Annotated in this window: 55 protein-coding genes (2 of these 55 only partly in view); 24 read left to right on the top strand and 31 right to left on the bottom strand. The window is 59.0% G+C overall.

Features of this window, described 5'->3' with window-relative positions:
- Together ACA069_RS22675 and argF are read right to left on the bottom strand one after the other, a co-directional pair.
- Nucleotides 1-941: the 5' portion of an ABC transporter ATP-binding protein gene (locus tag ACA069_RS22675; RefSeq protein ID WP_497615258.1), read on the bottom strand. The gene continues 169 nt to the left of window position 1, outside the view; only the first 941 of its 1110 coding nucleotides appear in the window; its start codon is at nucleotides 939-941; the stop codon falls past the left edge of the window.
- On the bottom strand, nucleotides 938-1858 hold the full coding sequence (argF, locus tag ACA069_RS22670; protein WP_100845205.1) for an ornithine carbamoyltransferase: 921 nt from the start codon (nucleotides 1856-1858) through the stop codon (nucleotides 938-940). The genes ACA069_RS22675 and argF overlap by 4 nt, the downstream gene beginning before the upstream one ends.
- A gap of 404 nt (nucleotides 1859-2262) precedes the next feature.
- On the opposite strand from argF, the gene plzR reads away from it, so the two are divergent.
- The 3 genes from plzR to grxD all read left to right on the top strand — a co-directional run bounded on the left by plzR (nucleotide 2263) and on the right by grxD (nucleotide 5233).
- Nucleotides 2263-2553 (top strand): PlzR type 4 pili assembly inhibitor, encoded by a 291-nt coding sequence (gene plzR / locus ACA069_RS22665; protein ID WP_103305479.1) that lies wholly within the window; start codon nucleotides 2263-2265, stop codon nucleotides 2551-2553.
- 135 nt (nucleotides 2554-2688) lie between these two features.
- Entirely contained in the window at nucleotides 2689-4794 is a 2106-nt protein-coding gene (locus tag ACA069_RS22660; RefSeq protein ID WP_497615257.1) for a molybdopterin oxidoreductase family protein, read from the top strand.
- 97 nt (nucleotides 4795-4891) lie between these two features.
- Complete coding sequence (gene grxD, locus ACA069_RS22655) at nucleotides 4892-5233, top strand: Grx4 family monothiol glutaredoxin (protein ID WP_187678175.1); 342 nt, start codon at nucleotides 4892-4894, stop codon at nucleotides 5231-5233.
- A gap of 106 nt (nucleotides 5234-5339) precedes the next feature.
- On the opposite strand, the gene bfr is transcribed toward grxD, so the two are convergent.
- Both bfr and ACA069_RS22645 read right to left on the bottom strand, forming a co-directional pair.
- Nucleotides 5340-5813 (bottom strand): bacterioferritin, encoded by a 474-nt coding sequence (gene bfr / locus ACA069_RS22650; RefSeq protein WP_187678174.1) that lies wholly within the window; start codon nucleotides 5811-5813, stop codon nucleotides 5340-5342.
- A 200-nt stretch (nucleotides 5814-6013) separates the two neighbouring features.
- Nucleotides 6014-6232 (bottom strand): bacterioferritin-associated ferredoxin, encoded by a 219-nt coding sequence (locus ACA069_RS22645; protein ID WP_093430580.1) that lies wholly within the window; start codon nucleotides 6230-6232, stop codon nucleotides 6014-6016.
- A gap of 314 nt (nucleotides 6233-6546) precedes the next feature.
- Between ACA069_RS22645 and ACA069_RS22640 the strand changes: the two genes are divergently transcribed.
- Complete coding sequence (locus tag ACA069_RS22640; RefSeq protein WP_187678173.1) at nucleotides 6547-7149, top strand: peroxiredoxin; 603 nt, start codon at nucleotides 6547-6549, stop codon at nucleotides 7147-7149.
- A gap of 72 nt (nucleotides 7150-7221) precedes the next feature.
- Here ACA069_RS22640 and rnt read toward each other — a convergent pair whose 3' ends face one another.
- Together rnt and pyrC are read right to left on the bottom strand one after the other, a co-directional pair.
- Entirely contained in the window at nucleotides 7222-7899 is a 678-nt protein-coding gene (gene rnt, locus ACA069_RS22635) for a ribonuclease T (protein ID WP_095190452.1), read from the bottom strand.
- Nucleotides 7896-8942, bottom strand: a complete 1047-nt coding sequence (pyrC, locus tag ACA069_RS22630) for a dihydroorotase (RefSeq protein ID WP_497615256.1) — start codon at nucleotides 8940-8942, stop codon at nucleotides 7896-7898. Before pyrC ends, rnt begins: the two co-directional genes overlap by 4 nt.
- A 160-nt stretch (nucleotides 8943-9102) precedes the next feature.
- Between pyrC and ACA069_RS22625 the strand changes: the two genes are divergently transcribed.
- Both ACA069_RS22625 and ACA069_RS22620 read left to right on the top strand, forming a co-directional pair.
- Entirely contained in the window at nucleotides 9103-10011 is a 909-nt protein-coding gene (locus ACA069_RS22625) for a flagellar protein MotY (RefSeq protein WP_497615255.1), read from the top strand.
- Nucleotides 10012-10140: 129 nt separating this feature from the next.
- Nucleotides 10141-11358: an argininosuccinate synthase gene (locus tag ACA069_RS22620; protein WP_095190449.1), complete on the top strand. Its 1218-nt coding sequence runs from the start codon at nucleotides 10141-10143 to the stop codon at nucleotides 11356-11358.
- 132 nt (nucleotides 11359-11490) lie between these two features.
- On the opposite strand, the gene ACA069_RS22615 is transcribed toward ACA069_RS22620, so the two are convergent.
- Complete coding sequence (locus ACA069_RS22615) at nucleotides 11491-12207, bottom strand: hypothetical protein (protein ID WP_401272117.1); 717 nt, start codon at nucleotides 12205-12207, stop codon at nucleotides 11491-11493.
- Between the two features lie 517 nt (nucleotides 12208-12724).
- Between ACA069_RS22615 and ACA069_RS22610 the strand changes: the two genes are divergently transcribed.
- Nucleotides 12725-13351, top strand: coding sequence for a response regulator (locus ACA069_RS22610; RefSeq protein ID WP_497615254.1), 627 nt, complete (start codon nucleotides 12725-12727; stop codon nucleotides 13349-13351).
- A gap of 89 nt (nucleotides 13352-13440) precedes the next feature.
- On the opposite strand, the gene ACA069_RS22605 is transcribed toward ACA069_RS22610, so the two are convergent.
- From ACA069_RS22605 to metG, 8 genes are all read right to left on the bottom strand, one after another.
- Nucleotides 13441-13620 carry a PA3496 family putative envelope integrity protein gene (locus tag ACA069_RS22605; RefSeq protein WP_401272110.1) on the bottom strand — a complete coding sequence of 60 codons (180 nt, stop codon included), beginning with the start codon at nucleotides 13618-13620 and terminating at the stop codon, nucleotides 13441-13443.
- A gap of 106 nt (nucleotides 13621-13726) precedes the next feature.
- Entirely contained in the window at nucleotides 13727-14365 is a 639-nt protein-coding gene (nth, locus tag ACA069_RS22600) for an endonuclease III (RefSeq protein ID WP_187678169.1), read from the bottom strand.
- Nucleotides 14362-14931 (bottom strand): Rnf-Nqr domain containing protein, encoded by a 570-nt coding sequence (locus ACA069_RS22595; RefSeq protein WP_497615253.1) that lies wholly within the window; start codon nucleotides 14929-14931, stop codon nucleotides 14362-14364. Before ACA069_RS22595 ends, nth begins: the two co-directional genes overlap by 4 nt.
- The gene (locus ACA069_RS22590; RefSeq protein WP_497615252.1) at nucleotides 14928-15533 is read right to left on the bottom strand and encodes an RnfABCDGE type electron transport complex subunit G; all 606 of its coding nucleotides are present in this window, start codon (nucleotides 15531-15533) and stop codon (nucleotides 14928-14930) included. The genes ACA069_RS22595 and ACA069_RS22590 overlap by 4 nt, the downstream gene beginning before the upstream one ends.
- Nucleotides 15530-16513 (bottom strand): RnfABCDGE type electron transport complex subunit D, encoded by a 984-nt coding sequence (locus tag ACA069_RS22585; protein WP_187678166.1) that lies wholly within the window; start codon nucleotides 16511-16513, stop codon nucleotides 15530-15532. Before ACA069_RS22585 ends, ACA069_RS22590 begins: the two co-directional genes overlap by 4 nt.
- A complete protein-coding gene (gene rsxB, locus ACA069_RS22580) occupies nucleotides 16500-17708 on the bottom strand; it encodes an electron transport complex subunit RsxB (protein ID WP_497615251.1) in 1209 nt (402 codons plus the stop codon). The genes ACA069_RS22585 and rsxB overlap by 14 nt, the downstream gene beginning before the upstream one ends.
- Nucleotides 17705-18274 carry an electron transport complex protein RnfA gene (locus ACA069_RS22575; RefSeq protein WP_497615250.1) on the bottom strand — a complete coding sequence of 190 codons (570 nt, stop codon included), beginning with the start codon at nucleotides 18272-18274 and terminating at the stop codon, nucleotides 17705-17707. The genes rsxB and ACA069_RS22575 overlap by 4 nt, the downstream gene beginning before the upstream one ends.
- 131 nt (nucleotides 18275-18405) lie before the next feature.
- Nucleotides 18406-20457: a methionine--tRNA ligase gene (gene metG, locus ACA069_RS22570; RefSeq protein ID WP_497615249.1), complete on the bottom strand. Its 2052-nt coding sequence runs from the start codon at nucleotides 20455-20457 to the stop codon at nucleotides 18406-18408.
- A 155-nt stretch (nucleotides 20458-20612) separates the two neighbouring features.
- Between metG and apbC the strand changes: the two genes are divergently transcribed.
- Nucleotides 20613-21707, top strand: coding sequence for an iron-sulfur cluster carrier protein ApbC (apbC, locus tag ACA069_RS22565; RefSeq protein ID WP_187678162.1), 1095 nt, complete (start codon nucleotides 20613-20615; stop codon nucleotides 21705-21707).
- A gap of 129 nt (nucleotides 21708-21836) precedes the next feature.
- On the opposite strand, the gene ACA069_RS22560 is transcribed toward apbC, so the two are convergent.
- Complete coding sequence (locus ACA069_RS22560) at nucleotides 21837-22595, bottom strand: SDR family oxidoreductase (protein ID WP_401218582.1); 759 nt, start codon at nucleotides 22593-22595, stop codon at nucleotides 21837-21839.
- A 163-nt stretch (nucleotides 22596-22758) separates the two neighbouring features.
- Between ACA069_RS22560 and ACA069_RS22555 the strand changes: the two genes are divergently transcribed.
- The 4 genes from ACA069_RS22555 to groL all read left to right on the top strand — a co-directional run bounded on the left by ACA069_RS22555 (nucleotide 22759) and on the right by groL (nucleotide 26282).
- The gene (locus tag ACA069_RS22555) at nucleotides 22759-23490 is read left to right on the top strand and encodes a HugZ family pyridoxamine 5'-phosphate oxidase (protein ID WP_497615248.1); all 732 of its coding nucleotides are present in this window, start codon (nucleotides 22759-22761) and stop codon (nucleotides 23488-23490) included.
- Nucleotides 23491-23555: 65 nt separating this feature from the next.
- Nucleotides 23556-24032, top strand: coding sequence for an FxsA family protein (locus ACA069_RS22550; RefSeq protein WP_187678159.1), 477 nt, complete (start codon nucleotides 23556-23558; stop codon nucleotides 24030-24032).
- A 260-nt stretch (nucleotides 24033-24292) separates the two neighbouring features.
- Nucleotides 24293-24586, top strand: a complete 294-nt coding sequence (locus tag ACA069_RS22545) for a co-chaperone GroES (protein WP_003227685.1) — start codon at nucleotides 24293-24295, stop codon at nucleotides 24584-24586.
- 49 nt (nucleotides 24587-24635) lie between these two features.
- A complete protein-coding gene (groL, locus tag ACA069_RS22540) occupies nucleotides 24636-26282 on the top strand; it encodes a chaperonin GroEL (RefSeq protein WP_489878835.1) in 1647 nt (548 codons plus the stop codon).
- A gap of 192 nt (nucleotides 26283-26474) precedes the next feature.
- Here the strand turns inward: groL and ACA069_RS22535 are convergent, their stop codons facing one another.
- Nucleotides 26475-27218 (bottom strand): phosphatase PAP2 family protein, encoded by a 744-nt coding sequence (locus ACA069_RS22535; RefSeq protein ID WP_497615247.1) that lies wholly within the window; start codon nucleotides 27216-27218, stop codon nucleotides 26475-26477.
- Between the two features lie 219 nt (nucleotides 27219-27437).
- Here ACA069_RS22535 and ACA069_RS22530 point away from each other — a divergent pair, with 219 nt between their 5' ends.
- The 5 genes from ACA069_RS22530 (at nucleotide 27438) to ACA069_RS22510 (ending at nucleotide 31166) form a co-directional block, all read left to right on the top strand.
- Entirely contained in the window at nucleotides 27438-28121 is a 684-nt protein-coding gene (locus tag ACA069_RS22530; protein WP_497615246.1) for a response regulator transcription factor, read from the top strand.
- Nucleotides 28111-29385: a sensor histidine kinase gene (locus ACA069_RS22525; RefSeq protein WP_497615245.1), complete on the top strand. Its 1275-nt coding sequence runs from the start codon at nucleotides 28111-28113 to the stop codon at nucleotides 29383-29385. Before ACA069_RS22530 ends, ACA069_RS22525 begins: the two co-directional genes overlap by 11 nt.
- A 161-nt stretch (nucleotides 29386-29546) precedes the next feature.
- Nucleotides 29547-30215 carry a class I SAM-dependent methyltransferase gene (locus tag ACA069_RS22520; protein ID WP_187678153.1) on the top strand — a complete coding sequence of 223 codons (669 nt, stop codon included), beginning with the start codon at nucleotides 29547-29549 and terminating at the stop codon, nucleotides 30213-30215.
- A 4-nt stretch (nucleotides 30216-30219) separates the two neighbouring features.
- Nucleotides 30220-30936: a lipopolysaccharide kinase InaA family protein gene (locus ACA069_RS22515; RefSeq protein ID WP_497615244.1), complete on the top strand. Its 717-nt coding sequence runs from the start codon at nucleotides 30220-30222 to the stop codon at nucleotides 30934-30936.
- 2 nt (nucleotides 30937-30938) lie between these two features.
- A complete protein-coding gene (locus ACA069_RS22510) occupies nucleotides 30939-31166 on the top strand; it encodes a hypothetical protein (RefSeq protein ID WP_497615243.1) in 228 nt (75 codons plus the stop codon).
- An 85-nt stretch (nucleotides 31167-31251) separates the two neighbouring features.
- Here ACA069_RS22510 and ACA069_RS22505 read toward each other — a convergent pair whose 3' ends face one another.
- From ACA069_RS22505 to ACA069_RS22460, 10 genes are all read right to left on the bottom strand, one after another.
- Nucleotides 31252-34287, bottom strand: a complete 3036-nt coding sequence (locus ACA069_RS22505) for a multidrug efflux RND transporter permease subunit (protein ID WP_187678150.1) — start codon at nucleotides 34285-34287, stop codon at nucleotides 31252-31254.
- Nucleotides 34288-34300: 13 nt separating this feature from the next.
- Entirely contained in the window at nucleotides 34301-35449 is a 1149-nt protein-coding gene (locus ACA069_RS22500) for an efflux RND transporter periplasmic adaptor subunit (protein WP_401271822.1), read from the bottom strand.
- A 281-nt stretch (nucleotides 35450-35730) separates the two neighbouring features.
- Entirely contained in the window at nucleotides 35731-36831 is a 1101-nt protein-coding gene (locus ACA069_RS22495; RefSeq protein WP_187678148.1) for a DUF1513 domain-containing protein, read from the bottom strand.
- 14 nt (nucleotides 36832-36845) lie between these two features.
- Complete coding sequence (locus tag ACA069_RS22490) at nucleotides 36846-37910, bottom strand: imelysin family protein (RefSeq protein ID WP_489878839.1); 1065 nt, start codon at nucleotides 37908-37910, stop codon at nucleotides 36846-36848.
- 26 nt (nucleotides 37911-37936) lie between these two features.
- Entirely contained in the window at nucleotides 37937-39364 is a 1428-nt protein-coding gene (locus ACA069_RS22485; RefSeq protein ID WP_497615242.1) for a di-heme oxidoreductase family protein, read from the bottom strand.
- Between the two features lie 276 nt (nucleotides 39365-39640).
- Nucleotides 39641-40987 (bottom strand): imelysin family protein, encoded by a 1347-nt coding sequence (locus tag ACA069_RS22480; RefSeq protein WP_187678146.1) that lies wholly within the window; start codon nucleotides 40985-40987, stop codon nucleotides 39641-39643.
- 137 nt (nucleotides 40988-41124) lie between these two features.
- Complete coding sequence (locus tag ACA069_RS22475) at nucleotides 41125-43176, bottom strand: putative bifunctional diguanylate cyclase/phosphodiesterase (RefSeq protein WP_187678145.1); 2052 nt, start codon at nucleotides 43174-43176, stop codon at nucleotides 41125-41127.
- Between the two features lie 342 nt (nucleotides 43177-43518).
- The gene (locus tag ACA069_RS22470) at nucleotides 43519-44115 is read right to left on the bottom strand and encodes a superoxide dismutase (protein ID WP_187678144.1); all 597 of its coding nucleotides are present in this window, start codon (nucleotides 44113-44115) and stop codon (nucleotides 43519-43521) included.
- Between the two features lie 176 nt (nucleotides 44116-44291).
- Complete coding sequence (locus ACA069_RS22465; RefSeq protein WP_497615241.1) at nucleotides 44292-44894, bottom strand: LysE/ArgO family amino acid transporter; 603 nt, start codon at nucleotides 44892-44894, stop codon at nucleotides 44292-44294.
- A gap of 5 nt (nucleotides 44895-44899) precedes the next feature.
- On the bottom strand, nucleotides 44900-45301 hold the full coding sequence (locus ACA069_RS22460; RefSeq protein WP_497615240.1) for an ACT domain-containing protein: 402 nt from the start codon (nucleotides 45299-45301) through the stop codon (nucleotides 44900-44902).
- Nucleotides 45302-45397: 96 nt separating this feature from the next.
- On the opposite strand from ACA069_RS22460, the gene ACA069_RS22455 reads away from it, so the two are divergent.
- The 4 genes from ACA069_RS22455 (at nucleotide 45398) to ACA069_RS22440 (ending at nucleotide 49430) form a co-directional block, all read left to right on the top strand.
- Complete coding sequence (locus tag ACA069_RS22455) at nucleotides 45398-46291, top strand: LysR family transcriptional regulator ArgP (protein ID WP_187678141.1); 894 nt, start codon at nucleotides 45398-45400, stop codon at nucleotides 46289-46291.
- Between the two features lie 54 nt (nucleotides 46292-46345).
- Nucleotides 46346-47338, top strand: a complete 993-nt coding sequence (locus tag ACA069_RS22450; protein ID WP_187678140.1) for an NAD-dependent epimerase/dehydratase family protein — start codon at nucleotides 46346-46348, stop codon at nucleotides 47336-47338.
- A gap of 116 nt (nucleotides 47339-47454) precedes the next feature.
- Entirely contained in the window at nucleotides 47455-48309 is an 855-nt protein-coding gene (locus tag ACA069_RS22445) for an ATPase (RefSeq protein WP_497615239.1), read from the top strand.
- Between the two features lie 272 nt (nucleotides 48310-48581).
- Nucleotides 48582-49430, top strand: a complete 849-nt coding sequence (locus ACA069_RS22440; protein ID WP_187678138.1) for a cache domain-containing protein — start codon at nucleotides 48582-48584, stop codon at nucleotides 49428-49430.
- Nucleotides 49431-49490: 60 nt separating this feature from the next.
- On the opposite strand, the gene ACA069_RS22435 is transcribed toward ACA069_RS22440, so the two are convergent.
- Together ACA069_RS22435 and pobA are read right to left on the bottom strand one after the other, a co-directional pair.
- Complete coding sequence (locus tag ACA069_RS22435) at nucleotides 49491-51008, bottom strand: MDR family MFS transporter (protein WP_497615238.1); 1518 nt, start codon at nucleotides 51006-51008, stop codon at nucleotides 49491-49493.
- A gap of 74 nt (nucleotides 51009-51082) precedes the next feature.
- Nucleotides 51083-52276: a 4-hydroxybenzoate 3-monooxygenase gene (gene pobA / locus ACA069_RS22430; protein ID WP_497615237.1), complete on the bottom strand. Its 1194-nt coding sequence runs from the start codon at nucleotides 52274-52276 to the stop codon at nucleotides 51083-51085.
- A 178-nt stretch (nucleotides 52277-52454) separates the two neighbouring features.
- On the opposite strand from pobA, the gene ACA069_RS22425 reads away from it, so the two are divergent.
- The gene (locus ACA069_RS22425; protein WP_187678135.1) at nucleotides 52455-53339 is read left to right on the top strand and encodes a helix-turn-helix domain-containing protein; all 885 of its coding nucleotides are present in this window, start codon (nucleotides 52455-52457) and stop codon (nucleotides 53337-53339) included.
- A gap of 75 nt (nucleotides 53340-53414) precedes the next feature.
- Here the strand turns inward: ACA069_RS22425 and ACA069_RS22420 are convergent, their stop codons facing one another.
- Both ACA069_RS22420 and ACA069_RS22415 read right to left on the bottom strand, forming a co-directional pair.
- Nucleotides 53415-53591, bottom strand: a complete 177-nt coding sequence (locus ACA069_RS22420) for a hypothetical protein (RefSeq protein ID WP_008085463.1) — start codon at nucleotides 53589-53591, stop codon at nucleotides 53415-53417.
- Nucleotides 53592-53711: 120 nt separating this feature from the next.
- A complete protein-coding gene (locus ACA069_RS22415) occupies nucleotides 53712-54617 on the bottom strand; it encodes a LysR family transcriptional regulator (protein ID WP_222944108.1) in 906 nt (301 codons plus the stop codon).
- Between the two features lie 114 nt (nucleotides 54618-54731).
- Here ACA069_RS22415 and ACA069_RS22410 point away from each other — a divergent pair, with 114 nt between their 5' ends.
- Entirely contained in the window at nucleotides 54732-55610 is an 879-nt protein-coding gene (locus ACA069_RS22410; protein ID WP_497615236.1) for an MBL fold metallo-hydrolase, read from the top strand.
- A 45-nt stretch (nucleotides 55611-55655) separates the two neighbouring features.
- Nucleotides 55656-56118: the 5' portion of an NAD(P)-dependent oxidoreductase gene (locus ACA069_RS22405; protein WP_497615235.1), read on the top strand. 152 nt of this gene lie beyond the right edge of the window; only the first 463 of its 615 coding nucleotides appear in the window; the start codon lies at nucleotides 55656-55658; its stop codon lies off the right edge, out of view.

Here is a 56118-nt window from a genome sequence, read left to right as displayed (position 1 = left end):
CCCGTCGGCAATTGCAGGCGATAGAGCGTCGAGGCGCCGAGGAATGTCTTGCCAATAATCCGTGCCTTCAGCGGACTGTCCGGCGCATAAACGATGTCGTCAGGACGCAACAGCACATCCACCGCACCACCAATCGGCCATGTATAAGCACGATTACCGCGCAGTTCACCCAGTTCGGTCTGCACCGATTCCGGAGTGTTCAGTTGGCCACGAATGAAGTAACCCTGACCGATGAAACTGGCCACAAACGGCGTCGCCGGTTCGTGATAGAGGTTGTAGGGCGTGTCCCACTGTTCCAGTCGACCTTCCTTGAAGACGCCAACGTGATCACTCACGGCGAAGGCTTCTTCCTGGTCGTGGGTCACCAGAATCGCACTGGTGCCACGCGCCTTGAGGATGTCGCGCACTTCGTGGCTGAGCTTGCGGCGCAACTCGCCGTCGAGGTTGGAGAACGGCTCGTCGAGCAGCAGCAGTTGCGGTTCCGGTGCCAAGGCGCGGGCGAGGGCAACGCGCTGTTGCTGGCCGCCGGACAGCTCATGAGGGAAACGCTTGCCAAGGTTCTTCAGGTTGACCAGTTCCAGCAGCTCTTCGGTCACGCGATCCTTGTGCGGGTGCTTGCGGATGCCGAAGGCGATGTTGTCCGCGACGCTCAGGTGCGGGAACAGCGCGTAGTCCTGGAACACCATGCCGATCCGGCGTTTCTCCGGCGCGAGGGTGAAACCGGCGCTGGAAATGGTCTCGCCACCCAACGTGATTTCACCTTCGTGCACCGGTTCGAAACCGGCAATGGCACGCAGAGTGGTGGTCTTGCCGCAACCGGACGAGCCGAGCAGGCAGCCGATGTCACCGGCATTGAGGTGCAGATTGAGGTTCTGCACCACGCGTTGGTCTTGATAGCCGCAAGCGAGGTTGCGCAGGTTCAGCAGTAATTCATGGCTCATGCGTGGTGATATGCCGGTTCGACGAGGAACTCGAGCAGGGCCTTCTGTGCGTGGAGACGGTTTTCTGCCTGATCCCAAGCGACGGAGCGCGGGTCATCAAGCAGGTCGAGGCTGATTTCTTCGCCACGGTGCGCGGGCAGGCAGTGCATGAACAGCACGTCCTCGGCAGCGAGATCGAGCAGGGCGCGGTTGACCTGGAACGGTGCGAACAGCTTGAGGCGCTTGGCCGTTTCCTCTTCCTGGCCCATAGAGGTCCAGACGTCGGTGCTGACCAGATGCGCGCCGCGCACGGCGTCCTGCGGATCGCGGACAATGGTCACGCGATCGCCGGCCTTGGCGACGAATTCAGGGTTCGGCTCGTAGCCTTCGGGGCAGGCTATACGCAACTGGAAGTCGAACTGGATCGCCGCTTCTATATAGCTGTTGCACATGTTGTTGCCGTCGCCGATCCAGGCCACGGTTTTGCCCTGAATCGAGCCGCGATGTTCCAGGAACGTTTGCATGTCGGCCAGCAACTGGCACGGGTGCAGGTCGTCGGACAGGCCATTGATCACCGGCACGCGCGAGTTGGCGGCGAATTCGGTCAGGGTGCTGTGGGCAAAGGTACGGATCATCACCGCGTCGAGCATGCTCGACATGACGATGGCGCAGTCGCCGATCGGCTCGCCACGGCCCAGTTGGGTGTCGCGCGGCGAAAGGAAGATCGCCTGGCCGCCGAGCTGGATCATGCCGGCCTCGAAGGAGATCCGGGTACGGGTCGAGGATTTCTCGAAGATCATCCCCAGCACGCGGTTTTTCAGAGGCTCGAACAGTACGCCGCGGTTACGCAGGTCCTTGAGCTCAACGCCTCGACGGATCACGCTGACCAGCTCTTCGGGCGTGCAATCCATCAGGGAGAGAAAGTGCCTTGCGCTCATCATTGACTACCTTTTTGCTACAAACCGCAGATGCTCAAAGCCTTGTTTATCGGAACAACGGGCGAGACCTGCGGCGTAAGCCGCACGGGGCGACGAAATAGGGGGAGGCGCGATATTGACACTAAATGTCGCGTTTTTCCAATAGGCTACGGTTTTTGCGGGATTCGGAGGGCGGACTGAATAGAGTCGTCACGCATTTGAAACCGGGTTCAGGACAGCAGCGAGCCTCTTTGTACACTGGCCTCGCAGGGCTTGGCAATCCGGTTTGGCGGGGATAGCGCCGCTTTGGTCGGTTTACGACCATGGCGCCATGCCACCACTTGGTCGGATGCTCAGTCTGAAACATTTGCTAAAGCAAAGTGCTGGGTTATAAATACGTTTCGAGCGACGCAGGAAGCCTCCGCATGGAATCGAAAGAAAAACTGTTAATGGAATTGCTGGGCCATACGGCTCGCTCTCTGACCCATCTCACCGCATCGGTCACTTCGATGTCCTTCGAACTGCTGCGCAGCGAAGACGACGTGGTCAAGGCTGCCAGCCGGCAGATGATCGACCGCATGGCGACCATCAGCGCCGGGCTAGACGAACACTGGCGCCTGATCGGCGAACTCACCGGCGTACACGTCGCCCACGAGCAGATCGAAACCATTCAGGAAATCCAGTTGCAGGCGCCGCCGCAACTGCCGTCCAACTGATCGCGACGGGCTATCGGCTCGCCTGATAGCCGTCGATTCACAAGACGAACGTCGCTGGCGCCCCACCGACGTAGGGGCCATAGTTTTGTTCCCGCAGGCATCATTACCTGCCCCAGAACAAAACAGAGACTGGCCATGACCAAGACTCTCCATCACCGTGCCTGCCATCTGTGTGAAGCCATTTGCGGCCTGACCATCGAGACCACCGAAACTGATGGCGCTGTCGCGATCACCTCGATCAAGGGCGATGCTCTCGACACCTTCAGCCGTGGCCACATCTGCCCCAAGGCCGTGGCCCTGCAAGACATTCAGAATGATCCTGATCGCCTGCGCCAGCCGATGCGCCGGGTCGGCAGTGAATGGCTGCCGATCGAGTGGGACGAGGCGTTCGCGCTGGTGGCCGAGCGGCTGGCGGCGATTCAGGAACGGCATGGGCAAAACGCGGTGGCGGTCTATCAGGGCAACCCGAGTGTGCATAACTATGGGCTGATGACTCACAGCAACTATTTCCTCGGTCTGCTGAAGACGCGCAATCGTTATTCCGCGACGTCGGTCGATCAATTGCCGCATCACCTCAGCAGCTACTTGATGTACGGCCATGGCTTGCTGCTGCCGATCCCGGACATCGATCACACCGACTTCATGCTGATCCTCGGTGGTAATCCGTTGGCGTCCAACGGCAGCATCATGACTGTGCCTGACGTGGAGAAACGCCTGAAAGCGATTCAGGCGCGCGGCGGCAAAGTGGTGGTGGTCGACCCACGGCGCAGCGAGACAGCAGCGATCGCCGATCAGCATCTGTTCGTGCGCCCGGGCGGCGATGCGGCGCTGCTGTTTGGCATGCTCAACACGTTGTTTGATGAAGGCCTGACCCGCGACAGTCATTTGCCAGTCGAGGGGCTGGACGAAGTCCGCGCCGCCGTGGCGACGTTCACCGCCGAAGCCATGAGTCCGTTGTGCGCCGTTCCCGCCGAACAGATTCGCCAACTGGCCCGCGACTTTGCTGCCGCACCAAGCGCGGTGTGCTACGGGCGGATGGGCGTATCGACTCAGGCGTTCGGCACCTTGTGTCACTGGGTGGTGCAGTTGATCAACCTGGTGACCGGTAACCTGGATCGCGTTGGCGGTGCGCTGTGCACCGAGCCTGCTGTTGATCTGGTGGCGTCGACCTCGGGCGGGCATTTCAACAAATGGCAAAGCCGTGTTTCCGGGCGCCCCGAGTACGGCGGCGAACTGCCGGTGTCGGCACTGGCTGAAGAGATGCTCACCGAAGGCGAGGGACAGATCCGCGCGCTGATCACCGTTGCAGGCAACCCGGTGTTGTCGACGCCCAACGGCCGACAATTGGAGCAAGCGCTGGACGGTCTGGAGTTCATGGTCAGCATCGACCTGTACATCAACGAAACCACCCGTTATGCCGACCTGATCCTGCCGTCCACTTCTGCGTTGGAGAACGATCACTACGACACCACGTTCAACCTGTTCGCGGTGCGCAACGTTAGTCGTTTCAACCGCGCGATCCTCGCCAAGCCTGAGGGCGCGCTGCATGACTGGGAGATCTTTGTCGGATTGGCCAAGGCCTTTGCCGAGAAAACCGGCAAGGAGCTCAAACCAACGATGCCGCCGGCGAAGATGATCGACATGGGGCTGCGCATGGGCCTCTATGGCGATGCTTCCGAGCATAAGCTGTCGCTGGCGACGCTGTTCGATCATCCCCATGGCGTTGATCTGGGCGCGTTGAAACCGAATCTGGCGAAGCGTCTGAAAACGCCTGATCAGCGGGTGCAAGCTGCGCCGCCGGAGATCCTCGCGGATCTCGCACGCTTCGCCGCATTGCAGGCGCCGGCCGCCGATGAGCTGTTAATGATTGGCCGCCGCCATGTGCGCAGCAACAATTCGTGGATGCACAATTACCATCGTCTGGTGAAGGGCAAGCCGCGTCATCAGTTGCTGATGCATCCGGATGATCTCGCCAGCCGTGGGCTCAATGACGGTCAGTTGGTGCGCGTCAGTTCGCGGGTCGGGCAGATCGAAGTGGAAGTGCTCGGTAGTCTGGACATGATGAGGGGCGTGGTCAGCCTGCCGCACGGTTGGGGCCATGCGCGCCCTGGTGTGCAGATGGCGATTGCCAGCGGTCAGCCGGGTTCGAGTGCCAACGACCTGACGGATGAATGCCAGCTCGACGAGTTGTCCGGTAATGCCGCGCTCAATGGCGTGCCGGTGACAGTGGCGGCGGCTTGAACATGTCTGTCGGGGAGACCGAGCATGGCGCTCGGGATTCCGTTACAATGCGCCACCGTGCCGACCCATGAGTCGGAAAGTTCAGCCGAGGTGCTCCATGGATATCATCGAAACGATTAAAGAGCAGATTGCCAACAACACCATTCTGCTTTACATGAAAGGCTCGCCGAATGCCCCACAGTGTGGCTTCTCTGCGAAAGCTGCGCAGGCTGTGATGGCATGTGGCGAAAAGTTTGCGTACGTGGACATCCTGCAGAACCCGGAAATCCGCGCCAACCTGCCAAAGTACGCCAACTGGCCGACTTTCCCGCAACTGTGGGTGGGTGGTGAGCTGGTCGGCGGCAGCGACATCATGACCGAGATGTCTGCAGACGGTTCGCTGCAAACCACCATCAAGGCTGCTGTCGAAGCGGCTGCTGCGAACAAGTCCGAAGCCTGATTGGCTTCTGTGGGGTTCAGCAAATGCTGAACCCCGGGCAATAAAAAGCCCCGCGCCTCGAAAGAGGGCGGGGCTTTTTAGTGTCGCAAGTTTAGCGGGCGCTAACTTACTCTTCGCCCATCTGCGATTGCAGATAGTTCTCAAGACCGACTTTGTCGATCAGGCCCAGTTGGGTTTCCAGCCAGTCGATATGTTCTTCTTCGGATTCGAGAATGTCTTCGAGCAGTTCACGGCTACCGAAGTCGCCAACGGTCTCGCAATGCGCGATGGCGGCTTTAAGGTCGGCGTGGCCGGTCTTCTCGATACGCAGGTCGCACTCCAGCATTTCTTTGGTGTGCTCACCGATGTGCAGCTTGCCCAGATCCTGCACGTTCGGCAGGCCTTCGAGGAACAGGATGCGCTTGATCAGCTTGTCCGCGTGCTTCATCTCGTCGATGGATTCTTTGTACTCGTGCTTGCCCAGCTTGTTCAGGCCCCAATCTTCATACATGCGCGCATGCAGGAAGTACTGATTGATCGCGACCAGCTCATTGGCAAGGATCTTGTTGAGATGCTGGATGACTGTAATGTCGCCTTTCATGATCGGAGTCCTGCCCTGTAATAGCTGTATATAAGGCGGAGTTTGAGCTGCACGTTTATAAGTGTCAAACCTAAGTTATTGAATAATAAATGAAAATAAATCTGAATAAGAATGTTTGTGTTCCGCGTCTAGAGCCTAACCGATTGATTTGCGGGCATAAAAAAACCGGACATAAGTCCGGTTCTTTGAAATAGGGGTAATTACGCAGCAGTAAATTCTACTGGATAGGGGATCGCAGCCTGGGCGGTTTGCAGCTTCGTCAGGGTTTCGCGAACCACTTCCTTGGCCAGGCAGGCACATTTGCCGCATTGGCTGGCGACGCCGGTAGCTTGGCGCACTTCTTTGTAGCTGCAGCAACCTTCATAGATCGCATCGCGGATTTGACCGTCGGTGACGCCAGTGCAGAGACAAACATACATAAGTGAGAACCGTCGCTGGTTGTGACTCAATTGCGATGGATCTTAATGTTAACGAGAATGATTGTCAAAGTGCTTTCGGAAGGCTTTTGCCGGGATTAGCGAGTGACTGACGAGCGGTAGTGACTGGCCATCTGCCTGGCCCTGTAAATGCAACGCCGTTATCCGCCTGCTTTAAAAAACCGTTAAGGACAGGCCAAAAACGCAGTGTATGATGGTCGGCCCTTGCGAAGGGGGTTCGTGTCACAGGGCTGTCGCCTCAGGGTGGCAGGCTGGCCCGGACCCTGAACTTCAAGTTTTTACACCAGGAGATATCAATGAGCGTACTCGTAGGCAAACAAGCCCCTGACTTCACCGTCCCGGCCGTACTCGGCAATGGCGAGATCGTTGACAGCTTCACCCTGTCCTCGGCCATCAAAGGCAAATACGGCCTGGTGTTCTTCTACCCACTGGACTTCACCTTCGTCTGCCCGTCCGAGCTGATCGCTCTGGACAACCGCATGGCTGACTTCAAAGCACGCAACGTTGAAGTGATCGCTGTGTCGATCGACTCGCACTTCACCCACAACGCCTGGCGCAACACTCCAGTGAACAATGGCGGCATCGGTCAGGTGAAATACACCATGGCTGCCGACATGAAGCACGAAATCGCCAAGGCCTACGACGTTGAGTCCGAAGGCGGCGTGGCTTTCCGTGGCGCGTTCCTGATCGACGACAAGGGCGTTGTCCGCTCGCAGATCATCAACGACCTGCCGCTGGGCCGTAACATGGAAGAGCTGATCCGTCTGGTCGACGCTCTGCAATTCCACGAAGAGCACGGCGAAGTCTGCCCTGCCAACTGGAAGAAAGGCGACAAAGGCATGAACGCTTCGCCAGAAGGCGTTGCTGCATACCTGACCGAGAACGCTGCTGCCCTGTAAGGCATCAACGTCGAGGTACAAAAAAACCGGCCCACGTGGCCGGTTTTTTATGCGCGGTTGAAACGGCGACGATCAGTCGTCGAAGTCTTCCCAGCCACCCATCTGTTTCCAGCGGTTGACGATGCCGCAGAACAGCTCGGCAGTCTTCTCTGTGTCGTAACGCGCCGAGTGCGCCTCACGGCCGTCGAAATCGATGTCCGCTGCCTGACAGGCTTTTGCCAGGACGGTTTGGCCATAAGCCAGACCAGCCAGTGTCGCGGTATCGAAACTCGAAAACGGATGGAACGGATTGCGCTTCATGTCCAGCCGCGCGACGGCGGCATTCAGGAAGCCGAGATCGAAGCTGCTGTTGTGGCCGACCAGAATCGCTCGCTTGCAGCCGTTGGCCTTCAGCGCCTTGCGGATGCCACGGAAGATGTCGGTGAGAGCCGTCTCTTCACTGACCGCCATGCGCAATGGGTGATCAAGCTTGATCCCGGTGAACTCCAGCGCCGCTGCTTCAATGTTGGCGCCTTCGAAAGGCTCAACGCGGAAGAAGTAGGTGTGATCCGGATATACAAAACCCTTTTCATCCATGGCGATGGTGGTCGCGGCAATCTCCAGCAATGCATCGGTGGCCGAGTTGAAGCCACCGGTTTCTACGTCTACGACAACCGGCAGGTAACCGCGAAAACGCGCTGCCATCGGATGACGGGAACCGCCGCCGCCACCTTGACCTTCCAGTTCGTCGTCGAAATGGTCTTCACTCACGCGTGTTCCTCCAGCAGGCGCCAGCGCAGTTTTTCACCGGCGCGCAGCGGGATAACGGTCAGCTCGCCAAATGGCAGGCTGGTTGGGGCGGTCCATTCTTCGCGAACCAGGGTGATGCGATCGGTGTTGGCCGGCAAACCGTAGAAACGCGGACCATTGAGGCTGGCGAACGCTTCGAGCTTGTCCAGTGCATTACGCTGTTCGAACGCTTCGGCATACAGCTCGATGGCGGCGTACGCGGTGTAGCAGCCGGCGCAGCCGCAAGCGGCTTCCTTGGCGTGCTGGGCGTGGGGGGCCGAATCGGTGCCGAGGAAGAACTTCGCGCTACCGCTGGTGGCGGCGTCGAGCAGGGCTTCCTGGTGCGTATTGCGCTTGAGAATCGGCAGGCAGTAGAAGTGCGGCCGAATCCCGCCAACCAGCATGTGATTGCGGTTGTAGAGCAGGTGATGCGCAGTGATGGTTGCGCCGACGTTGGCCGATGCCTCGTTGACGAACTGCACGGCGTCGCCGGTGGTGATGTGTTCGAACACCACTTTGAGTGTCGGGAAACGCTCGACCACACGGCGCATGTGTTCATCGATGAAGATCTTTTCGCGGTCGAAGACATCGACATCGCCACGAGTGACTTCACCGTGAATCAGCAGCGGCATGCCGACTTCGGCCATGGCTTCCAGCGCCGGGAAAATCTTGTCGATGCTGGTCACCCCGGAATCGGAGTTGGTCGTGGCGCCAGCCGGATACAACTTGGCGGCGTGTACGAAACCGCTGGCCTTGGCTTTACGAATTTCTTCGGGTTGGGTGCGGTCGGTGAGGTACAGCACCATCAACGGCTCGAAACGACTGCCGGCCGGGCGGGCAGCGAGAATCCGCTGGCGATAGCCGTCGGCTTCAGCGGCGTTGCGCACCGGAGGTACCAGGTTGGGCATGATGATGGCGCGACCAAAAGTGCGCGCAACATCGGCAACGGTATTGGTCAACACGGCACCATCGCGAAGATGAATGTGCCAGTCGTCGGGACGCAGCAGGGTCAGGCGGTCGGACATGAGGGGATTCCAGGCGGGTCAAACTGAGGCGAATGCTACCGGAAAAGACTCTTGCAGGCACTCGCTATCAAGTTTTGCGGGAAGCTTCCGATATCCCGTAGGTATGCCGTAAACATAGTGTGAATCGGTCTTTGTGTTTCAGAAGCCAATGGAGCCTCCCGTGCGCCAGCGTTATTTAGCCTTGCTCAGTGTGTTTGCCAGCCTTCCCGCGATGGCGCTGACCTACCAGACTCGCCTGGAGAACATTGAGTGGACGGTCGCCGGCGACAAGTTCGAATGCCGCCTGACACAACCGATCACCGACTTCGGTTCGGGTGAATTCGTGCGCAAGGCCGGTGAGCAGGCGATATTCCGTCTGAACGCCTACAACGCCATGTTGGGCGGCGGGTCGGCGACGTTGCTCGCGGCCGCAGCACCATGGCAACCGGGCCGTGGTGACATCAATCTGGGCAGCGTAAGGCTCGGTAGCGGCAATGTCCTGTTTAACAGCTCGCAGTCTCAGGCTGGCGGTCTTATCAGTGGCCTGCTGGACGGTCGCAGTCCTGTCGTGCGCCGTGCATCGGGTGATGGCCGAGTGTCGGAAGTGCGTTTATTGCCGGTCAAGTTCAGCAAGGCGTTTAACGACTACCAGACCTGTGTGGCGAAATTGCTGCCGCAGAATTTCGACCAGATCAAGCAGTCGCAGATCGGCTTCCCCGGGGAAGGCGTAGACCTCGACACCGCCGCCAAAGCCAAGATGCAAGTTATGCTCGAATTCATGAAGGCCGATCCTACGGTCAATCACATCGAGCTCGACGGCCATTCCGACAACAGCGGAAATCGCCTGACCAACCGTGAGTTGTCGCGTCGCCGCGCGCTGGCGGTGGTCGACTTTTTCAAGGCCAATGGGATTCAGGAATCGCAGATCACCGTGCGTTTCCACGGCGAGCAATATCCTATTGTGCCGAACACTAATGCGGCCAATCGTGCGAAAAACCGTCGGGTCAATGTCAAACTGGCGCGAGTGGCGCCAACCACCGCTCCGGCGCCGCAAGCGAGCACTCCGGCCAACACCGCAGCGACTTCCTGACCCGCCAGTCATCGTCGCGCTCTCGACAGATTCTGTCGCTTTGTCGTCTTAAGCTGTCGCGCCTCTGTAAATTATCGCGTTTGGGCGGTAGACTCCTCGGCTTTCCGTAGAACCCCGTGGAGTGATGGCATGGCGGACGTAAACAAGGTCGTTCTGGCGTATTCCGGCGGCCTGGACACTTCGGTGATCCTCAAGTGGCTGCAGGATACTTATAACTGTGAAGTGGTGACCTTCACCGCTGACCTGGGTCAGGGCGAAGAGGTCGAGCCGGCCCGCGCCAAGGCTCAGGCCATGGGCGTCAAAGAAATCTACATCGACGACCTGCGCGAAGAATTCGTGCGTGACTTCGTGTTCCCGATGTTCCGCGCCAACACCGTTTACGAAGGCGAGTACCTGCTGGGTACCTCCATCGCACGTCCGCTGATCGCCAAGCGTCTGATCGAAATCGCCAACGAAACCGGCGCTGACGCCATTTCCCATGGCGCCACCGGCAAGGGCAACGACCAGGTACGTTTCGAGCTGGGCGCCTACGCGCTCAAGCCAGGCGTGAAAGTGATTGCGCCATGGCGTGAGTGGGACCTGCTGTCCCGCGAGAAGCTGATGGACTACGCCGAGAAGCACGCGATCCCGATCGAGCGCCACGGCAAGAAGAAATCCCCGTACTCGATGGACGCCAACCTGCTGCACATCTCCTATGAAGGCGGCGTGCTGGAAGATACCTGGACCGAGCACGAAGAAGACATGTGGCGCTGGACCGTCTCCCCGGAGAACGCGCCTGACAAGCCGCAATACCTGGAACTGACCTACCGCAACGGCGACATCGTTGCACTGGACGGTGTCGAAATGACCCCGGCCACCGTGCTGGCGACGTTGAACAAGATTGGTGGCGAGCACGGCATTGGCCGTCTGGACATCGTCGAGAACCGTTATGTCGGCATGAAGTCCCGTGGCTGCTACGAAACCCCGGGCGGCACCATCATGCTGCGCGCTCACCGCGCCATCGAATCGATCACTCTGGACCGTGAAGTCGCTCACCTCAAAGACGAGCTGATGCCAAAGTACGCCAGCCTGATCTACACCGGCTACTGGTGGAGCCCTGAGCGTCTGATGCTGCAACAGATGATCGACGCTTCGCAGGTCAACGTGAATGGCGTTGTTCGTTTGAAGCTGTACAAGGGCAATGTGATCGTCACCGGCCGCAAGTCCGACGATTCGCTGTTCGACGCCAACATCGCGACCTTCGAAGAAGACGGCGGTGCCTACAACCAGGCCGACGCGGCGGGCTTCATCAAGCTCAACGCCCTGCGCATGCGTATTGCTGCCAACAAGGGCCGCAAGCTGTTCTGATTTTTACAGACTGACGCGCCAATGAAAGGGCGGCCTTGTCTTCGAGACAAGGCCGCCCTTTTTTTAAATTCTTTGTCTGGCTCTTATCGAACGTTTTTCCGCTGCATCTGCTTCTCGGCAATGCTTCTTTCTTCAGGCCCGCGCCAACAGCGTTACCCCTTGTGAGCACAGGTTGTAAACCACGCAGAGTGTGGTGCCTGAGCCTTTCTTCGCGTGCTTGATGTGCAGCAACACATTTTCCGTCAGTGAAACGTCCGACACGTGATTGGAAAGAAACACGATCACACGGGTGGCTTTTTTGTCGGTGCGTTGGATTTTTTCCACAATCGTGGCGAACTCTCTCGATGCATCAATATCCCGTGCATCGATGATGTGCAGGTTGCTTACGGAAGCGGACAACTGAATATTGTATTGAAGCGTCCGGTGTGACTTCGTAATGATGCCAGGAGGCGGGTCGAGCGTATTATGGATTTTTCCCGTGTTGGCGCATTGGGCCGCAGCGGTTTCGCTGGGCACGACACTACTTGATATGCCGAACGTGCAATGTGCGATTGTGTCCTGCGTCGGCATGTTTCGTTTGTTGTCGCGATCATTGTGGTCGTTGGCCTTTAGAAAACTCTTGTCTTTGCCAAAGTCAGAGGGTGAATAAAGTGAGCGGTGGTTGAAGTTCAGGGTAATAAAAAATAGAAGTAACAAATAAAACGGAAAACTGATCAGAAACCAGACGTATATTTCGCGATCTTCATTGTTGAGAAACGGCAGAGAGATAGCAGCTGATGTCTCGGAGATGGCTGCAAATATAGCGATAACTGTCATGGGGTTGGTGATTTTGTTTTTTATTTTAAACATGGGTGTTTTCTCGTTTTTGATTTTTCTCATTGTTAGTCGCTTTATATGTTCTTGATTGTCGTGAGTGGGTAGTTGGTGTTTCTATTTATAGCAAAACTGTTGTCTTAAGTATAAATAGCTTGTTTCAAGTCTTTATGGTTGGGTGGGGAGTATATTGGCGCTGTAAGAAATTGCGGCTATTTCCTGATGTTTCGGATGTGTAATCTCCGTATGACGTGATGCGGATATTCATTCACTTGCCCATGTGACGAATGCAACGAATAGCTGCTCGGACAGGGAGTCTCCAGAGAAGTCGGTTGCACGCGGTTACAAGTTCAAAGCTGAAATATTGCATGGGATTGAAAGGTGGGTTTTGTCAGATGTTTAGAGGGAGACAGATTTTTTGTAGGAATTATCCTCAATGCCCGTAGGGTATGTCTCTCGATGCGAGTGCATCAGAGCCCCGGTATGCCATGGAGCAAGTGACTGGGATATTGTGCGTGCTCTAAAAATTCGAACAGCGAAACTGGACTTGCCCATGAATAAAGTGCTGATCGTGGATGACCACCCCGTCATTCGACTTGCGGTACTTATGCTGATGGAACGTCATGGCTACGAAGTCATTGCAGAAACAGATAACGGTGTGGATGCGTTACAACTTGCTCGCGAACAAATGCCGGATATTGTCATTCTGGATATTGGAATACCGAAACTTGATGGGTTGGAAGTTATTGCGCGCCTTACCTCGGTTGCCATGCCTATTAAAGTGCTGGTGTTGACTTCCCAGGCGCCTGGCCATTTTTCAATGCGTTGCATGCAGTCGGGCGCGGCGGGTTATGTATGTAAACAGCAGGATCTGACCGAATTACTCAGCGCGATCAAGGCCGTGCTCTCCGGCTACAGTTATTTCCCCAATCAGGCGTTGCATACAGTGCGCACCAGTCTGGGTAATGCCAGTGAAGCCGACATGGTGGATCGCCTTTCCGGGCGCGAAATGATGGTGTTGCAACAGTTGGCCCGTGGCAAGACCAACAAGGAAATCGCCGATGGCATGTTTTTGAGTAACAAAACCGTGAGCACCTACAAGACCCGCTTGTTGCTCAAACTCAATGCGCGTTCACTGGTGGACTTGATCGAGTTGGCACAGCGTAATGGACTGGTCTGAATGTCTCGGTAGCTGACGGGGTCATGGGCCGATCTGATTCAGTTAGTCGCAGAAAGTGAAAAGCCTCCATTTCGGGAGGCTTTCAAATGTCAGAGATCAAAGTCGTAATCGGCCAATCGCCTTTGGAGTCGGCGCTCTTCCAGCAGATTGTCGATAGTGCGGCGTTTGCTCAGGTTGGTTTTGGCGACTTCGACTACCGGTTCCTCAGCGTCAGCGTCCGCGGTGTCAACGTCGTCTTCTACGTCCAGTTGCTCTTTGTCGCTACTCATAAGGTTAACTCCGGCTAAGACTGCCTTTGGCGCCCCTTATATCGGTAATGCAGCAACGGGTAAAAAAGATTTTTTCAATCGATCAGTTAATAAATCTAATAGCCGGTCAATCGTCCGATGTTTTGGCCTTGTACTCGCACAAGTCTTCGATCCTGCAACTGCCACAGCGTGGCTTGCGCGCCAGGCAAACGTAGCGTCCGTGAAGAATCAGCCAATGGTGGGAGTCGAGCAGGAATTCCTTCGGCACAAATTTCATCAGCTTGTTTTCCACTTCAACCACGTTTTTGCCCGGTGCAATGCCAGTGCGGTTGCTGACCCGGAAAATGTGCGTGTCGACCGCCATGGTCAGTTGACGGAACGCCGTATTCAGCACCACGTTTGCGGTCTTTCGGCCTACGCCGGGCAAGGCCTCCAGCTCTTCACGCGTTTGCGGCACTTCACTGTTGTGGCGTTCGACCAGCATGCGGCAGGTCTCGATGACGTTCTTGGCCTTGCTGTTGTAGAGGCCGATGGTCTTGATGTATTCGGAAAGGCCTTCGACACCCAGCGCATAGATCGCCGCCGGGGTGTTGGCGATCGGGAACAACTTCGCCGTCGCCTTGTTGACGCCGACATCAGTCGACTGCGCCGAGAGAATCACCGCAATCAGCAATTCGAAGGGCGAGGAGTAGGCCAATTCGGTTTTCGGCTCGGGATTGTCTTCATGCAGTCGGCGAAAAATCTCAAGACGTTTTGCGGCATTCATGGGCGATGCGTTTCCTTGGGAATTGAGTTCGAGCGAGTCCACGCCTGACGGGCCGCAAGCAGCAGCCCCAATACGATGAAGGCGCCGGGAACCAGAGTGACCATGTGCAGCCCCTCACTGAATAAAACAAGACCTTGCCAGTGTTCTGATAGTCCGCGACCGAGGCTGCCATGACCGAGCAGTTCACGCATTACAGCGAGTACCAGCATCAATGTGCTGAACAAACCGCAGAGTTTGAGCCGTTCGATCCGCGTCTGGCGGAAAAATCCATGCTGTTCCAGCACCACGCACTGCAAGGCAATCAGGCCAGCATAAAGGCCAAAGTTCTGATGCCAGGGCAGATAAAAGCGTTGCGTAAAAATTTCCACACAACTGGTCAACGTAGCGGCGAGCAACAGGCTTGCCAGCAACGCACTTGAACCGTTAAGGCGCGAACGCAGGGGTGCCATGCAGACGCCATAGACCAGCACGACGGTGGCAAACATCATCAGCGTGCCCAGCGCACCGGCCAACGTTTGTGTGGTGCCAAGTAGCAGGACCAGCATCAGAGCATTCGACAGATTCATGTTCCACTTCCCAGCAACGCCGCGCGATGCTCATCGAAGTAACGCAGCGCATCATGGATTGCGTTGATCGCCGCGCGGGACGTGATGGTCGCACCGGCCATTTGATCAAATTGTCCCTGATCCTTTTTCAACGCCCAACCTGAATCCGTCGGCTCGTTGCTCGATTTGCCAACGAATGCCTGGAGCCAGATGTTAGGCCAGTCGCCGATCACGCCACCAAGCGCCGGGGTTTCGGTTTGTTTGAGGGTTTTCACGCCCAACAATTTTCCGCTCGCATCAATGGCAATCAGCAGCTCGATGCTCCCGGCATAACCCTGCGATTGACTACGCAGCAGCACTGCGACCGTTTGCCCGGCATTGGTCGCGCGATAACCGCCGCTCAGCGTGCTGTGGCTCAGGGCAATGTCGGCCAATGCCAGCGGCTGCTGCAGCGGTTGATTGTCATAAGTTTCTGAAGCGAGCACATCGAGCAGTTTGCGGCTGTCGAGCAGACGTTGCTCGGCAGCAATTTGCGGCGCATTGCTGCGTTGCACCAGATACGTCGCACCGATGCCGAACCCGGCCAACAGCAGCAGTATGAGTACGCTGGTCGTGCGGTTCATGGGGTCACCTGGGCTTGTCGGTTTGCGGCAAAACGCTCCAGCGCCGGCACGCAGAGATTCATCAGCAACACCGCAAACGCGACACCGTCCGGGTAACCGCCCCAGGTGCGGATCAGGTAAGTCAGCAGCCCGACACCGACACCAAACAGCAGGCGAGCGAGTGCGCTTTTTGCCCCGGATACCGGTTCAGTGATGATGAAAAACGCGCCGAGCATGGTCGCCCCGCTCAGCAGATGAAACAGTGGCGAGCCGTGAGAATCGGAGCCAGAGCCATTCCAGAACAGCAAACTGACCACAAACAGACTGGCAAGCATGCCAACCGGTGCATGCCAGCCGAACACCCGCCGTTGCAGCAAAAACAGCCCGCCGGCGAGAAACGCCAGATTCACCCATTCCACGCCACGTCCGCCGAAGCGCCCGAAGGCTGGATTGGCGGCGAACAGTTCATCGATGGTCAGGCTTTTGTTGATGCGCAGGCTGTCCAGTGCTGTCGCCTGAACCCAGGCGTCAGGAGCCTGACTTGGATTGAACACCTGCTGCACGGTGTCGAGCAGCCCCATGCCTTGGGCCGGCCAGTGGGTCATCGGCTGCGGGAACATCACTATGGCCAGCGCAAAACCGAGCATGGCCGGGTTGAATGGGTTTTTGCCAACACCACCGTACAGGTGTTTTCCAAACAGCAAGCCCGAAGCAATCGCGATCACCGTCAGCCACCACGGGCAATAAGGCGGCAGGGCAGCGGCGAGCAGTGTGGCGCTGACCAGTGCGCTGCCGTCGCTCAGTGTCGGCTGCAAAGGCTGTCGGCGCAGGCGTGTGACGCCTGTCTCGACGATCAATGCGCCGCCGACGGCCAACAACAAGTTGATCAACACCCCCCAACCGTACATCCAGAACAGCGCCAGCAGCCCCGGCAGCATGGCCAACAGCACCAGCTTCATCGCCTGTTGCAGGCGATCGTCCGGCGTCTCAAGGGGCGACATGGTCTTGCACCTGGCGCTCGGCGTCTTGCAGGCGGGCGCGGGCCTTGTCGAGGGTTTTGCCCGGCGTGTCGGCGCGGCGTTCGAGCTTATTGAGGTCGGCGCGGGCGTAGGCCAATTCGGTTTTCAGCTGTCGAAGCTGGCTGTCGATCGGATGTTTTTCCACGCGTACGAGGTCAGGCACGGGCTGATCACTGGCGGCTTCGGCAGCGTGCAGTGCCTGCTCGGCGTCACGCAGGGCCTGTTCCAGCGTGGCGATCTGCTGCGCGGGCGCCTTGGCGGTCTGGGCCTTTTTCAGCTCGGCGCGGCGCATGGCCAACTGGATCTTCGCCCGTTTCAGATCAGCATCCTTTGCCGGGACTGGCGCGACCGGAGCGTCGGGGGCGTTGCTTTCAAGTTTCGCCAGAGCCTGTTCGGCCGCTTCGAATTGCTGCTGCAAGACGATCAATTGCGACTGCTGCTCAAAAGTCGGCGGATGGCCGAAGGCTTTCAGGGATTTATGCAATTGTGCGCGGCTCATCGCCACATCGATCTTGGCTTTTTTCAACGCGGCATCGGCGGTCGCGGTTTTCTGCGCGCGCACACGTTCAAGTGCAGCCTGCACCGGGTCAGTTGCAGTGACTTCAGGTTGCGCCGCTTTTTTCGCTCGAGCCTCTCGCTCAGCCTGCTTCTGTTGTTCTTCGCGCAGCAAGCGATCGTTGCGTCGCTCAAAGCGCTGGCGGGCGTGATCGCGTTTGGCGGCGCGGGCGCGCTGTTCTTCAAGGCTGAAGGCCAGGCCACCGACCACCGGCAGCGTGCCGAGCGGCAGCGGATGCATTTCGATGCAGTCCACCGGGCACGGCGCCACGCAGAGGTCGCAACCGGTGCATTCGTCGATGATCACCGTGTGCATCAATTTGGCGGCGCCAACGATCGCGTCGATCGGGCAGGCCTGAATGCACTTGGTGCAGCCGATGCATTCGGCTTCGCGGATGTAGGCGACTTGGGGCGGTGCCGAGCCACGGCTGATATCCAGTTCCAGCACCGGCACTTTCAGCAACTCGGCCAGCGCCGCGACCGTTTCGTCACCGCCCGGCGGGCACTTGTTGATCGGCTCGCCCTCGGCGATGCCTTGTGCGTAGGGTTTGCATCCGGGATGGCCGCATTTGCCGCATTGGGTCTGGGGCAGCAGGGCATCGATGCGTTTAATCAGACTCATGTTTTGATCAGTCCACTGAATCCGAGAAAAATCACAGCCATCAGTCCGGCGCTGATCAGATCGATCGGCAAACCGCGAAAGGGCAGTGGAATATCGTTGTCGGCGCTGCGTTCGCGCAAATCACTGAACAGGCTCAGCACCAGCCAGAAGCCCAACCCGGCACCGAGACTCAGCGCCGTCGCCTGCAACAGGCCCTGATCGTTCTGCGCATTGATCAGCGCCAGGCCGAGCACGCCGGCATTGCCCAGTAACAGCGGCCACAAACTTTCGAACGGCCAGTCGGGCAGTCCGCGCGCCAGCAATTTCAGGATCGGCGCGATCAACAGCACGCTCAGCGGTAGAAACACGAACAGGCGCAGAGCTTCAAGTTGCAGCGGCACCAGCAGCCAGTGCCAGGCCGCGTAACTGAACACGCCGACCACCACCATCAGGCACAGCGTTGCCAGCCCCAGCGCATGCACTTGGCGGCGATTGCCAGCCAGCAGCGGATCGACGCCCAGCGGCCAGTGCAACACGAAGTTGTTGAGCAGCGCAGCACTGAAAAGCGTAAGCACAAGTTCGGTCATGGTTCTGCCGGCGAAACGGGCGGGTGTCTCATAAGGTTAGGCATTATCCGGCTGCCGCGAAGGGTGGGCCAGATATGAAAAATCCCACAGGCATGCGGAGCACGTCTGTGGGATCGATCTAACGCATAGACTTACTTGATGCGCTGACCCGGCTTGGCGCCGCTGTCCGGGCTCAGCAGGTAGATTTCTTCACCGCCAGGACCTGCCGCCATCACCATGCCTTCAGAGATACCGAATTTCATTTTCCGCGGCTTGAGGTTGGCGATCATCATGGTCAGGCGACCGTCGAGCTTGGACGGATCCGGGTAGGCACTCTTGATCCCGGAGAACACGTTGCGTTGCTCGTCACCGATGTCCAGGGTCAGGCGCAGCAGCTTATCGGCGCCTTCCACGTGTTCAGCCTTGACGATCAGCGCGACGCGCAGGTCGACAGCGGCAAAGGTGTCGAAGTCGATTTCCGCCGACAGCGGATCCTTGGCCAGTTCGCCATTGCCCGCAGGGGCGGTGGCACCGGTGTCGGTCTGGCTGGCGGTCAGGTCTTCTTTGGAGGCGTCGCTCATGGCTTGCACTTTTACCGGGTCGATGCGGGTCATCAGCGGCTTGAACTCGTTGAGCTGATGGTTGGCCAGCAGGGTGGTGTGGTCGTTCCAGGTCAGCGGCGCGACGTTGAGGAACGCCTCGGCATCGGCGGCCAGCAGCGGCAGCACCGGTTTGAGGAAGATCACCAGTTGGCGGAACAGGTTGATGCCGGTGGCGCAGATCGCCTGGACTTCATCCTGCTTGCCTTCCTGCTTGTTCAGCGACCATGGAGCCTTGTCGGCGATCCAGGCGTTGGCGCGATCGGCCAGGGCCATGGTTTCACGCATGGCACGGGCGAAGTCGCGGGCTTCATAGGCGTCGGCAATGCTTGGCGCGGCGGCGAGGAAGGCCTCGGTCAGCTCTGGCGCGGCATTGTTGTCGACCAGCAGGCCGGTGTTGCCTTTCTGAATGAAGCCGGCGCAACGGCTGGCGATGTTGACCACTTTGCCGACCAGGTCAGAGTTGACCTTCTGCACGAAGTCTTCGAGGTTCAGGTCGAGGTCATCGACGCCACGGCCCAGTTTGGCCGCGTAGTAGTAGCGCAGGTATTCCGGCGACAGGTGATCAAGGTAAGTACGGGCCTTGATGAAGGTGCCGCGGGACTTGGACATCTTCTGACCGTTGACGGTCAGGTAACCATGCACGTTGATGCCGGTTGGCTTGCGGTAGCCCGCACCTTCGAGCATCGCTGGCCAGAACAGCGCATGGAAGTTGACGATGTCCTTGCCGATGAAGTGGTACAGCTCGGCGGTGGAGTCCTTGCCCCAGAACGCGTCGAAGTCCAGCTCAGGCGTGCGGTCGCAAAGGTTCTTGAAGCTGGCCATGTAGCCGATCGGCGCATCCAGCCACACGTAGAAATATTTGCCCGGCTCGTCCGGGATCTCGAAACCGAAGTACGGCGCATCGCGGGAGATGTCCCACTGTTGCAGGCCAGCGTCCAGCCACTCGGCGATCTTGTTGGCTACGGCGTCTTGCAGGGTGCCGCTGCGGGTCCATGCCTGCAGCATTTCCTGGAAGTCCGGGAGCTTGAAGAAGAAGTGCTGGGAATCCTTGAGCACCGGGGTGGCGCCGGAGATTGCCGACTTCGGATCCTTCAGGTCGGTTGGTGCGTAGGTCGCACCGCATTTTTCGCAGTTGTCGCCGTACTGGTCTTCGGTGCCGCATTTCGGGCAGGTGCCCTTGATGAAGCGGTCGGCCAGGAACATTTTCTTTTCCGGGTCGAAATACTGGGTGATCGAGCGTTGGGCGATGTGCCCGGCGTCACGCAGCTTGAGATAGATCTGGCTCGACAGCTCACGGTTTTCTTCGGCGTGAGTGGAGTGGAAGTTGTCGAAGTCGACCAGGAACTCGGCAAAGTCGGCGCTGTGTTCAGCCTGCACGTTGGCGATCAGTTGTTCCGGGGTGATGCCTTCCTTTTCCGCGCGCAGCATGATCGCCGAACCGTGGGCGTCGTCGGCGCAGACATAAATGCATTGATTGCCGCGATGCTTCTGGAAGCGCACCCACATATCGGTCTGGATGTATTCCAGCATGTGGCCAAGGTGAATCGAACCGTTGGCGTAGGGCAGGGCGCTGGTGACGAGGATCTTGCGTGGTTCGGACATGTGGGGCTTCGCTACTTGATGAAACGGAGGTCGGCCACTATAAAGCGCCGGCCAAGATATTTCACCCCTGCAAATCGTTGCCGGGCATGCCGTCCGGAGGATAGAAGGGGTAGGATAGCGGCCATCTTTTCCCAGTCTTGTTATCGGAGTTGCCCATGAGTGCCGTCACTCGCGCAGCGGTGGAAGCCGTCCTCAGCCAATACACTGACCCTTACCTGAACCAGGACCCGGTCAGCGCCGGTTGCGTGAAAAACATCGAGATCATCGGTGATCGCGTCAACGTACAACTGGAAATCGGTTATGCCGCCGGTCTGTTCAAGAGCGGCTGGGCGCAATTGCTGCAACTGGCCATCGAAAACATCGACGGCGTGGTGATCGCCAGGGTTGAAGTCAACAGCGTGATCGCCGCGCACAAGGCCCAGGCGCAGATTCCGGGCCTGGCCAACGTCAAGAACGTGGTCGCCGTGGCATCGGGCAAGGGCGGTGTGGGCAAATCGACCACTGCGGCCAACCTCGCACTGGCATTGGCCCGTGAAGGCGCCAAGGTCGGGATTCTCGACGCCGATATCTATGGCCCGAGCCAGGGCATCATGTTTGGCATCCCCGAGCGCACTCGCCCAGAGGTCAAGGATCAGAAATGGTTCGTGCCACTCAAGGCCCATGGCGTCGAAGTCATGTCGATGGCATTCCTGACCGACGACAACACGCCGATGGTCTGGCGCGGGCCGATGGTTTCCGGCGCGCTGCTGCAACTGGTCACGCAAACCGCGTGGGGCGATCTGGATTATCTGGTCATCGACATGCCGCCAGGTACCGGTGACATCCAGCTGACTCTGGCGCAGAAAGTCCCGGTGGCTGGCGCCGTGATCGTCACCACCCCGCAGGATCTGGCGCTGCTCGACGCGCGCAAAGGCGTGGAGATGTTCCGCAAGGTCAACATCCCGGTGCTCGGTGTGGTTGAAAACATGGCTGTGCACATCTGCTCGAACTGCGGCCATGCCGAGCATCTGTTCGGTGAGGGCGGTGGTGAGAAGCTGGCGACTCAATACGGCGTCGAACTGCTGGCTTCGCTGCCGTTGTCGATGCTGATCCGCGAGCAGGCCGATGGCGGCAAACCAACGGTAATCGCCGAACCGGACAGCCAGATTGCCATGGTCTATCAGGAACTGGCCCGCCATGTCGGCGCGCGGATTGTCTTGCAGGAAGCGGCAACGCCGGCGATGCCGAATATCACCATCAGCGACGATTGATAAATCGGCCACGCTGAAAATCTGTAGGAGTGAGCCTGCTCGCGATGGCGGATTAACATTCAACGGATGTGTTGAATGGACTACTGCATCGCGAGCAGGCTCACTCCTACATTTGGTTTTGTGGTGTGTTTAGATTCGCAACCCGCCATCCATCTCCAGAATCCGCCCGGTGTAGTAGTCGTTCTCGAAGATGTACGCCGCCGAATGGGCGATCTCTTCCGGCTTGCCCATGCGCTTGAGCGGGATGCCCGCGGTCATCTTCTCCAGCGCTTCGGGCTTCATGCCCAGGGTCATCTCGGTTTCGATGAAGCCCGGGGCAATGCCCGCCACACGAATGCCATACCGCGCCAGCTCCTTGGCCCAGGTCACGGTGGCCGCCGCTACGCCAGCCTTGGCGGCTGAGTAATTGGTCTGGCCAACGTTGCCCGCGCGGGAGATCGACGAGATGTTGATGATTGCGCCGCTGTTTTTCAGCTCGACCATTTTTGCTGCCACTTCACGGGTGCACAGGAACACGCCGGTCAGGTTGACGTCGATCACCGCCTGCCACTGGGCCAGGCTCATCTTGGTCATTTCGCCGTCCTTGACCTTGAGCAGCAGTCCGTCACGCAGAATCCCGGCGTTGTTGATCAAACCGTGGATCGCACCAAAGTCGGCGGCGACCTGAGCAACCATGTGCTCGACCTGTTCTTCATTGGCGACGTTGCACAGATAGCTGCGCGCCTCGACGCCCTTGGCTTTGCAGGCGGCCACCGCGTCGTCGAGTTTTTCCTGGTTCAGATCGACCAAGGCCAGCTTCGCGCCTTTGCCGGCGAAATACTCGGCCATCGAGCGGCCCAGACCTTGGCAACCGCCAGTGATAATGATTACTTTGTCGTTGAGTTGCATTCGCATGCCCCGATAGCAGGTCAGAGTGGTGGTCCTTTTAGAGAGCCTCTCGATCTGCACCCGACATGGCCTGGCTGCACATGAGAATTGCCCCGAAGGTGACTGGAACGTATCCAAGGCACCTGTCCGTTTTTTCGACGGATTCTAATTAAGGAGTCATAAATTGAGCGTTGAAGCGGCCAAGAATGCCCGAGAATTGCTTCTCAAGGAATACCGGGGCGTGCTGTCGACCCACTCCAAATCGATGCCCGGTTTCCCCTTTGGCTCCGTCGTGCCGTATTGCCTGGACGAGCAGGGCCGGCCGCTGATCCTGATCAGCCGTATCGCCCAGCACACCCACAATCTGCAAAAAGACCCGAAATGCTCGATGTTGGTGGGCGAACGTGAGGCCGACGACGTACAAGCCGTTGGTCGCCTGACGTATCTGGCTGAGGCGCAAAAGCTCGAAGACCCGGCGGCCATCGAAGCGGCGGCGCAGCGTTACTACCGCTATTTCCCGGATTCAAAGAACTACCACAAGGCCCACGACTTCGATTTCTGGGTACTGAACCCGGTGCGCCATCGCTATATCGGCGGTTTTGGTGCGATTCACTGGATTGATCAACTGACCCTGGCCAACCCGTTTGCCGGCAAAGCCGAGATCAGCATGGTCGAGCACATGAACAGCGACCACGCCAAGGCCATCGCGCACTACGTCGATTTGGCCGGGCTGCCGAAAACCGAGCCGGCGCAACTGGCCGGGATCGACAGCGAAGGCATGCACCTGCGCATCGGTCAGGCGCTGTACTGGCTACCGTTTCAAGCGCCATGTCATACGCCGATACAAGTGCGCGAAGCCTTGGTTTCTCTGGCTCACGCAGAGGTTTGGCCAAAAAATGCAGGGGTCGACGCTTGAATTCACGAAAGGGCGACGTCATCTAAGGCTTACTGCAAGGCATTTCTTGCGTTGAGGAATCTTTGATGCGCCCTTTTTTGTTGCTCTTTCTGCTGTTTCCGGTGCTGGAGCTGTTCGTATTCGTCAAAGTGGCAGGGTCTATCGGGTTTTTCCCGGCCCTGCTGCTGATCATTCTCGGCTCGATGTTCGGTGTGTTCGTGCTGCGCGTCGCCGGTCTGGCCACCGCACTGCGTGCCCGTGAAAGCCTGAACCGCGGCGAACTGCCTGCGCAAACCATGCTTGAAGGCCTGATGCTGGCACTGGCCGGTGGCCTGTTGATCCTGCCTGGCTTCATCAGCGACGTGGTCGGTCTGGTGATGCTGCTGCCGTTCACCCGTCGTCTGCTGGCGAACAAAATGCGTCAGCGCGCCGAAGATCAGGCCATGCGTCAGCGTGCCTTTGCTGACGACCTGCAACCCCGTGGCGGTCCTGCACCGCGCGAGCCTATTGGCCGCGAAGGTGATGTGATCGAAGGCGAGTTCGAACACCGCGACACCAAATAACGTCTGCATCGACACGGCACCTTCGGGTGCCGTGCTCGTTTTTGCGCTCCTTTTACGACGAGCAACTGCGAAATTTTTTTAGCTGCGCCCTTGTAATAAGCTTATGCGCCCCTATGTAACGGTCACCGAAAGGTTTCCGACATTCGAGTCGGACAGACTTCCGCGGTTCGCTCGACGAATCGCAACCGGCGCAGGCCGGATTTGTTAAACCCGCCGGGACTACACCGGCCGATGAAAACCACAATTAGGAGAGATCGACAATGAAGCTTCGTCCTCTGCATGACCGCGTCGTTATCCGTCGCAGCGAAGAAGAAAAGAAAACCGCTGGCGGTATCGTCCTGCCAGGTTCGGCTGCTGAAAAAGCCAACCACGGTGTGATTGTCGCTGCAGGCCCAGGCAAGACTCTGGAAAACGGTGAAGTACGTGCGCTGGCCGTTAAAGTCGGCGACAAGGTTGTGTTCGGTCCTTACTCCGGCAGCAACACTGTGAAAGTCGACGGCGAAGACCTGCTGGTAATGGCTGAGAACGAGATTCTCGCTGTACTGGAAGGCTGATTTCCCGCTCATTTTCCCGCTACTACAAAGTATTTAAGGAATATCGATCATGGCTGCTAAAGAAGTTCTGTTTGGCGATTCCGCCCGTAAGAAAATGCTCAAGGGCGTCAACATCCTGGCTGACGCAGTGAAAGCGACCCTGGGCCCGAAAGGCCGTAACGTGATCATCGAGAAGAGCTTCGGCGCTCCGACCATCACCAAGGACGGCGTTTCCGTCGCCAAAGAAATCGAACTCGAAGACCGTTTCGAAAACATGGGCGCGCAGCTGGTCAAAGACGTTGCCTCCCGTGCCAACGATGACGCCGGTGACGGTACTACCACCGCTACCGTTCTGGCTCAGTCGATCGTCAACGAAGGCCTGAAAGCCGTCGCTGCCGGCATGAACCCGATGGACCTCAAGCGCGGCATCGACAAGGCGACCATCGCCATTGTCAAAGAGCTGAAAAACCTGTCCAAGCCATGCGCTGACACCAAGGCCATCGCTCAGGTCGGCACCATCTCGGCCAACTCCGACAGCTCCATCGGCGACATCATTGCCGAAGCGATGGAAAAAGTCGGTAAAGAAGGCGTGATCACCGTTGAAGAAGGCACTGGCCTGGAAAACGAACTGTCGGTTGTAGAAGGCATGCAGTTCGACCGTGGCTACCTGTCCCCGTACTTCGTCAACAAGCCGGAAACCATGGTTGCCGAGCTGGACAGCCCGCTGATCCTGCTGGTCGACAAAAAGATCTCGAACATCCGCGAAATGCTGCCAGTACTGGAAGCCGTTGCCAAAGCCGGCCGTCCACTGCTGATCGTATCGGAAGACGTTGAAGGCGAAGCCCTGGCGACTCTGGTAGTGAACAACATGCGTGGCATCGTCAAGGTTGCAGCCGTCAAGGCTCCAGGCTTCGGCGACCGTCGCAAGGCCATGCTGCAGGACATCGCCGTTCTGACCGGCGGTACCGTTATCTCCGAAGAGATCGGCCTGAGCCTGGAAAGCGCCACCCTGGAAAACCTGGGCAGCGCCAAGCGCGTGACCATCACCAAGGAAGCCACCATCATCGTTGACGGTGCTGGCGTAGAAGCCGACATCCAGGCGCGTATCGCTCAGATCCGTGCTCAGGTTGGCGAAACTTCGTCCGACTACGACCGTGAAAAACTGCAAGAGCGTCTGGCCAAGCTGTCCGGCGGCGTTGCAGTGATCAAGGTTGGCGCTGGTTCCGAAGTTGAAATGAAAGAGAAGAAAGCCCGCGTTGAAGACGCCCTGCACGCAACCCGCGCAGCCGTTGAAGAAGGCGTGGTACCTGGCGGTGGCGTTGCGCTGATCCGTGCTCTGGAAGCCATCCTGGACCTGAAAGGCGAAAACGCTGATCAGGACGTGGGTATCGCTGTTCTGCGTCGTGCTGTTGAAGCACCGATGCGCCAGATCGCTGCCAACAGCGGTGACGAGCCAAGCGTTGTGGTCAACGAAGTCAAGAACGGCAAAGGTAACTTCGGTTACAACGCTGCGACTGGCGAATACGGCGACATGATCGAAATGGGCATCCTGGACCCAACCAAGGTGACCCGTTCCGCTCTGCAAGCTGCATCGTCGATCGGCGGTCTGATCCTGACCACCGAAGCTGCAATTGCCGACGCACCGAAGAAAGACGGTGGCGCTGGTGGTGGCATGCCAGACATGGGCGGCATGGGTGGCATGGGCGGCATGATGTAAGCCAGCCTTACCCCCGTAACGCAAAACCCCGCCTGCGATAAGCTGGCGGGGTTTTTTATTGTCCGAATTTAAGCTTTGCACCAAACCCTGTGGGAGCGAGCCTGCTCGCGAAGGCGTCGAATCAGTCAGCATGAATGCTGAATAACACATCGCATTCGCGAGCAGGCTCGCTCCCACATTTGGATCTGTGTTTCAGGCGCTGACAGGTTGTGCTTTTACTACTGCATCCGCTTTCACCGCCGGGCGATACAGCACCCAGTAATACGATCCCAGACAAATCAGCCAGCAGAAGATCGCCGTCCACACGTTGTGCGAAAAGAAGTGCGCGCCCTGCATCATCCGGCTGATCGAGAACACCGAACCCAGTGCAAAGGCAAAGATGAACGCTTGTCTGGCCAGACGCGGACGCCGGTCACGCAGCACAAAGAACAGCGCAAACAAAGTGAACCCCGTGGCTGCATGACCGCCGGGCCAGCAACGGCCAGGCTTGTCGGTAGGCGGGCGATGGTCGAGCAGTTTGCTATAGGTTTCATGGCCGCCGAATTGCTCCAGGCTCCATGGGCATTGCACGGCTGTCACCGCTTTGACCGGTGTCACGAATGAAGTGGCCAAACCGAGCGAGAGCACCAGGCAGCCCAACTCGCGTTTGAACGGTTTCAGCCGCTCGATGAAAAACGAACCGATGAAGCCGAGAATGGCAAACACTGAAAAAGCGATCACCACCTGCTTGGCGCGGTCATGCAGGATGTCTTCAAGGAAGAAACTGTGGCGGCCGATGAAGTCGCCCGCGACCGGGTCGTAAAACAGCCGGGCCAGATCCATGTCCAGATCGGTCAGTTCCAGCAGCACCAGAATCAACGCCGCGAAGGCGGGAATGCCCAGGCACAGCCAGAGATTCAGCGGCCTTGAAACAGGACGGGCAGAGGTCGACACCATGGCAATTCCTTGGTCGGTAAGTGGGTTCGATGAGCGCAATTGCGCGGAGTCTGCGCGTGATGGCGTTGCTGATTTGTTAACCGAAAGTGAAAAAAACGTTGGCCGGCGCAATCCGTATCTTTATCGATAAACAACCCTACACACGCCTAGCCCTGAGCCACACTTGGCCGTAAGCTGCGCGGGCCACGACGGCCGTTACCGTGTACGGAGGAGGTGCCCATGCGAATTCTATTGGTCGAAGACAACCGCGATATCCTGGCCAATCTGGCCGATTACTTTGGGCTCAAGGGCTATACCGTCGATTGCGCCCAGGACGGACTGTCGGGCCTGCATCTGGCGGCCACCGAGCATTACGACCTGATCGTGCTCGACATCATGCTGCCCGGCATTGACGGCTACACGCTGTGCAAACGCCTGCGCGAAGATGCCCGCCGCGACACCCCGGTGATCATGCTCACGGCCCGCGATCAACTGGACGACCGTTTGCAGGGCTTCAAGTCCGGGGCGGACGATTACCTGATCAAGCCATTCGCTTTGTCCGAACTGGCCGCGCGGGTGGAAGCGGTAATGCGTCGTACCCAGGGCGGCGGGCGTCGGGCATTGCAGGTCGGTGATCTGAGCTACGACCTCGACACTCTGGAAGTGACGCGTGAAGGCAAGTTTCTGAAACTCAACCCTGTGGGGCTCAAGCTGCTCGCGGTGTTGATGCAGAAAAGCCCACACGTGCTGCGCCGGGAAATTCTTGAAGAAGCGCTGTGGGGAGATGACTGCCCGGACAGCGACAGCCTGCGCAGTCATGTCCACCAATTGCGTCAGGTGATCGACAAACCGTTCGCCAAGCCACTGCTGCACACCGTGCACGGCGTGGGTTACCGCTTGGCCGAGGGCCGTGATGGAGTTTAAGCAAAGCCTTTCCCAGCGGATCATCATTGCTTTCGCGCTGATGAGCGCACTGGTGGCCGGTGCATTCGCCATGGGTATCGTCGCGACGGTGCATCTGGTAGAGGAAAAACTGATTTCAGCGGGGCTGGGCGGCGATTTGCAGCGTCTGTTGCTGATGGACAATGTCTCGGACTGGAGCCATCGCCCAGAGCCGGACCAGTTGTTCTATTTCAGCGGCGGCCCGGGCGATTTCGACTTGCCCAAGGATCTGCGGCATCTCGATGCGGGGTTCCACGAAGTGTTCCGCGAGCAGCTGTCGTATCACGCGATGGTCGAAATCGTCGATGGTCGGCGTTATGTGCTGCTGCAGGACCAAAGCGATTTCGAAGAACGCGAGCGCGTGTTGTTTGCCGTGGTGCTGGTGGGTTTTGTGCTCAGTCTGGCGTTGGCGGTATTCCTCGGCTGGGTGCTTGCGCGCAAAGTGATGGCGCCGGTGGTGCGGCTGGCTCGGCAGGTTCGCCATCGCGATCAACTGCTGGGGCTGGCACCCCCACTGGCGCCGGACTATGCGGCTGATGAAGTCGGAGAACTGGCCGTGGCGTTCGACGCCACGCTGGGGCGTTTGCGTCAGGCATTGACCCGCGAACGGCTGTTCACCAGCGATGTCAGTCACGAATTGCGCACACCGCTGATGGTGTTGGCCAGCTCTTGCGAGTTGCTGCTGGAAAACCCGGCGATCGATCAACGCGGTCGCTCACAGGTCGAGCGTATTGCCCGGGCCAGTGAGGAGATGCGTGAACTGGTGCAAACCTTCCTGATGCTCGCCCGTGCCCAGCGCGAAGACGCGGGGGCGGCGCCGCAACAGAATATTGCCCAAGTGGCTGACAGCCTGCTGTGTGTCTGGCGCGAACCGATCGAAAGCAAAGGTTTGAATTTGCAGTTTGAAGCCGGCAACCCCGCCGCGACCTGCTACAACGCGACGTTGCTGACGGCGGTGATGGGTAACCTGTTGCGCAATGCTTGCCATTACACCGAGCAGGGTTTCATTCGCCTGACGCTCAGCGCCAACGGGTTTGTGGTCGAGGACTCTGGCGTGGGCATTCCCGAGGAGAAACGCGAGGCGATGTTCGAGCCGTTTGTCCGTGGCAGTGAAAAGCGCGGCGAAGGCCTGGGGCTTGGCTTGTCGCTGGTGCAGCGTATCTGCGAAAACCAGGGCTGGATTGTCAGTTTAAGTACGATGGAGCCCAATGGCTGCCGCTTCGAGGTAGATCTCGGCAAAATCTGACGCAAATAGTGGCTCCATGCTACTCCCGCCAACCTGTCCAAATCCTGTATAACGCTGTAATAATTTGCCGGTTTACCTGACAAAATTTTCACAACTGGATGACCTGACGCTGACATGCCGCTCCTTAAGGTGGTGTCATCAGTCATTCAGGAGTCCAGATGATGACCGGCCCGATCAAACTCGATTTTTCCGAAAAGTACGACGATCAACATGCGCAGAAATATTTGCGCAAGCATAAGGCAAGCCTGGGGCGTCGCCTGTCTCATTTGCGTGACGAACAGCTGGCCCGCAAGGCGCTGGCGCTGGCCGGCGAACCCGGCCTGGTGCTGGATTTGCCGTGCGGCGCCGGACGTTTCTGGCCGTTACTGGCGGAAAAACCCAACCGGGTGATCATCGGTGCGGACAATTCCGAATCGATGATCAAGACGGCGATGGAAGGACAACCGGCAGAAGTGGTGAAACGGGTACAACCTTTGCACACTTCTGCGTTCGACATTGCCTTGCCGGATAACGCCGTCGACAGCATTTTCTGCATGCGTTTGCTTCATCACATCGGTGAGGCCGAGCACCGCCGGGCGATTCTTCGCGAATTCGAACGCGTAACCCGTGACAGCGTCATCGTTTCATTGTGGGTCGACGGCAATTTCAAAGCCTGGAAACGCAAGCGTGCGGAGAAGGATCGTCCCAACCGCGATTACCAGAATCGCTTTTTGTTACCGGCGGCAACAGTCGAAAAAGAATTTGAAGAAGCGGGTTTCCGCATTCAGGAACAACTGGACTTTATTCCGCTCTATGCGATGTGGCGGGTTTACGTATTACGCAAGAGGTAACAGGATGGCAGTGCAATTTGCAGCAGAAACGGAAGTCGCTTCCCAGGATAGCTTCGACTACTACTGGAGTCAGCGCGGCGAGTGGGTCGAAGAGCCCAACGTTCGTCGTGGCGGTGAAAGTGGTGTGCAACGGATCGTGGGCAAGGACGGCCAACTGCTGTATGCCAAGCGCCAGACTGGACACATCTATCGCAGTTGGTTGCATCCGTTCGGACGTCCGACGGTATTGCGCGAGCTCGATGCCCTGACCGGCGTCAGCAAACTTGGTGTGCGAGTCCCGCAAATCGTTTTCTGCGGTGCCCAGCCTGATCCGCAGCACAAGTGGCGCGCGCTGTTGGTGACCAAGTCCCTGGACGGTTTTCAGGAACTGGAGCATTGGCTGGCCGCTGCCGGTGGTCGCGATCAGTGTGGCGATGCGATCTATGAGCGCGTGCTCAAGGATCTCGCCGAAAACTTGGCGCGGATGCACAAGGGCCGCTGGCAGCACAGCTGCATCTACATCAAACACGTGTTTGTGCGAGTGACCGGTGAAGGCGAGTCGGCCAAAGTCGAAGTCGCGTTGATCGATCTGGAGAAATGCCGCCAGCGCCTGACCGCCTATCGCGCCGCCTCCCATGACATGAAGCAATTGCGTCGCCACTCGTCGTTCCGCGACGCGGACTGGAAGAAACTCGTCTATTTTTACGAGACGGCGTTTGGCAGCGCTATCAAAGGTTTATAGCGATGAAACTCGAAATTGCACGAGGTTTGTTTTTGGTTGGAGCCTTGGCAGTTGCTTCACTGGCGGTGGCTGCCTGGGAGCAGCCCCGCATGCAGGTGGTTGGCGCGTCGATAGACGATGCTCACTGCGCGGTACCACGGGTGGCGAAAGCCTCCGTGGCGTCCAGGCCCGATCATGATTTGCTGCTGTTCATGTTCGGACTTTCTCAAGGGATGAGGCCACAGAGTTGAACCGATTGAAGCCCACATAAAAGGCCTCGCAAATGCGAGGCCTTTTTTATGCACAAAATTTGCGTCCGGCACCGCTCCCACAGGGTTACGCGGATGGTTTGGGATCAGGTTTCGCCAGCAGGGTGTAGATGCACGGCAACACAAACAACGTAAACAACGTCCCGATCGACATCCCCGTCGCAATCACCGTACCAATATCAAACCGGCTGACTGCTCCCGCTCCCGTTGCCAGAATCAGCGGCACCATGCCGAAGACCATCGCCGCCGTGGTCATCAACACCGGCCGCAGGCGAATCGCCGCCGCTTCTTCCACCGCTTCGCGTGCAGTCAGGCCCTTGTCCTTGCGCAACTGATTGGCGAATTCGACGATCAGGATTCCGTGTTTGCTGATCAGCCCGATCAGCGTCACCAGCCCGACCTGGGTGTAGATGTTCATGCTCGACCAGCCAAGGAACAGCGGAATCAGCGCGCCGCAGATCGACAGCGGTACCGTCACCAGAATCACCAGTGGATCGCGGAAGCTTTCGAACTGCGCCGCCAACACCAGGAAAATGATCGCCAAGGCCAACCCGAACGTCACCCACAACGCACTACCTTCCTGCACGAACTGGCGCGACGCGCCGCCGTAGTCGAAGGCAAAACCGGCCGGCGCTTCTTCCCTGGCGATCTGGAGCACGGTGTCGATCGCTTCGCCCATGCTCACCAAAGGGAATCCGGAGATCTTGGCCGCATTGAGCTGTTGGAACTGGTTGAGCTGACGCGGTCGCGCGCGATCACTGACCTTGATCAGGGTCGACAGGGGCAGCAGCTCGCCCTGGGTGTTTTTCACGTAGTAATTGTTCAGCCAGTCCGGGTTGTCGCGGTACGGCCGTTCGACCTGAGCGATGACCTTGTAGCTGCGACCTTCGATGGTGAAACGGTTGATTTCCGCCTCGCCAAGCAGCGTCGCCAAGGTGCCGCCCAGATCCTGCATCGACACGCCCATCTGCGCAGCCTTGGCGCGGTCGATATCGACCACCACCTCCGGCTTGTCGAAGGCCAGATCAAGGTCGACGAAGGCGAATTTGCCCGATTCCATGGCGCGCTTCTTGATCCGGTCGGCCACTTGCAGCAGAAGTTCGTAGTCGTTGGCGGTGTTGATCACGAATTCGAACGGCAAGCCTTCACCGGTGCCGGGCAGGGAGGGCAGGTTGAAGCCGAAGACCTGCAAACCGGGGATGCCTTCCAGTTTGCCTTGCACCTCGGGGAGGATTTCCATCTGGGTGCGACTGCGCTCGTTCCACGGTTTGAGCAGGAAACCGCCGATCCCGGCCTGCACGCCGTTGTAGCCATTGATCTGGAACGAGGAGTAGTACTCCGGGAATTCCTTGAAGATCTTGATGAACTCGTCGGTGTAGGTGTTCAGGTAATCGAGGTTGGTCGGTTGCGGGGCTTTGGCCATCATGAAAATGATGCCCTGGTCTTCGTCCGGCGCCAGTTCCGATTTGGTGAATTTCAGGAATACCGGGATCAGGCACAGCACGATCACCGCGAACACCAGCACCACCGGCCGGGTGTTCAGCGTGCCGTGGAGCATGCTCTGGTAGCGGCGCTTGAGGCTGTCAAAGATGCGGTCGAGGCGATGCGCCAGGCCACTGGGATTTTCTTCGTGGCGCAGCAAGAAGGCGCACATCATCGGCGACAGGGTCAGGGCGACCACCCCGGAAATCACCACGGCCCCGGCCAGGGTCAGGGCAAACTCCTTGAACAGCGCCCCGGTCAGCCCGGTGAGGAAGCCGATCGGTGCGTAAACGGCCGCCAGAGTAATGGTCATCGACACCACCGGCATGGCGATTTCCCTGGCGCCCTCAAGCGCTGCGTCGTAAGGCGTCTTGCCTTCCTCGATGTGTCGGTGAATGTTTTCCACCACGACAATCGCATCGTCGACCACCAGACCGATGGCGAGCACCATCGCCAGCAAGGTCAGCAGGTTGATCGAGTAGCCCATCATCTGCATGAAGAACATCACGCCGATCATCGACAGTGGAATGGTCACCACCGGGATCACCACCGAACGCAGTGCGCCGAGGAACAGGAACACCACCACGATCACGATCAGTACCGCTTCGAAGAGGGTTTTCACCACTTCGTCGATGGAGGCCTGAATGAACAGTGTGGCGTCGTAGGCAATCTCGCTCTTGAGATTGGGCGGCAGTTGGGCTTCCAACTCCGGCATGATCTTGCGCACTTCCTTGATCACATCCAGCGGGTTGGCCCCCGGCGACGACTTGATGCCGATGTACACCGACGGCGTGCCACCGAACGAGCTGACCGAGTCGTAGTTTTCCGCGCCCATTTCGACCCGCGCCACATCGCTGAGCAGCACACGGCTGTCGCCACTGACCTTGAGCGGAATCGCCGCGAATGCTTCAGCGGATTTCAATTCAGTGTTGGCGTTGATGCTGGTGACCACGTACTCGCCTTTCACTTCGCCCGCAGCGGAGAGGAAGTTGTATTGGCGTACCGCGTTGGTCACGTCGCTGGCGCTGAGGCCGAAACCGGCGAGCTTCACCGGATCGAGCCACAGGCGCATGGCAAACACCTGATTGCCGAGAATCTCCGCTTCGGCCATGCCCGGCAGGGTCGCCAGTTTCGGCTGGATAACCCGTGACAGGTAATCGGTAATCTGCGGGTTGCTCAGATCCTTGCTGAAGAAGCTGATGTACATCAGCGCCGAGGCGTCGGCAGACTCTTTGCTCAGCACCGGATCTTCGGCGTCCTGCGGCAGTTTGTTCTTCACCTCGTTGGCCTTGGCCAGCAGCTCGGTGAACAAGCGGTCGGTGTTGGAGCCGATGCGCGCGTAGATCGAAATCGTCGAGAAGTTCTGCCGACTGACCGACGTCATGTAGTCGATGCCCTCGGCGCTGGCCAGGCTCTGTTGCATCGGCTGGGTGATATAGCCCTGAATGGTTTCGGCGTTGGCCCCGGGATACGCGGTGGTCACCGTGATCAGGGCGTTTTCCATTTGCGGGTATTGGCGCAGCGGCAGCTTGCTCCAGGCCTGGAAGCCCAGCAGCACAATCAGCAGGCTGACCACGGTGGCGAGCACCGGGCGGCGGATGAACGGATCAGTAAAAGCCATGAGGATTCCTTGATCAGTCGGCGCGGCGCGGACTGTTCTGCTCGCCGAGGGTCTTGTCGTCGCTGATGGCAATGTGGGCGCCGTTGTCCAGTTTGATCTGGCCGGCCGTCACCACTTGTTCGCCGCTCTGCACGCCCTTGTTGATCATTACCAGGCCATCGCGGCGCTCACCGGTTTCGATGAAGCGGCGTTCGGCGATCAGCACCGGTTGGCCCTTGTCGTCTTTCTCGACGCTGCCGTCCTCGGCTTTCTTCTGTCCGACCACGTACAGCGAATTGCCATAGAGGGTATACGTGATCGCACTCTCAGGTACCACGACGTGCTTCTGTGGATTGGGCAGCAGCACTTCGAGGCTGGCGAACATGCCCGGCAGCAATTTGCTGTCGGGGTTGGCGAGGGTGGCGCGCACCAGAATATTGCGGGTGCTGCTTTCGACGATCGGGTTGATTGCGCTGATCTTGCCCGGGAAATTTTGCCCGGGGTAAGCGCCGGCCGAGATATTCACCGGTTGGCCGATGGCCAGTTTCGGCACCGATTGCTCGGGCACATAGAAGTCGGCGTAGAGGCTGCTCAAATCCTGCAGGGTGGCGATTTTGGTGCCGCTGGCGAGGTAGTCGCCGACGTCGACCTGACGGATGCCGATGGTGCCGCTGAAGGGGGCGAGGATGCGTTTCTTCGCCAGCGAGGCATTGAGCTGGTTGACCGTGGCCTTGTTCTTTTGCAGTACCGCCGAGAGCCGGTCGTACTCGCCTTTGGAAATCGCGCGGCTGTCGACCAGTTGGCTGCCACGGCCGAAGTCCAGTTGCGCCAGGCCCAGGTCAGCCCTGGCGGTTTCCAGCAGGGCGGTTTCCACGGCGCTGTCGAGTTGCAGCAGCGGTTGCCCGGCCTTGACCTTCTGCCCGGATTCGAACTTGAGTTCGGTAACGGTGCCGGCGACTTCCAGGCTCAGCTCGACGCCTTGCAGCGCCTTGAGCGTGCCGACGGTGGGCAGGCGCATCTGCCACGGCTGCTCGCTGGCATTGGCCACGGCGACACTGATCGGCGGTTTCGGCTTGGAGAAACCCTGGATCATGGTGTAGATCGAAAAGGCTTTATAACCGCCCAGCACCAGGACGATCAGCAAGACAACACCCAACATGATCAGCATGCGGCGACGCAGCATATTTCCATTTCCTTGGATAAATCAGGCGAGACAGGCGGGAACATTACTCCGAGTGCTGGGGGGATTCCAACTGGCAGTTTTTACAGGTTAGAGAGCAGAGGACGGCTGAACACAAAAACCGTGGTGAGGGGATTTATCCCCGACCGGCTGCGCAGCAGTCGTAAACCCGTCGCACGCCGTTCATTTGATAAACCGCGGTTGCTGGTTTGGGGCGGCTTCGCCACCCATCGGGGATAAATCCCCTCACCACAAAGTTCTGTAAACGCAGGGATATTACTGGTTCACGCCATCAGATGAAGATGGTTGTCCCAGAGCCCCGCCGGCAATTCCAGCGGTTTGGCCAGCAGTTCATCCTGACGGCAATCGTAGTAACGGCAGCGCCCTTGACCCGAGGTCACGACAAAACCGTCCTGCACGGCACCGACGCCGGCGCAATCGGGCAACGGTGCGTCGAGGCGCACTTCGCCGGTGTCCAGATCCCAGATGAAGAAGCGATTGCCGCGCGGTGCGGTCAACGCCACCAGACGCAAATCGCTGTGCACCGCGACACTGGCGGTGTAGTGACCCATCGATTGCAACTGATGCTCCGGCACCGGGAACGCCGTGAACGGTTGGCCCGGACGCTTGATCGCCAGCAGCTCCGAACGCTCGTGGGACGCGCCCATGAACTGCTGACCGGCGACGATGGTACCGTCGCTGGCAATCCCCAGATGGCGCACGCTGTTCATCTGCTGGGCGAGGGTTTCCTTGCTCAGCAGGGTGCCGTCGCGCTGCATCAATACCAGGCTTGGTTCCATGGCGTTGAGGTTCATGTCGACGCGGCTTTCCGCCTCGGTACGAATCCCGCCGTTGGCCACTACCAGCGTCTCGCCATCCGGCATCCATGACACCTGATGCGGGCCGAGGCCGTGGGTGGAAATTTCGCCGCTGTGCACCAGCCGCTCGCCTTCGAACTTGTACACCCCGAGCAGGCCACGACCGGGATCAGTGGTGTCGTTTTCGGTGGCGTACAGGTATTCGCCGTCCTTGTGCACCACGGCGTGGCCGTAGAAATGCCGGTTCGGCTGCGACGTCACGGTTTGCAGCAACGTGCCGTCGCGCAGGTCGATCAGATAGCTTTCGGTGCCCGGGCGGCGGGCGACGAACAGCGCAATCGACAGCGTCGGGTGGTTGATGATGTCGTGGCAACGCTGGCCGACTTCGGTGGCGAATACCCGCGTGCCGTCCAGTCGGTAGCCGACGGCGTAGTGTTTGCCGTCGGTATCGTCGCGCGCCGAGAGCAACAACGGGCTCTGATCCTTGCGCTTGAACAGCGTCCAGCCGCCCAGTGTCACTGCTCCCAGCAGCAAACTACCTAAAGTCAGAGCCTGGCGTCGCAGCATGGCAGTTGCCCTCATCAGTCACCGTCGTTGGCGTTGAAGCCCAGTTGGATACCCAGCGCCTTGGCCAGTTCGCCTTCGTGCAGGCGATGGACGACGTTGAGGCTGTCGTAGATATCGTTGAGTTGCTGGCGACCGGCGTCGTCTTCGAGCATTTCGCCGAGCGAACGCTGGGTGCTGTCGAACAGCTTCAGCGACGCGGCGTAGGCAGCATCGATCTTGTCCGCCAGTGGTTTTTGCTCAGCCGGCAGCAGGCCGCGCAGGCCTTTGTTGTCGACGCCTTCCCAGACGGTTTTGGCGGCGGCAAGGCTCGCTTCCAGTGCGCTCAGGGAAGATTGGCTGCGCCAGGCATCGGCCTGGAACGGCTGCGGCACGCCTTTGCTCTGGCGGCCCATCGGCGTGCCGAGTTTTTTCTTCAGGGTGTCGATGGCGGTGACCTGCACACGCAGCAGATCGGCGATCGCTTCGTGAGAGTCGGCGTAGCGCTGGTTCGGGAACTTGCTCATCTGCGCGAGCATGCCGTCGGTGTTGTTCCAGCTTTGCAGAATTTCTTCGGCCAGTTGCTTCTGGCGTTCGCCGATGGCGATCAACAGTGGGCAGTACTTGGCTTTCTGTTCTTCGTTGGCAACGTCAGGCTTGGCATCGAACAGGATGTACTCGTAAGCCGACAGGCCCTGAACCACCACGCTCGATTTGGCCAGTGCGGCAGCATCGATCTGCGGCTGGGCGACGACCAGTTGCTCGACCTGACGGCCGACGAGGTTTTTCTTGTCCGGCCAGAATTGCACCTGCCACGAACGGTTGCCTTCGGCCAGTGGGCCGATCAGCAGCGGTTGCAACTCGGCCCAGGCTTTCTGCGCGTGCAGGAAGTCGGCGCGGGCGGTTTCCAGGGTTTCTTTGCCCTGGCAGTAGGCGAGGGCGCTGACGGCCAGTTGCTTGTCGGCTTCAACCCAACGGGTGTAGGTCGGCAGAATCACCGATTTGGCGATAGCGGCCGAAGTGACGGCTTGCGGATCCTGCGGCGAGCAAGCGCCGAGGGCGAGCGCGGCAAGGCTGGTGAACAACAACTTGGGACGGAACATGTCGGGCTCCCGATTCTTTTAAGTGTTTAAAGTGAATTCAGAAACGCCAGCAGCGCGGCACGCTGCCCGGCATTGAACGATAAAACCTGTTGCTGGGCCGCTTTCGCTTCGCCGCCGTGCCAGAGCACCGCTTCGAGCAGATTGCGCGCGCGACCGTCATGCAAAAACTGGGTGTGGCCACTGACCGCTTGCGTCAGGCCGATCCCCCACAACGGCGGCGTGCGCCAGTCGCGACCGGAGGCCTGGAATTCCGTGCGGTTGTCGGCCAGACCGTCGCCCATGTCATGCAGCAGCAGATCGCTGTACGGGCGAATCACTTGATTGGCCAGTTCAGGTTCGGCCGCGTTGGCGGCGGTGGTGTATTTCGGAGTGTGGCAGGACTGGCACCCAGCCTGGAAAAACAGGTTTTTGCCGGCCAGCACTTGTTCATCGTTGATGCCACGGCGCGCAGGAACAGCGAGGTTGCGGCTGTAGAACAGCACCAGGCGCAGAATGTTGTCGCTGACTTCCGGCTCGCCGTCCGGGCCATTGCCATTCGGTGCCTGCTTGCAAGCGGTTTGCGCGTCGGTGCAGTCATCGAAGGGCCTCAGGCTGGTCGTGAGACCCATATCACCTGAAAACGCGTGAACATTCTGTTGATTGAGGTTTGGCTGTCCGGCTTTCCAGCCAAAGCGACCGATCACGGTTTTCTGCAACTCGTCGTCCCAAACCCGGTTTGGCCGACCGTTGATGCCGTTTTTCTCTTTGGCCTGCGCGGTGGCATTGGCGAGGATTGCGTCTTCGGGGATCGCTTCGAGCAGGCCGAGGCCGATCATCGGCGGCGCGATCCGCGCGGAGAAACGCGTATCCGGGTGCATCGGCCCGTAGCCAAGTTGGGTGATCTGCAACACCGGTTTACGCAACTCGACTTCGGTGCCGTCCTTGAAACGAACAGGCACCGGCGTGTAGTCGACTCGCACTTTGCCTTCCGGAGTGACACCGGGCACCGCCATGTCCTGGAACTGGCCGCCGTAGACCGGCTCCGGCACCACACCGACCTGCTCGATCAGCTTGGCAAACTCTGGCGAATCGGGAATCGACAGGCGTACCAGCATCGATACCGCGTTGGTCGCGCCGGTTTCTGGCGGATGACCGCGACCGTCCTTGATGTGGCAGTTCTGGCAGGCGTTGGTGTTGAACAGCGGGCCGAGGCCGTCGCGCGCGGTGGTGGTCGACGGGGCGATCACCCAAGGGCTGCGGAAGAAGCTGTTGCCGACGCTGAAATCCACCCGGCGCGACGGCGGCAGGTTGGCCGAAGGCAGGGAGAACGCGTTCTGATCGGTCTTGCGCACGGTCGCCGCACCACCCGAGCGTGCTTCACCCGGCTCGGCCTGGGTAAAGCGCGGGGCGTCATCGCAGGCACTCAGGCCCAGGGCCAGAAACAGTGCGGACAAGCGAAGAGGCAGCGAGGGCATCAGACATCCTGAAGACGTGCGAAAACAAAGGCGCAAAGTCTAACAGGGCGAGGGAGTTTGAATAAGAGGAATTATCGTTTGCTTGATGTGAGGTAAACCTTCAAGCCAATGCAAAACCCTGTAGGAGTGAGCCTGCTGGCGATAGCGGTGTATCAGACACTAATTCTTCAACTGACACTCCGCTATCGCCAGCAGGCTCACTCCTACAATGGGCCGTGTAGGGCAGGCATGAAAAAGGCGACCCGCAGGTCGCCTTTTTCAGTCAGACGCGGTTGATCAGAACTCGTGATCAGCGTTGTCCGGGTTCAGGTCGCTGATGCCCAGTTTGCCGGCAGCGGCTTCGATCGAACCGGTCTGCTTGACCAGCGATGCGATAGCGTCGCGAACGACCTGGTTGCCAGCGGTGTTGCCGGCCGCGATCAGTTGGTCGTAGTGCTCACCTTTCTTGGCGTGATCAACCATGACCTGGATCTTGGCTTCGGTAGCGGCCAGATCAGCTTTCAGCGCGGTGTCGGCAGCCGGATCGGCCTTGGCCACCAGCGACGACAGGCTGGCGCCGGTCATCTTGGTGCCGTCAACACGGGTGTACTCGCCCAGGTAAACGTTACGAATGCCTTTGGCATCGTAGAAGTGCGAGTAGTGGGTGTTGTCGCTGAAGCAATCCTGTTCGTCTTCCGGGGAATTGGCTTCCAGGGAAACCTTCATGCGCTCGCCCGCCAGTTCGCCCAGGGACAGACTGCCCATGCCGAAGAGCATTTTGCGCAGACCGGTTTCGCCCGGCTCGGCTTCCAGGGTGGCGCGGTAGTTGTCAGCCACGTTCGGCTTCCAGTTGCCGACCATTTCTTCCAGGTCGCTGACCAGCAGTTGGGTCACGGACTTCAGGTAGGCACGACGACGATCGTTGTGGCCGCCAGTGGCGCCGGCGCCTTCCAGGTAGTCCGAAGCAGGACGGTTGCCAGCGCCAGGGCCGGTGCCGTTCAAGTCCTGGCCCCAGAGCAGGAATTCGATCGCGTGGTAGCCGGTGGCAACGTTGGCCTCGGAACCGCCCAGCTCGTTCAGGCTGGCGAGTTTTTCCGGGGTGATGTCTTTGACATCGACCTTGTCTTCGCCGACCTGTACTTCAGTGTTGGCGATGATATTGGCGGTGGCGCCCGGGTTACCCAGTGCGTGCTCGTAGGATTTGTCGACGTAGTCGATCAGACCCTCGTCCAGTGGCCAGGCGTTAACCTGACCTTCCCAGTCATCGATGATGGTGTTGCCGAAGCGGAACACTTCGCTCTGCAGGTAAGGAACGCGAGCAGCAACCCAGGCAGCCTTGGCGGCTTTCAGGGTGTCGGCGTTCGGCTTGGCGAGGAAAGCGTCAACGGCGGTTTGCAGGGTTTTCGCGGTGGATTCGGCATCGCTGTAAACGGCGAAGACCATGTCGGCGTAGTGCGCGACCACTGCCTTGGCAGCGGCTTCGTCGACTTTACCGGCAGCGGCAGGCGCGGCTGCTGGAGCGGCGGCGGTGGCGGCTGGAGTCGGCGTGGCCGGGGCGGCAGCCTTGTCTTTGCCTTCGCCGCAACCGGCGAGGGAAATAGCGATGGCCAGCAGACTGGCGGTAGCCAGAGGCATACGAATCATGGCGAACATCCTGCTTCGGTAGTTGAGTGGACTCGCGCTGGGGGCGCAAAACTGCGACATAATGCAAATCTTTCGCATTATGTGTAAAGGGTTGTGCTTGGAAATATTTCTTATTTAGCCAACGCTTATGCGCTGTATCAAAGAATCGCCGCGTTACTGCGCTGCGCCTGCTTGAGGTAGGCACTGAGCTCCCGCGCCGGCAGCGGCTTGCTGTAGTGGTAACCCTGACCTTCGTGGCAGCCTTCGGAGATGATGTAGGACTCTTGCTCGGCGGTTTCCACGCCCTCGGCAATCACCTGCATGCCGAGACTCTTGCCCAGTTGAATGATCGCGCGAACGATGGTCGCGTCATCGTCGTCATCCAGCAGATCCTGAACGAAGCTCTTGTCGATCTTGATCTTGTCCAGCGGCAGACTTTTCAGATAGCTCAGTGACGAATACCCGGTGCCAAAGTCGTCGATGGCGATCAACGCCCCGGAGCGACGCAGGCTCAGCAGGTGCTGGGCGGCGGTGCTGATGTCTTCCATCAGGCCGGTTTCGGTGACTTCCAGTTCCAGGCTGCGCGGTGGCAGGCGGTACATCTGCAACAGGTTGTTGACCACCCGCGGCAACTCGGCGTGGTGCAGTTGCACGGTGGACAGGTTGACCGCCATGCGCAGATCGGCGAAGCCCTGATCGTGCCATTCGCGCAACTGCTTGCAGGCCTGATCGAGCACCCATTCGCCTATGGCAATGATCGTGCCGTTTTGCTCGGCCAGCGGAATGAATAAGTCCGGCGGCACCAGACCGTGCTCCGGATGCTGCCAGCGAATCAGCGCCTCGACCCCAACCACGCGGTGATCGCGGTAGCTGATCTGCGGTTGATAGACGAGGTAGAACTGATCGCGAATCAGTGCGTCACGCAGGTCTTTTTCAAGCTCACGACGGCGGCGCATCTCGCTGTCGACGCTGGCGATGTAGAACTGATAGCGATTGCGTGAGCGAGTCTTGGCCAGGGTCATGGTCTGCTCGGCTTTCTGCAACAGCTTCTCAGTGCTGTCGCCGTCCTCCGGGAACAGGGTGATGCCGATGGTCGCGCGCAGGCGGATCTCCTGATGATCGAGGGCAAACGCCGCTTCCAGGTCATCGAGAATGCTTTGCGCCAGTTCGGCAGCTTCGTAAGGCTGTTCGATATCGGCCTGCACCAGGGCGAACTGGTCGCCGCCCAAACGGGCGAGGGCGCCTAGGCGGCCGCTGTGGGCGCGCAGGCGATCAGCCAGGGCCAGCAATAATTGGTCGCCGGTCTGGTAGCTGAACTGCTCGTTGATACCTTTGAAATCATCCAGCCCTACACACAACACTGCGACCCGACGCTGCAACTTGCCGGCGTCGACCAGAATCTTGTCCAGTTGCTGCTGCAATTGCTGACGGTTCGGCAGGCCGGTTAGGAAATCGTACTGGGCCATGCGCAGCAGGCTGTTTTCCGCTTCGTGGCGCAGGTGGGTATTGCGTTCGATGGATTCGAGCAACTGGTTGGCGGTGTTGATCCAGAGGCCGAGTTCGTTTTTTTCGTGGCCCTTGAGCTGCGGAATCTTGTGTTCGCTGGGGCGATCCGGATTGATTTCGGTCAGATGCTCGATGATCCGCGACAGCGGTTTGGTCAACAGCCAGTGATAAACCAGATACAGCACCAGACCCATGGCCAGCGCCCGCAACACACCGGAAATGAAGATGATCACCGAGCTGACGATAAAACCCTCGCCATAAGTGGCGGTGTCGAGGGTGATGCTCAAGTCGCCGTAGTACTCGCTGTACGGTCCACGTCCCACCAGTTGGGTGGTGAAGGTGCGTTCTTGCCCAAGAATCAGGTCGGTCAGCCAGCGGCTGTTGGAATGCTGCAACTCACGGGACTTCTGCGCCAGCATCGCTTCGTTGGGGTGGCCAATGGAGGCCTGGCGCACGGCATCGTCCTGAAACAGGCCTTCGATCACCTGCATGCCCATCTCCCGATCCAGGCTATAGACGGCCTGAGTGGAGGGATCACGGAACATGTCGAGGATGCGCTCGGCGTCGCCCGCCACGGCCTGACGGGTTTTATAGGCGTCGAAAACGATCTGCGCGCAGCTCAAGACCACGCCGACGATCAATGCTGACAGGAGCACGACCCGGAGCAACTTCACCGACAAGCTGTTCTTGAGTTCCAGCTTCAAAGGGTTATTCCTTGTTCCGTGCGGGTAGCGTCAGTTTGCCATGAGTATTGGCAATCCCGTGTTTGCAGTCAAAGGGACAATCAGGCCTCAAGTCATTCGCCTGTGGTCTTGGCCGAAATGCTGCTGTCTGGAGTATTAGTCCTATTTGTACTATGTCGGTAGTTTCGGCCCCCAACTTGAGCGGTACGCAAGAAATTTTCCTCTGTTTGATGTTAGCCCGCTGTGGCTCGGCGACAAGCAGTCAAAGCCAGCTTTCCTCGTGAGAGAAATGCTCTCCCTGTAGACATAAATCACAGGCATGAAAAACCCGGCAAAAGCCGGGTTTTTTGTCTGGCGCGCAGCTTAAGCGGTGAAGGCTTTGCCTTCGAACTGCTCAGCAACGAACTTCCAGTTGACCAGGTTCCAGAACGCTTCGACATACTTAGGACGAACGTTGCGGTAGTCGATGTAGTAAGCGTGTTCCCAGACGTCGCAGGTCAGCAGCGGGGTGTCGCCGCTGGTCAGCGGGTTGCCGGCGCCGATGGTGCTGGCCAGAGCCAGGGAACCGTCAGCCTTTTTCACCAGCCAGCCCCAGCCGGAACCGAAGGTACCGATCGAGGTTTTGCTGAACTCTTCCTTGAACTTGTCGAACGAACCGAACGCAGCGTTGATGGCTTCAGCCAGCGCGCCGGTTGGTTGACCGCCGGCGTTTGGTGCCAGGCAGTTCCAGTAGAAGGTGTGGTTCCAGACCTGAGCGGCGTTGTTGAAGATGCCGCCCGAGGAAGTCTTGACGATTTCTTCCAGGGTTTTGCCTTCGAACTCGGTGCCTGGCACCAGGTTGTTCAGGTTCACGACATAGGTGTTGTGGTGCTTGTCGTGGTGAAATTCCAGGGTTTCCTTGGAAATGTGCGGCTGCAGGGCATCGTGTGCGTAAGGCAGCGGCGGCAATTCGAAAGCCATGATGATTCTCCTAATCAGGTCTGTTGCGGTGAGCGCAAGGCCGATCACGGGCGGCCAGAAATGCACCGGCGAGTTTTTACTCTTTGCGGCGCAGGGTTCGGATCATAGCACCGGGGTTGCGGCTTAACCACGCAACAACTGTGTGGGATAGAGGTTCCAGAGCCTTTTGGAATAAATCAGGAGGCGATAATTAATTGCCCGGCCACCGTGAACATCATCAGCGCCACCAAAAGATCAAGAATCCGCCACGTACTCGGGCGAGCCAGCCATGGTGCGAGCCACGCGGCACCCAGCGCCAAAGTGAAAAACCACAGCAAAGAAGCGCTTGCCGCGCCGACCACATAAGCCCCCGGCACCGACTGCTGAGCCCCCAGCGAACCAATCAACAGCACGGTATCGAGATAAACGTGCGGGTTGAGCAAGGTCACCGCCAAGGCACTGAGCATCACCGCCCGCAACGAGCGTACGGTCTGGTTTTCACCCTGATTCAGGCTCTGCTTCGAAAACGCCCGGCGCAGGGCCTGGCTGCCGTACCAGATCAGGAACACCGCACCACCCCAGCGCGCGACCGCCAGCAATGTCGGGTTTTGCGCCAACACGGTCGCCAGGCCAAACACCCCGGCGGCCACCAGCAATGCATCGCAGGCGACGCACAGCGCGGCGACGGGCAGGTGATGCTCACGGCGCAGACTCTGCGCCAGCACAAATGCGTTCTGCGTACCGATCGCCATGATCAGCCCCAGTGCCACTAACAAGCCGTTCACATAGCTTTGCCACATAAAATTTACTCCGCGTTGGCTGCCAGATCGCGCAGCACTTGCATGGCGCGTTCGGCGTCGGCCTGACCGACAAACAAATGGTCGTGGTAGTAACCGGCGATCACGTTGCAACTAATCCCGGCCTTGCCCAGTGCGGTGGCAAACGCGGCGGTGAGGCCGACGGCTTCCAGCGCCGAATGCACGTTCAGGGTGATCCACGCGGCCACATAGTCGAAGTTGAAACCGGCCTGTTCGGCATCGCGGCGTTGCAGGATCACCGTCAGGCCTTCTTGCTCACGGAAGCTGCCGACAACCTCCAGGCCGCGCGGCAACTGGCCGTCGGGCAGGGTGCAGAACACGTATTCGCCGGCGTTGAGCTGCGGGCTCATGCTGCGCAGCAAGGTCGAGAGTGATGTTTCGCCAGCCATTGACGTTGTCCTTGATAAAGAGTGCTTGCTGGCTATTCTCCGGTCTGACGTTGTATAAGAAAAACCAATAGTGCTGATCGCTCATTAGGAAAACTGATGTTCGACTACAAATTACTCTCCGCTCTGGCCGCCGTGGTCGAGCAGGCTGGATTCGAACGCGCGGCGCAGGTGCTGGGTTTGTCGCAATCGGCGATTTCGCAGCGGATCAAACTGCTTGAGGCGCGTGTCGGTCAGCCGGTGTTGGTGCGCGCGACGCCGCCATCGCCGACCGAGATTGGCCGACGTCTGCTCAACCATGTGCAGCAAGTGCGCCTGCTCGAGCGCGATTTACAGACGCTTGTGCCCGCGTTGGACGAAGAGGGGCTACCGGAACGTCTGCGCATCGCAATCAATGCCGACAGCCTGGCGACCTGGTGGGCCGAGGCGGTGGGGGATTTCTGCGCCGACCAGCATTTGTTGCTGGATCTGGTGGTGGAAGACCAGACCGTCGGCCTCAAACGCATGCGCGCCGGTGAAGTGGCGGCGTGCGTCTGCGCCAGCGAGCGACCGGTGGCTGGCGCGCGCAGCGTGTTGCTCGGGGCGATGCGTTATCGCGCGCTCGCCAGCCCGGCGTTTATCGAACGGCATTTCCCCGATGGCGTGCGCGCCGAACAACTGCCGCGAACCCCGGCGCTGGTGTTTGGCCCGGACGATTTCCTCCAGCATCGCTACCTGGCATCCCTCGGCGTTGATGGCGGTTTCGAGCACCATTTGTGCCCGTCTTCCGAGGGTTTTATCCGCCTGACTGAGGCCGGATTGGGCTGGGGCCTGGTACCGGAACTGCAAGTGCGCGAGCAATTGCAACGCGGGGTGTTGCGCGAGCTGTTGCCAGATAAACCGATCGACGTGCCGTTGTACTGGCATCATTGGCGCAATGGCGGTCAGCTGCTGGGCTTGCTGACCGAGCAATTGGTGCGTTCTTCACCCCAATGGTTGGTGCCGTTGAACTGACGGCCAGCGTCAAGACACACGAATCAGGCAAAACGAAAGACATCGGAGCTTTACATGAAAATTCTGGTCACCGGCGCAAGCGGCTTCATTGGCGGGCGCTTTGCGCGTTTCGCTCTTGAGCAGGGCCTTGACGTGCGGGTCAACGGTCGCCGGGCCGAGAGCGTCGAGCATCTGGTGCGCCGTGGCGCCGAATTTGTCCCCGGCGATCTGACTGACCCGGATCTGGTGCGTGAACTCTGCGCCGACGTCGAAGCCGTGGTGCATTGTGCGGGCGCTGTCGGGCTGTGGGGGCGTTATCAGGACTTTCATCAAGGCAACGTGCAGGTTACTGAAAATGTCGTCGAGGCTTGCCTGAAGCAGCGGGTTCGACGGCTGGTGCATCTGTCATCGCCGTCGATCTATTTCGATGGCCGTGACCACTTCGACCTGACCGAAGAACAAGTGCCCAAGCGCTTCAAACATCACTACGCCGCGACCAAGTATCTGGCCGAGCAAAAGGTCTTCGGCGCGCAGGAATTCGGTCTGGAAACCATCGCGCTGCGTCCGCGTTTTGTTACCGGTGCCGGCGACATGAGCATTTTTCCGCGCCTGTTGAACATGCAGCGCAAGGGCCGTCTGGCGATCATCGGCAACGGTTTGAACAAGGTCGATTTCACCAGCGTGCACAACCTCAACGAAGTCATGCTCAGCAGCTTGCTGGCCGCCGGCTCCGCGCTGGGCAAGGCGTACAACATCAGTAATGGCGCGCCGGTGCCGCTGTGGGATGTGGTCAATTACGTGATGCGCAAAATGGAAGTCCCACAGGTCACCAAGTACCGTTCCTACGGGCTGGCCTACAGCGTCGCGGCGCTCAACGAAGGCGCGTGCAAACTCTGGCCGGGACGTCCGGAGCCGACGCTGTCGCGCTTGGGCATGCAGGTAATGAACAAAAATTTCACCCTGGACATCAGCCGCGCCCGGCATTATCTGGATTACGATCCGAAAGTCAGCCTGTGGACGGCCCTCGACGAGTTCTGCGGCTGGTGGAAAGCCCAGGACATTCGTTGAAACGATTCGGCCGGGCGGCAATGAACCGCACTGCAGGTTGAGGGTCAATCCCTGCGGCTGCGGGGTTTATACTTCGCCGCAATCTGCCATCACCGCGTTTCACAAAGGTTGCCTCAATGTCCATGCGTAATGATGCCCACGACGATTTCGATGATGTACCGAGCCTGCGTGCCGACACCTTCGACGACGATGACATTCCGACCACTGCCCGCACCGCCGTGCACTCGCGTACGCCGCCGGTGGTCAAGGTCAAGGCGGCCAGCACCGGGCCGTTGTGGGCGCTGGTCGGTGCCTTGTTTTTTGCCTTCATCGGTCTGGCCTGGTGGAGCTTTCAGCAGATTTCGCTGATGGAGCAGCAACTGGTGGCGACCCAGGAAAGTTTCGCGCGTATCAGTGAGGAAGCGGCCGGGCGGCTGCAGGATATTTCCGGCAAGGTCGTGGCCAGCCAGAGCAACGTCAGCAGCGACAGCGAAGCCTTGAAGCTGCAGATCAAACAGCTGGAAGGCAAACTGCTGGATCAGAGCAAACAGCAGCAGGGCGTGGCCGGTCAGGCAAGCGACCTGGACAAACGTCTGGCGCAGATGACCGCGCAGACCACAGAACAGCAGAACGCCAATATCCAGTTGCAGGCGCAGGTCAAAGCCCTCAGCGCCGAACTGGCGAGCGTGAAAAGCACCCCGGCCGATACCAGCAAGGTCGACGCCCAGCTCAAGGCCTTCGATGCCCAGTTCAAGAGTCTTGGCGCCGACATTGCGGCACTGAAGAAACAGGGCAATCCGAGCGCGGCGATTGATCGTCTGGAACAGGAAATCGTCGTCCTCAAAAGCGAGCAGGACAACCGTCCGGCAGCCCCTCAGGGTGGCGGCAACACGGCCGAGTTCGATGCGTTCCGTGGGCAGATGACCCGCAACATCAATACGCTGTCGGCGCAGATCCAGAATTTGCAGCAGCAAATCAACGCCCGCCCATAGCCAAAAGCAGGGTTCTTTGTGTCGACAGAGAACCCTGTGGCGAGGGGATTTATCCCCGATGGAGGGCGAAGCGCTCCCCGGCATTTTTCCAGTGATATCGAGTTCTCAGGTTTTGGGGCTGCTTCGCAACCCATCGGGGATAAATCCCCTCGCCACAGGAATCTCCTTTGTCACAGGGGGGGCTCTGTAATCACCTGCATCATTCTGAATACTCGTACATGCCCCCAAGCCGTCTACGCTCTTGAAACACCAACAAGAACGAGGGATGCGCTATGGGGTTTTTGCATAAAGTGGCCTGGCTCGGCGTGATGTTACTGGCGGGGTTCGGCCAGGCCAGCGCCGCAACCACCGCCAAGGATGACAGCCAGGCCGCCATCGCCTTGCTGGAAAAGGCCCTGGCCTATTACCACGACAACGGCGACAAGGCGTTCGCCGCATTCAGTCGTCAGGGCGAGTTTGTCGACAAGGATCGCTACGTGTTCGTGGTCGACACCAAAGGCGTGATGCTCGCCAGCGGCGGGCCATCGTCAGCGTTGATCGGTCGTGATGTGAGCGATGTGCTCGGCCCGGATCTGCAAAAAACCTTCAAGGACGCCTTGAAAGTGCCTGAGGGCAACGGCATCCAGCAAGCCGAGTACCGCTGGCAGAACTGGGCTGACGGCAAGGTCGAGCGCAAGCATGTGTTCTATCAGCGCGTCGGTCAGCGGATTCTGGCGGTCGGTTATTACTTGCCCCGGGCGTCGGCCGAGCAAGCGATGGCATTGCTGAACAAGGCAGCGACGGATCTGGGCAAAGACGAGAAGGGCACGCTGATGGCGATCAACTCGCTCAAGGGCGGCTATTTGCAGGATGACCTGTACGTGTTCGTGGTCGATCTGGATACCCAGCGCTATGTCGCACATGGCACCAATCTGCGGCTGATCAATACCGACTTCAGCAAGATCAAGGACCCGGAAGGCAAACCGGTGGGCGAGCCGATTCTGGCGCTGATCGCCAAGCAGGATTATGGCGACTACCAATATCGCTGGAAAAACCCGGTGACCGGCAAGGTCGAGGACAAACATGCCTATCTGAAGAAGGTCGGGCACTTTCTGGTGGCGGTGGGTTACTACAGCCCTTGAAACGCATCCTCCCTTGTGGGAGCGAGCAGGCTCGCTCCCACATGTTTTGGGGTGTTGCCGCTATTTGGCGCCGTGCTCGCGCCCACGCAGCAAGTGGTTCGGCATCGCAATCGCCGCCGCCAGCCCCAGCAGCGACACCGCCGCACTGACCCACAGCAAATGCCGGAAGGTCACCGAAAGCTCCGCGCGCAAGGCGTTCTGCGCATCACCCGGTGCAGCGTTCAGACCATCGAGCAGTACGTTGCCCGAGTGCCCCTCGCTCATCAGCGAGCTGCTCGTCAGATGGACAAAGTTTGAGTCCTGTAAAAATGCCAGCAACAGCGCGGACATCAACGCCACACCCACCGCGCCGCCCAGCGAGCGGAACAGGTTGGTGGTGCTGGTGGCCACACCGATGTCGCGTTGCTCCACCGAGTTCTGCGTGCCGACCAGTGACGTCGGGAACTGCATGCCACTGGCAATCCCGCTGAGCAACATGAACAGACCACTCATGACTGTGGCCTCCGGCGGACTGAACGCCATGCCGAGAATCGAGATCGGCATCAGGATCGCGCCGGTCAGAATTTGCGGTTTGTAGCGCCCGGTCACCGAGGTGCGACGCCCGGCAAAGAAGGCGCCGATCGGCAGGCCCATGGCCAATGGCAGCAAGTGCAACGCGGCGCTGTCGGCCCCGGCCCCGGTGACCGTTTGAAAGCGCAGCGGCATCAGCACGATCAGCGAAATCGCCTGGAAACTGGTGAAGAAAATCGTGCACCAGCACAGCAGGGCGTTGCGATTGGCGAACAGGTGCATCGGCAGCAACGGCTCACGCGCACGCCGCTCATGCCAGACAAAAATCGCCAACACCACGACCGCACAAGCGAACAGCCCAAGCACTTCGCTGCTGCGCCATGAATGGCCCTGACCGACCTGAGTGATACCGAGCAGCAGGGCCGTCAGGCCGATGATCATCAGCACTGTGCCGAGGTAATCGATGATCGGCTTGCGTTGTGGAATCGGTAGCCCGCGCAAGTTGCGATTGGCCACCCACCAGGCGCCGAGGCCCAGCGGCAGGTTGATCAGAAACACCCAGCGCCACGACAGGTACTCGGTCATGTAGCCGCCGAGCACCGGGCCGGCGACGCTCGCGACCGCGTACATGCTGCTGAAATACCCCTGATAGCGCCCGCGTTCGCGCGGCGGCACGATGTCGCCGATGATCGCCTGGCTCACCGAAATCATCCCGCCGGCACCGATGCCTTGGAGAATCCGCGCGAGCACCAGTTGTTCCATGCTTTGGGCCATGCCGCAAAACAGCGAAGCCAGCGTGAAAAGGCCCATGCCGAACAGCATCAGTTTGCGCCGCCCGTACAAATCGCCGAGCTTGCCGTAGATTGGCACCGCGACGGTCATCGCCACCATGTACCCGGAAATCACCCAGGCCAGCAGGCTGACGTCCTTGAATTGCGCGGAGATGGCCGGCATCGACACGGCGACGATGGTCTGGTCCAGCGCGCCAAGGAAGATTGCCATCATCAGCGCGACCAGCACGCTGCGAATGGCCGGTTTGGGCGTTTCAGGCTGGTTGAGATTGGACACGGGCAGGACCTGCGGGCAGAGATGAACCCGCTGGCGAGCGGGGTGGATGCTCGCCAGTGTAAGTCGATAGCAGGCTATTCGATAGCCTCGTATGGAAGCCCGACGTAATTTTCTGCAATGGTTTTTCGGCCCGCTTCCGAGCTGACAAAATAGTCCAGCTCCGAGGCGCAAATGCGTTGGCTGAAGTCATCGTGATCGTCGAAGCGATGCAGCATTGACGTCATCCACCAGGAAAATCGCTCGGCCTTCCAGACCCGACGCAGGCAGATCTCGGAGTATTTCTCCAGCAGATCGATGCGACCGTTGCGGTACACCTTCAACAGAATATTGAACAATGTGCTGACATCGCTGGCGGCCAGGTTCAAGCCCTTGGCGCCGGTGGGCGGGACGATGTGCGCCGCGTCGCCGACCAGAAACATCCGGCCGTATTGCATCGGCTCCACCACGAAACTGCGCAGCGGCGCGATGCTCTTTTCAATCGACGGGCCAGTGACCAGTTTCTCTGCCAGCTCCGACGGCAGGCGCTTTTTCAGCTCATCCCAGAAGCGCTGATCGCTCCAGTTGTCGACGTTTTCATCCGCTGGCACTTGCAGGTAGTAACGGGTGCGAACCGCTGACCGCATGCTGCACAAGGCAAACCCGCGTTCGTGGCGGGCGTAGACCAGTTCGTCTTGCACTGGCGGGGTGTCGGCGAGAATGCCTAGCCAGCCGAAAGGGTAAACCCGTTCGAACACCTTCAGGCAATCCGCAGGAATTGACTGCCGGGCGACACCGTGGAAACCATCACAACCGGCGATGTAATCGCAATCGACGCGCCAGGTTTCGCCGTCCTTTTCGAAGGTGACGAAGGCTTCGTCGCTTTTCATGCCGTGAGGAACGACATTGCTCACTTGATAAATCGTCGTTGCCCCGGCCTCCCGACGAGCGGCCATCAGGTCGCGGGTGACTTCGGTCTGGCCGTAGATCATTACGGTCTTGCCGCCGGTCAAGGCGTGCAGATCGATGTGTACCTGACGCCCATCCAGCGCCAGATCGAAACCGCCGTGAACCAGACCTTCAGCGTCCATCCGCTGACTCACGCCGGCCTGACGCAACAGCTCTACCATGCCTTGTTCAAGCACACCGGCACGGATGCGCCCGAGCACATAATCGGGTGCCTGGCGTTCGAGGATGAGGGTGTCGATGCCGGCGTTGTGCAGCAACTGACCGAGGAGCAATCCGGATGGACCGGCGCCGATGATGGCGACTTGGGTTTTCAGCGTTTTCATTGTTTTTATGGCTCGCAAGCTTCACGCGGCCAAGGCCGGTGAATGATTTTTATGGATCGAGTGCTTGCATTTTTCCCTTGCGGGTCTGTCAATTGAAGGTGAAAACTGAGCCGATACCTGTACATTCTGCCAATCGGTGCGATTATCGCCCGTAACCCTAGAGGCCTGGATTGAAGTGATGAACAAGCCTGAGCTGCCTTCGATTCCGGTGTTCAAGCTCTACGGTGAAAGCCTGGACTGGCCGACCCCGGACTTGCTGCACTGTGAAACCATTTCCTCACGCAGTCGCGAACATCAATGGGAAATCAAACCCCACCGCCACGCCGATTTGTGCCAGCTGCTCTTCGTCTTCAAAGGTCAGGCAGAGCTTGAGATCGAAGGTCAGCGCACTCAGCTTCAAACGCCTGCCATTCAAGTACTGCCACCGCTATCGGTACATGGCTTCCGTTTTTCCGAGGACATCGAAGGATTCGTCGTCACGCTCGCCACGCCGCTGATCAATCACTTGCAGGCGCAGCTGGGCAACGCGGTTCACGCGCTTGCCCAGGCCGATAGCTATCCGGCGGGCAATGACGGCGATTACCTGAATAGCTTGTTTACGGCGTTGCAGGCCGAGTACAACGGCCATCAACCCGCGCGGGAAATGCTCATGCATTCGCTGGTCAGCGTGATCATGGTCTGGGTCAGCCGCCAGGCGATCGTGCGCCATAACGCCAGCCAGCGGCCGCAACGCCAGCGCGAATACCTCGCCGGGTTTATTCAATTGGTGGAGGAAACTTACCGCCAGCATGTGAAGGTCGAGGACCTGGCCCATCGACTGGGCATTTCGGTCTCTCACCTCAACGGCACGTGCCGTGAACTGGCGGGGCAACCGGCGTTGCAGATCATGCACGAACGCCAGTTACTGGAAGCCAAGCGCCTGCTGACCTATACCAGCATGACCATTTACGAGATGTCGGAATTGTTGGGGTTTTCCGATCCGACCAACTTCACGCGCCTGTTCAGGCGTCGGGTGGGGATTTCGCCCAAGGCGTTTCGTGACAGGCTGAAGGCCGAGCAGTAATTCTGTAACCACCACAAATCCCTGTGGGGGCGAGCTTGCTCGCTCCCACAGGGATTTTATTCCAGCCTGATTCAATCAGCGCAGCGCATTCAGCGTGGCGTTGTGCGGAATACAGCGCTCGAAGTTACAACTCGCGTATTCGCGGGGCAGTTGTCGCAGTTGCTCGACCCGCCAGGCCGCGGTGCCGTACAACGCCAGCGTGGCAGCGCAGGTGATGAAAATCGCGAAGTATCTTCTTGTTTTGATGTTCATGGTGTTCGACCTCTGAACGAATACCCTTGGGTACTGCTTTCAGCATAGGTCAGCCATGAAGACTTGCCAGCACCAGCGGTTGCACATTTAACGCGACATTCAGAACATTGATGACCGGGTTTACAGGTCGATATCCCACGCCGGGTTTTCCGGGAATCTGAGCACCAGAAAATCCAGCATGCTGCGCAATGCTGCCGGCATGTGCTTGCGCGAGGCATAGACCGCGTAGATGTTCATCTGCCGGGGTTCGGCGTCGGGCAGCAAGCGAATCAACTCACCTGCGTGAATGTGCACCCCGGCCTGATAGGTCGGCAGCATCGCCACCCCCGCACCGGCCAACGTCGCTCGCAACAGCGTGCTTGCTTCGTTGGCGCTGATATTGCCCTGAACCGGCACCGACACCGGCTCGCCGTCCTCTTCGAAATGCCACAGGCTTTTGCCGAAGTAGGAGTGAGTGAGGCAGTTGTGTCGACTCAGCTCTTCAACCCGCTGTGGCGCCGGATGCGCTTGCAGATAATCCGGGGCCGCGCAGACCACCGAGCGGCAAACGGTCAGGCGCCGGGCGATCAGGTTCGGATCGAGGTCATTGCTGGTGCGGATCGCCAGATCGATGCGCTCATCCACCAGATTCACCGTGCGATCGAGCATCTGCATATCGATGCTGACGCCGGGGTAGCGCTTGACGTACGCCGCCATCGCATCGGCCAGTTGCGCCTGGCCGAACGAGGTGCTGACGCTGATCCGCAGCAGTCCGCGCGGGGCGTCGTGGGGTTCGCTCACGGCGGCCTGCATATCGCTCGACAGTTCAATCATCTGCCGGCAGCGCGGCAGGATTTCACTGCCGGCGGCGGTCAGGCTCAATTTGCGCGTGGTGCGGTGCATCAGGCGTGCGCCGACCCAGTCTTCCAGCTCGGCCAGATAACGCGATACCACCGGGCGTGAAAGGTCCAGGTGATCGGCCGCTGCCGACTGACTGCCCAGGTCCACCACCGTGACAAACACCCGCATTGCTTGGAGACGATCCATGATTTGCCCGCTTTCAGAAACAAACTATGTCCAAGCATCGCATTTTTTGTACTGACTCAGGCAACTAAGCTCTGTCCCATCGCCAGACATGGCATTCGGACACCGGAGCAACAGATGATCGGTTTCACTGTAATCAAACGCGTACTCCTCGCCACCGCTTCCCTCGGTTTTGCTGCCCACGCAGCGGCTGCCAACCTGACCCTCGATGTCTACAACCCGGGCACCAACGCCATTTTTCCGGTGACCTCGGTGCTGGTCAGCGGCGCAAAAGACGCGATCCTGGTCGATGCACAATTCGGTAAATCCCAGGCCGAGCAAGTGGTGCAAAAGATCCGCGCCAGCGGCAAGCACCTGACCACCATTTACATCAGCCACGGTGACCCGGATTACTACTTCGGCCTCGACACCCTGACCAAAGCCTTCCCCGATGCAAAGGTGCTGGCTTCTCAGCCGACCGTTGATCACATCAACAAAACCGTCGAAGGCAAACTGGCGTTCTGGGGCCCGAAAATGGGCGCCGACGTACCGGCGAAAACCATCGTGCCGGGCGTGCTCAAGGGCGACAGCCTGATGCTAGAAGGGCAGAAGTTGCAGGTGATCGGTCTTGCGGGCAAACAACCGGATCGCAGCTTTGTATGGATTCCTTCGCTCAAAGCCGTGGTTGGTGGCGTTGTCGTCGCTGAGAACATCCACGTCTGGATGGCCGACACCCAGACCGCACAATCCCACGCCGACTGGCTGGAAACCCTGCATTCGATCGAAACCCTGAAGCCGAACACCGTGGTGCCGGGTCATTACCTGGGTAACAGCAGCCGTTCGCTGGCCAGCGTGAAATTCACCGCCGATTACATCAAAGCGTTCGATGCAGAAACCGCCAAGGCCAAGGATTCCGCCGCCCTGATCGCGGCAATGAAAAAACGCTACCCGAAGCTGGGCGAGGAAAGCTCGCTGGAGCTGAGCGCCAAAGTCGCCAAAGGCGAAATGCAGTGGTAACCCGATTCTGAAAACGCAGCACTCTCAAGCCAACTGGAGAATGTCATGAGCAAAATCGCAATCATCGGTGCCACCGGTCGTGCCGGTAGCCAATTGCTTGAAGAAGCCCTGCGTCGCGGCCACAGCGTTACCGCCATCGCCCGGGACACCTCGAAGATCGGCGCCCGTGCCGGTGTGGTCAGCCAGAATGTCGATGTGCTGGATTCGGTGGCACTGCAAGCGGCGGTGGCGGGGCATGATGTGGTGATCACCGCCGCGCATTTCGCGACGGTGCCGGCCAGCGCAATTGTCGGGCCAGTGAAGCAGGCGGGTGTGAAACGCCTGTTGGTGGTCGGCGGTGCCGGTTCGCTGTTGTTGCCGGACGACACTCGGGTTATCGACAGCGCAGGTTTCCCGGCCGAGTACAAAACCGAGGCCAGCGCCGGTGCGGCGTTTCTTGAAGCGTTGCGTCAGGAAAAGGAATTGGACTGGAGTTTTCTGTCGCCGTCGGCGGAGTTTGTCGAAGGTG

The sequence above is a fragment of the Pseudomonas sp. LBUM1652 genome, assembly GCF_059716105.1.
Note: the sequence above shows the minus strand (reverse complement) of the source record. Positions and strands in the feature narration are given on the sequence as shown.

Bases quoted from the DNA above. Each gene is read 5' to 3' on its own strand.
- ACA069_RS22550 (WP_187678159.1), top strand. From the start codon at position 23,556: ATGCGCCCTTTTTTGTTGCTCTTTCTGCTGTTTCCGGTGCTGGAGCTG.
- ACA069_RS22590 (WP_497615252.1), bottom strand. From the start codon at position 15,533: ATGAACCGCACGACCAGCGTACTCATACTGCTGCTGTTGGCCGGGTTC.
- ACA069_RS22495 (WP_187678148.1), bottom strand. From the start codon at position 36,831: ATGCTGCGACGCCAGGCTCTGACTTTAGGTAGTTTGCTGCTGGGAGCA.
- ACA069_RS22500 (WP_401271822.1), bottom strand. From the start codon at position 35,449: ATGCTGCGTCGCCGCATGCTGATCATGTTGGGTGTTGTCTTGCTGATC.
- groL (WP_489878835.1), top strand. From the start codon at position 24,636: ATGGCTGCTAAAGAAGTTCTGTTTGGCGATTCCGCCCGTAAGAAAATG.
- ACA069_RS22620 (WP_095190449.1), top strand. From the start codon at position 10,141: ATGGCGGACGTAAACAAGGTCGTTCTGGCGTATTCCGGCGGCCTGGAC.
- ACA069_RS22460 (WP_497615240.1), bottom strand. From the start codon at position 45,301: ATGGCTGGCGAAACATCACTCTCGACCTTGCTGCGCAGCATGAGCCCG.
- ACA069_RS22510 (WP_497615243.1), top strand. From the start codon at position 30,939: ATGAAACTCGAAATTGCACGAGGTTTGTTTTTGGTTGGAGCCTTGGCA.
- ACA069_RS22425 (WP_187678135.1), top strand. From the start codon at position 52,455: ATGAACAAGCCTGAGCTGCCTTCGATTCCGGTGTTCAAGCTCTACGGT.
- pyrC (WP_497615256.1), bottom strand. From the start codon at position 8,942: ATGTCCGACCGCCTGACCCTGCTGCGTCCCGACGACTGGCACATTCAT.
- ACA069_RS22645 (WP_093430580.1), bottom strand. From the start codon at position 6,232: ATGTATGTTTGTCTCTGCACTGGCGTCACCGACGGTCAAATCCGCGAT.
- ACA069_RS22615 (WP_401272117.1), bottom strand. From the start codon at position 12,207: ATGTTTAAAATAAAAAACAAAATCACCAACCCCATGACAGTTATCGCT.
- ACA069_RS22485 (WP_497615242.1), bottom strand. From the start codon at position 39,364: ATGCCCTCGCTGCCTCTTCGCTTGTCCGCACTGTTTCTGGCCCTGGGC.
- ACA069_RS22535 (WP_497615247.1), bottom strand. From the start codon at position 27,218: ATGGTGTCGACCTCTGCCCGTCCTGTTTCAAGGCCGCTGAATCTCTGG.
- bfr (WP_187678174.1), bottom strand. From the start codon at position 5,813: ATGAAAGGCGACATTACAGTCATCCAGCATCTCAACAAGATCCTTGCC.
- ACA069_RS22515 (WP_497615244.1), top strand. From the start codon at position 30,220: ATGGCAGTGCAATTTGCAGCAGAAACGGAAGTCGCTTCCCAGGATAGC.
- ACA069_RS22520 (WP_187678153.1), top strand. From the start codon at position 29,547: ATGACCGGCCCGATCAAACTCGATTTTTCCGAAAAGTACGACGATCAA.
- ACA069_RS22605 (WP_401272110.1), bottom strand. From the start codon at position 13,620: ATGAGTAGCGACAAAGAGCAACTGGACGTAGAAGACGACGTTGACACC.
- ACA069_RS22490 (WP_489878839.1), bottom strand. From the start codon at position 37,910: ATGTTCCGTCCCAAGTTGTTGTTCACCAGCCTTGCCGCGCTCGCCCTC.
- ACA069_RS22470 (WP_187678144.1), bottom strand. From the start codon at position 44,115: ATGGCTTTCGAATTGCCGCCGCTGCCTTACGCACACGATGCCCTGCAG.
- ACA069_RS22525 (WP_497615245.1), top strand. From the start codon at position 28,111: ATGGAGTTTAAGCAAAGCCTTTCCCAGCGGATCATCATTGCTTTCGCG.
- ACA069_RS22465 (WP_497615241.1), bottom strand. From the start codon at position 44,894: ATGTGGCAAAGCTATGTGAACGGCTTGTTAGTGGCACTGGGGCTGATC.
- apbC (WP_187678162.1), top strand. From the start codon at position 20,613: ATGAGTGCCGTCACTCGCGCAGCGGTGGAAGCCGTCCTCAGCCAATAC.
- ACA069_RS22585 (WP_187678166.1), bottom strand. From the start codon at position 16,513: ATGTCGCCCCTTGAGACGCCGGACGATCGCCTGCAACAGGCGATGAAG.
- rsxB (WP_497615251.1), bottom strand. From the start codon at position 17,708: ATGAGTCTGATTAAACGCATCGATGCCCTGCTGCCCCAGACCCAATGC.
- ACA069_RS22660 (WP_497615257.1), top strand. From the start codon at position 2,689: ATGACCAAGACTCTCCATCACCGTGCCTGCCATCTGTGTGAAGCCATT.
- ACA069_RS22480 (WP_187678146.1), bottom strand. From the start codon at position 40,987: ATGATTCGTATGCCTCTGGCTACCGCCAGTCTGCTGGCCATCGCTATT.
- argF (WP_100845205.1), bottom strand. From the start codon at position 1,858: ATGAGCGCAAGGCACTTTCTCTCCCTGATGGATTGCACGCCCGAAGAG.
- ACA069_RS22610 (WP_497615254.1), top strand. From the start codon at position 12,725: ATGAATAAAGTGCTGATCGTGGATGACCACCCCGTCATTCGACTTGCG.
- ACA069_RS22415 (WP_222944108.1), bottom strand. From the start codon at position 54,617: ATGGATCGTCTCCAAGCAATGCGGGTGTTTGTCACGGTGGTGGACCTG.
- pobA (WP_497615237.1), bottom strand. From the start codon at position 52,276: ATGAAAACGCTGAAAACCCAAGTCGCCATCATCGGCGCCGGTCCATCC.
- plzR (WP_103305479.1), top strand. From the start codon at position 2,263: ATGGAATCGAAAGAAAAACTGTTAATGGAATTGCTGGGCCATACGGCT.
- ACA069_RS22420 (WP_008085463.1), bottom strand. From the start codon at position 53,591: ATGAACATCAAAACAAGAAGATACTTCGCGATTTTCATCACCTGCGCT.
- ACA069_RS22440 (WP_187678138.1), top strand. From the start codon at position 48,582: ATGGGGTTTTTGCATAAAGTGGCCTGGCTCGGCGTGATGTTACTGGCG.
- ACA069_RS22545 (WP_003227685.1), top strand. From the start codon at position 24,293: ATGAAGCTTCGTCCTCTGCATGACCGCGTCGTTATCCGTCGCAGCGAA.
- nth (WP_187678169.1), bottom strand. From the start codon at position 14,365: ATGAATGCCGCAAAACGTCTTGAGATTTTTCGCCGACTGCATGAAGAC.
- ACA069_RS22560 (WP_401218582.1), bottom strand. From the start codon at position 22,595: ATGCAACTCAACGACAAAGTAATCATTATCACTGGCGGTTGCCAAGGT.
- ACA069_RS22640 (WP_187678173.1), top strand. From the start codon at position 6,547: ATGAGCGTACTCGTAGGCAAACAAGCCCCTGACTTCACCGTCCCGGCC.
- metG (WP_497615249.1), bottom strand. From the start codon at position 20,457: ATGTCCGAACCACGCAAGATCCTCGTCACCAGCGCCCTGCCCTACGCC.
- grxD (WP_187678175.1), top strand. From the start codon at position 4,892: ATGGATATCATCGAAACGATTAAAGAGCAGATTGCCAACAACACCATT.
- ACA069_RS22450 (WP_187678140.1), top strand. From the start codon at position 46,346: ATGAAAATTCTGGTCACCGGCGCAAGCGGCTTCATTGGCGGGCGCTTT.
- ACA069_RS22595 (WP_497615253.1), bottom strand. From the start codon at position 14,931: ATGAATCTGTCGAATGCTCTGATGCTGGTCCTGCTACTTGGCACCACA.
- ACA069_RS22530 (WP_497615246.1), top strand. From the start codon at position 27,438: ATGCGAATTCTATTGGTCGAAGACAACCGCGATATCCTGGCCAATCTG.
- ACA069_RS22505 (WP_187678150.1), bottom strand. From the start codon at position 34,287: ATGGCTTTTACTGATCCGTTCATCCGCCGCCCGGTGCTCGCCACCGTG.
- ACA069_RS22410 (WP_497615236.1), top strand. From the start codon at position 54,732: ATGATCGGTTTCACTGTAATCAAACGCGTACTCCTCGCCACCGCTTCC.
- ACA069_RS22455 (WP_187678141.1), top strand. From the start codon at position 45,398: ATGTTCGACTACAAATTACTCTCCGCTCTGGCCGCCGTGGTCGAGCAG.
- ACA069_RS22445 (WP_497615239.1), top strand. From the start codon at position 47,455: ATGTCCATGCGTAATGATGCCCACGACGATTTCGATGATGTACCGAGC.
- ACA069_RS22575 (WP_497615250.1), bottom strand. From the start codon at position 18,274: ATGACCGAACTTGTGCTTACGCTTTTCAGTGCTGCGCTGCTCAACAAC.